The organism is Streptomyces sp. NPDC057616 (assembly GCF_042800575.1).
In the GTDB taxonomy this organism is placed as follows: Bacteria; Actinomycetota; Actinomycetes; order Streptomycetales; family Streptomycetaceae; genus Streptomyces.
Map to the genome: position 1 here is coordinate 54,042 of NZ_JBHVGU010000038.1, position 41,896 is coordinate 95,937.

The window sequence follows — 41,896 nt, forward strand, 5'->3', positions numbered from 1 at the left end:
TTGGGGTGTCTGGGCGCGCTGCGTGCCCGCGGGGGGAGAGGCCTCCCAGAACACCGCTCCCTGTGCGGTGCCGCTCCTCCTCCTCGCCGCGGCGATCGCGCTGGGCGCGGCCTGGCGGCTGCCGAGCCCGGCGGTGCCGACGCTCAACGCCGTGGCGGGCTGGCTGCTGGTGGTCGCCGCGGCGGGCGGTGTGCTGCGGGCGGCGCTGCCCGGGGGATGGACCGTGCCGGGGTACCTGGTCTGCGGTGCCGCCCTGCCGGCGGCGATGCGGACCCGGCTCCCCGAGGTCGTACGGCAGGGTGCCGTACAGGCATCAGGCGCCGTGCAGGCGGCTGCCGTGACGTGTGCGCTGCCGCTCCTCGCGGTGGCGCTGGTGGGTCCGCTGGGCCTGGCCGCCGACCCGTGGTCCGGCGCGCCGTCCGACGCGCGGGCCGCGGTGACCCTCCACACACCGTGGCCGGCGTACCCGTGGCAACTGCTGCTGGGCCCGGTGGCCGTCGCGGCCGTGGCGGTCTTCCTGGTGCGGGACGAGGCCCGGCGGACCTGGGCGCGGAGCGGCGCGACCTGCCTGGTCTGGGCGGCGGTCATGGCGGCGCCGGCCGCCTTCCGGCTCCCCTGCACCGCAGCCCTGTTGCTGCAGGGCGCGGCGACCGTCGCGGCCCTCGCGACGGCGGCCTTCCGCTTCCTGCCCGCGACCACCACCGCGCTCGCCCTCGGCGGCTCGGTCCCGCTCGCGTTCCTCTCCCTGGCCTCCCAGACGGCCACGCTCACCGTACTGTCCGTCCTGACGGCAGCCTGTGCGGCCGCCTCGGTGCGGCCGCACCTGGCGCCCTTCACCGTCCCCGCCTCGCTCGTCCACGGCGCCGCGCTCGCCTGCGCGGCGGGTGCGGCGGCGGGCTGGCAGGTCCAGCACACGGCGCTGCTGATCCTGGCCGTCCCGCTGTGCGCGGCCCTGGCCGCACCGCGTCTGGACGGGCCCCACGCGCGCGTGCCGGCCGAAGTGACCGGCGCCGTCGCGGGGTTGCTCGCCGTCTGCCTCGCGATCACCGACCTGCCGATGCTCGCCCTGGTGCTCGCGCTGTGCGGCGTGATCGCGGCCGGCACGGCGGTGCGGCCCGACCGCCGGTTCGCCGGCTACGTCGCCGCCGTCCTGTTCGTGCTGGCCAGTTGGGTGCGGCTGTTTTCGTGGGAGGTCGGCACGGTCGAGGCGTACACGCTCCCGGTCACCGTCCCGGCGCTGTGCGTCGGCGCCTGGCGCAGGCACCGTGATCCGCAGGTCCCGTCCTGGACCGCCTACGGCCCGGGGCTCGCCGCCACCCTGCTGCCCAGCCTCGTCGCGGCCTGGCACGACCCGCACTGGGCGCGCCCCCTGCTGCTGGGCGCGGCGGCGCTGCTGCTCACCCTGCTCGGCGCCCGGCACCGCCTGCGGGCACCCCTCGTGCTCGGTGGCTCGGTGCTCGTGCTGGACACCCTGCACGAACTCGCCCCGTATCTGGTCCAGATGACCGGCGCACTCCCCCGCTGGGTGCCTCCCGCCCTCGCCGGACTCCTGCTGCTCGCACTCGGCGCGACGTACGAGCAGCGCATCCGGGATGTCCGACGGGTGCGGGAGGTCCTGGGGAGGATGAGCTGACGTCCACTCAAGGGCTATGAGCAGAAAGGGCTCTGAGCAGTAAGGAAGTCAGGGCATCCTGTCGCCCAGCAAAGCCAGGTTCTCGATGGCGGCGAGGCCGTACAGCGCGGTGTCGTTGGACGACACCCATGCGGCCTCGCTGCCCGCGACCAGGGTGAGGGGACCGCTCAGCTTCTCCGTCTTCCAAGGCGAGGACTCCTTGTAGCCGTCGGAGTCGTAGAACTTGGTCCACGCGCGCCGGGCGAGCGTCTCGTCGCCGGTCTTGACGGCGGCGTACGCGTCGAGGCGCGAGTGGCCCTGGAAGAGCAGCAGGGTGCCGAAGCTGGTCCCGTAGCGCGCCGCCTGCTCGGCCTTGGTGGCGTTGAAGTAGCGGCAGTAGTCGAAGTACGCCTCGTCGAAGGCGGGCATGTCGACCAGGTCGATCAGCTCGGCGCACAGCTCGTTGAGGCCGAAGACGGCCGAGAGGTGGGACACGGAGACCACGGGTTTGTCGGCGACGGCGAACCTGCCGGTGTCGAGGTCGTACAGCCCGCTGCCCTGCACGAAGCCGTTGGGCTGCGCGGCGATGCCCTCCATCGTCGACAGCACCCGGGCTCTGGCCTTCTCCCACTTCGGGCCCTTGCGCTCCCACTCGGTCAGCCAGGCCGACACCAGACCGCTCCAGTCGGTGCCGAAGCCGATCGACAGGGCGTGCCGGTCCGGGGTGTAGGGATCGGTGCGCACCTTGCGCAGGGGGTCGAGGACCAGGAACGTCTCGTCCGAGTCGACGTTGGCGTGCATGAGGTCGCCGACCCGTTCGTCCGCGGTGAGGAAGTAGTAGTAGCGCCGGTAGGTCGTGTTGGCGATGCGCTGCTGCTTGGCGCTGTCGGCGAAGTGCTGCACACCGTGCCGGGTGCCCAGGCCCACCCACTTGCCCAGGTGGTAGACGTCGACCTCGCCCGTGTGCCGGGTCAGGGCCTCGGCGAAGCGGAAGATGTCCGCGCGGCCGGAGCGGAGGTAGGCGAACCAGAGCCACAGGTCCGGCGACAGCTCGGAGTTGTCCCAGGCGTAGCCGCCGATGTCGTAACGCCACTGGTGGCGCACGGTGTCGTAGGTGTGCATGAAGTCGCCGTAGTCCCAGAAGCCGTACCAACGGCGTTGCTCCACCTGGTCCTTGTAGTAGGTGAAGAGGAAGTCGAGGTGGTCCTCGATCTTCGCCTTGGCCGCGGTGGACCGGTCGGGCTCCGCGTAGAGCCCGGGGCCGAAGACCTTGGCCCTGATGAGCTGCCGGGGCGGCGCGGCGAGCTGCGGCAGCACCCTCACCGCCTCCACCTGCCGGGCGAGCGTCTCCGGGGCAGGCGTCGACTCGTCGGCCCAGAAGAGGAGTTCGGAAGTGCGGGCGATGCCGTAGGGGCTGCCGAACTCCGGCTCGTAGTCCTCGTAGGTGATCTCGAGGCCTTCGAGCTGCTTCGCGTACGTGTCCTGCCCCATGCCGTCGTGGTAGAAGCGCAGGTCCATGGGCTGGGCCTGCGGCGACCAGAGCCAGAGGGTGACCTCGGCCGCGTCGGTGTGGGCGTCGCGGATGTCGAGCTGGGCCGGGTGCTTCTCCCAGAAGTCCCGCAGTCCGAAGGAGAGTCCGCCGCTCACGCCGCCGACGTAGCCGAAGCCGGAGGCCCGCCCGCCGCCGCCCGCGCCGATCCAGCCGTAGCCCTTCCTGGTGCGCTTGCGCAGGGTGAAGCCGTCGGCGGAGAGCTGGGCGAGGGTGTAGTCGCCCCACTCGGGGATGTACTGCAGCCGGGTCGTCACGCGCTGGTCCCAGGTGGACGGATCGGGCAGCTTCTGCCCCGCGTACTGCGCCGCCTGCACGGCCGCGCCCGGGTCGCGGCGCAGGCCGGTGATGCCCCGTACGGCCTCCCGCAGCAGGCCGGTGCCCTCGCCGCCGATGCGGATGTGCCGGTCGTAGGCGGCGTCCCGCATCGGCACGGTGAAGCGGACGCCGAGGCCGCGGACGAAGTCGCCGCTCGCCTTGCCGGGCTCCTGCGTGCCGTCGTAGGTGATGGTGTGCACCATGCGGAAGGAGTCGGCCCCGGCGTAGAAGTACAGCCGGATCGAGAACGGCAGCCGACTCCGGTCGCCCTTGCGGTGCTTGCCGTCGATGCGGACCACGGCCCGCACCGGTCCGTCCTGCTCGACGGTGACCTCGCCGATCACCCCGTCGAAGCGCTCGGTCCGCACCGTGCCCTGGTCCTCGTCCTCGATCTCGGGCTGGCGGATCAGGACGAGCCGGCCGTTCCTGGCGATCTCGGTCGAGCCGCGGGTGACCGACTTGACGATCGTGGAGCCGTTCCTGGCGATCTTCGCGGTGATGACGCCGGTGGAGACGTCGATGGTGCCGCCGCTCCGGTCGACGGTGACCTTCTGGTCGGGGGCGGCCGCGTCGCCGGCGGCGAGCGTCAGCTTGCCCGAGCCCGAACTCACCGCGTGCGCCGACCACTTGAGGGAGCCGTCGGGCCAGTAGGCGATGGGCCACGACTGCACGGGGACGGCCCTGCCGTCGGCGTCCGTGAGCGCGAACGCCTGGTCGGGCCGGTAGGCGCCCTTGGGCCAGGGCACACCCACCGTCGAACCGGGGGCGGCGCCGAGGCCGCCGTCCTCCAGCCAGTCCAGGGTGACGGGGTCGGCGTCGGCGGCCTCGGCTCGTGGTGCGGCCTGCGCCTCCTTGGCTCCTAGGGCCCAGCCGAACTGCGCGGCGGCTCCGGCGACGGCGGCCGCCTTGAGGAGGGATCTGCGGGGGACGGGAGACATGAGAGTCCAGCCTTTCCTTTCCGTGCGGGAAGCGTGGTTCCTTGCATCTGGTCAGGGTCATGACAGGCAGAGGGGTAGCGCCCAGGGCGCCGACCCGATACGCGGGCACCGTTCGTCAACGGCGCCGGTGGCGCTCCTCCACGGCGACGGCCGCCGCCGCCACGGCCCCCAGGACGGGGACCGCGAGCGGCAGGACGAACCAGGCGGACAGGGCGACCAGCGCCAGCCCGCCGACGATCAGGAAGGACCCGGCCGGATCGAGCACGGTACGGCGGCCTGCGTCGGCGAGCAGCGCCCGCCACCGCTCCCCCGGCGCCCAGACCGCCGCGGCGCGCAGCCCCGCCACGGCGGCCCCGATCAGCGCGAACAGCCCGACGGCCCCGGCGAGCGGCCCACCGGGCAGCCCGGTGCGCACCGCCTGGACGTCAACCCAGACCAGCGCTACGGCGCCCCACCCGGCGAGCCCGACGGCCCACCCGCGCCGCACGGCGGTACGGAAGTCCGCGGTGAACTCCCTCAGGCCACCGCCCTGATGGGCCGTGCGCCGACGCAGATGGCGTGCGCCGGCGGCGAAGGCGGCCGGGTAGGTCACCACACCGCCGGAGGCGACGGCGATCCACACCCCCGTCAGCAGGCACTCGGCGAAGACGCCGAACCGCTCGGCGAGGACGGATTCGCTACGTGCCTTCACACGCGCCCGGGCCACGGTGACCCCCTCAGCCCTTCAGTCCGGAGGTCGCCATGCCGTCGATCAGATAGCGCTGGAAGGCGAGGAAGAACAGCAGGACGGGCAGCAGCGCGACCAGCGACATAGCGATCAGGCCGCCGTAGTTGGACGCGACGCCGTCGGAGTCGCGGAACATCATCATGCCGAGGGACACGGTGTACTTGCCGGGCTCGTTGAGGTAGATCAGCGGGCCCATGAAGTCGTTCCAGGCGTTGATGAAGGTGAAGATGGCGCTGGTGATGAGCGCGGGCCGGCACAGCGGCAGCACGATCGACCAGTAGATCCTCAGGTGCCCGCAGCCGTCGAGGCGCGCGGCCTCGTCCAGTTCCCTGGGCAGGTTGCGCATGAACTGCACCATGAGGAAGACGAAGAACGCCTCGGTGGCCAGGTACTTGCCCAGCAGCAGCGGTACGTAGGTGTTGATCAGCTCCAGCTTCTGGAACATCACGTACTGCGGGATCAGCAGCACGTGGTACGGCAGCAGGAGCGTGCCGATCATCAGCGAGAACAGCAGATTGCGGCCCGTGAAGCGGATCTTGGCGAAGGCGTACGCGGTCAGCGAGCAGGAGACGAGGATGCCGACGACGGCTCCGCCCGCGTAGAGCAGCGAGTTCTGGAAGAAGGTCCAGATCGAGATGTCGGCGATCCCGTCGGCCAGGCCCTTGAAGTTGTCCAGGATCGGATGCGCGGGGAACAGCTGCAGGCTGTTGATGATGTCCTTGCTCGGCTTGAACGACGCGCCGACCACCCACACCACGGGATACAGGACGACCGCGAGGACCAGCAGCGAGCCGAGGTGCCACACCAGCGAGCCGGTCCGCCTGCGGCTCAGGGACAGGGGTTTGGTGGCCGTCGCGCTCATCGGGCGCCCTCCGCGTCGTTCTCGTAGTGCACCCACTTCTTCTGCGACCAGAACAGGACCGCGGTCACCAGGGCCACGGCGACCAGCAGCATCCAGGCCATCGCGGAGGCGAAGCCCATCTGGGCGTTCTTGAAGCCCTGCTGGTAGAGGTAGCAGGTGTAGACGAGCGTGGCGTCGGCCGGACCGCAGTACGTGTTGGAGACGACGTAGGCCGAGCCGAAGATCTGGAACGAGTGGATGGTCTCCAGCAGGACGTTGAAGAACAGCACCGGCGAGATCATCGGCAGCGTGACGCTCCAGAACGTGCGGAACGCCCCGGCGCCGTCCAGCTCGGCGGCCTCGTACAGCTCCTTCGGCACCTGTTTGAGACCCGCGAGGAAGATGACCATGGGCGCGCCGAACTGCCAGACGGTGAGCGCGACCAGGCAGTACAGGATCCAGTCGGGGTTGCCGACCCAGCCGCCGGCATGGACGCCGAAGAGCGACATCGTACGGTCGACGACGGCGTTGTCGGAGAAGAGCGACCGCCAGACGAAGGCGACGGAGACGCTCGCGCCGATCAGCGAGGGGGCGTAGAACGCGGCCCGGTAGAAGGCCTGTCCGCGCCGGCTCTGGGCGAGCAGCAGCGCGACCCCGAGAGCGAGCAGCAACTTCAGCGGGGTGCCGATGACGACGTACTTCGCGGTCACCTCGACCGACTTCTGCCACCGCGGATCGTCGAACATCCGGGTGAAGTTGTCGAGCCCGATCCACTTGGGGCTGTTGAAGAGGTTGTAGTCGGTGAACGCGAACCAGAGCGAGGCGACCATGGGACCCGCGGTCAGCAGCAGGAAGCCCGCGATCCACGGGGACATGAAGAGATAGCCGGCGAGGTTCTCCCGCCGCCCCCGCCGCCGGCCGGCGGCGGGGGCGGGGGAGCCGGCCTTACGGGTGGCGGGCGGTGAGTCCTTGACGAGCGTCATCGTGCTTCCCCATCGGTTCCGTCAGGTCCGGTCAGGCCTCGAAGGCGGCCTGCGACTCGTCGAAGAACTGCTTGACCGCATCGGACGTCTTGACCTTGCCCAGGCCCAGGTCGCCGCCGATGCGCAGGAAGGCGGCCTCGATGGTGTCGGCGCCGGAGGGGTGCGGGGTGATCGTGCCGAGGACGCCCGCCTTCGCGGTGTCGGCCTCGTACCGCGCGATCTCCTTGTTGACCGTGTCGGTCGGCTCGAAGGCGTCGTACTGCTCGGTGGAGGCGAGGATGCCGCGGTCGTAGCCCATGATCTTGCCGACCTCGGGGTCGTGGACCATGAAGTCGATGAACTGGGCGACCTCCTTGGGATGCGAGGTGCGCGCGGAGGCGCTCAGCATCAGGGAGGCCAGGTACTGGCCGGTGTGCTTGCCGTCCATGGTCGGGATGGGCGCGAGGCCGTACTCGCTGTCGCCCTCGGCGGAGTAGCGGACCGTGAAGTTGTCCCAGGTGAATTCCGACGCCCCGTGCCCGGCGGAGAGCGAGGACTTGGGTGTGTCCTGCGCGACGATCTTGGGGTCGGTGACGAGCCCGGCCTTCACGCGGTTGTAGCCGTCCTGCCACCACTCCGTCAGATCGGCCTTGTCGAAACCGAGCCCGTCCTTGGTGTAGAACGCCTTTCCGTTCTGCCGCAGGTACAGGTCGTACAGGTACATGATGCTGAAGTAGCCCGTGTCCCCCGCCACCTTGGTCCTGTCGTGGATGGTCTTGAGGGCCTTGAAGTAGTCGTCCCAGGTCCAGCCGGTCGCCGGCTCGACCCCCGCCTTCCGGTAGAGCTTCTTGTCGATGACCAGCGCCATGGTGTTGGAGCCGACGGGGACGCCGAGCTGCTTGCCGTCGACCTGGCCGACCTTGGTGACACCCGCGCGGAAGTTGTCGAGGCTGAGATTGCCCGCGTCGATCTGCGACCCGAGGTCGAGCAGAACGCTTCTCTTGTCGTACTTCCTAAGGAAAGTGACGGCGTTTTGGAAAACGTCCGGGGGATTTCCGCCCGAGGCCTGCGTCTGGAACTTCTCCCAGAATGACGCGTAGTCCTGGAAGTCCGTCTTCACCTTGATCTTCGGGTACTTCTTCTCGAAGAGCGCGACCGTCCGGTTGATCTTCTTGGCGCGCTCGTCGGCACCCCACCACGAGTAACGGATCGTCACCGTCCCGTCGGCCGACGTGCCGCTGTCGCCCCCACACCCGGTCGTCGCGGCCAGCCCCAGCGTGGCCGCGGAGGCCCCGGCGGCCTTCAGGATCGTGCGCCTGTCGACATTCCTTCTGGTTCCCACTGTCGGGCCCTCCCCGGCATCGTCGCACCTGCATGAATCGTTTCAAGTAAGCGCTTGCTGGCACAAGTTACGGAGGGCCCGGAGGTGCGTCAATGATTCGGACAGGAATTTCTCACGGCCCCCGCCGGCGAGCCGGCGGCACACCGGCGCAAAGGCCCCCCGCACAAGAGGTGTTACCGCAGGTGAGGCTCACGCGGCCGACGGGCCGAACGCCAACTGATGCCCCGTACAAGGAGGTTGTCCGGCCGGAAGCCACCGGGGCCGCCCGGACGGAAAGCCCGGCCCGGAATCCGTGGACAGCGTTCTCCTACGCCGACGGCCCGCCTGCTCTCGCAGACGGGCCGTCGGTCCGGGTGGGCGATACTGGGTTCGAACCAGTGACCTCTTCGGTGTGAACGAAGCGCTCTCCCACTGAGCTAATCGCCCGGGCGCAGGTAGAAGATTACCCCATGTCAGGGGGTGCCTGTGACCGGCGGGAGCCCGCGGCGCACGGCACCGCCCCCGGTCCCGCCGCTCACTGGTTCTCGATGTTCCAGGGCATCGCGAAGCCGAACTTGTAGAGGTAGATGCCGGCGAGGACGCCCACGATCACCAGGCCGATCACCGTGAGCGTGATGTTGCGGCGCCGCACCTTGGGATCGAGGGCGCGCTGGGCCGCCTCGGTCACCTTGCGTTTCGTCCAGCGCAGCACGAGCTGGGCCCAGACGAACTCGGTCGCCCAGATCGCCATGCCGCCGAAGATCACGACCCAGCCGGGTCCGGGCAGCGGCAGCATCACGATGCCGGCGGCCACCACCGCGAGGCCGATCACGAAGACGCCGACCTGCCAGCTCAGATGGAGCGCGCGGCGCCGCTTGATGAACGCGGGCGCCCGGGAGCCGAGCCCCTCGTCGCTCTGCGCGCCCTCGGCCTTCGCGCCGTCGGCGTCCGCCTTGTCCACCCCGCCCGTGTTCGCTTCGTCCACCACGACGACCTCGCCCGGCCCACCTTCGATGCCGTCACTCCCCGTATTCATGCGGCCAAACTTTACCTTACTTTACGCAACGAGAACCAGTCACCGGAATGGCCGTACCGCGCGAACGGACTCTCGGCCGGAAGAGTTACGTAAAGACACGCAAAACACTCAGAGGGGTTTACAACGGCACCGTAGGTGGCATGTCGATTTCGCCGACGTGCGAATCCCCGAGCGCACACTGAGCGAAAGGCCCTGGCGCTTATGAACACCACGGTCAGCTGCGAGCTGCACCTGCGCCTCGTTGTGTCGAGCGAGTCCTCCCTGCCTGTCCCCGCAGGCCTGCGGTACGACACGGCCGACCCCTACGCCGTGCACGCCACCTTCCACACCGGAGCCGAGGAGACCGTCGAGTGGGTGTTCGCCCGCGACCTCCTCGCGGAAGGCCTCCACCGGCCGACGGGCACCGGCGACGTCCGAGTCTGGCCGTCGCGCAGTCACGGTCAGGGCGTCGTGTGCATCGCCCTGAGCTCTCCGGAGGGCGAGGCACTGCTGGAAGCCCCGGCGCGGGCACTGGAGTCCTTCCTGAAGCGAACAGACGCCGCCGTGCCTCCCGGCACGGAACATCGGCACTTCGATCTCGATCAGGAGCTGTCGCACATCCTGGCGGAGAGCTAGGGGCGAGGCACTCGAAGCCGCCCGGCGCCGTCGACTCGGGGTGACGGCTCGGGCCCAGCACAACTGCATACGGTACGCATCAGCGCCGCCACCGCGGATTCCGTCGCGGGGCGGCGCCGGTGTGTGTGGGCCCGGGGCGAGAACCCCGGCGGCACGACCGCCCGCAGCCGGGCGCGGAGCCACTAACATCGGCCAGCATGAGGCGGGCGTCCGCCCCCCAGGCAGGGAGCTGAACGTGCTGATCACCCACGACACGCGGTGCGCGCTGGACACCGTGGTGGATCTGGTGAACACCGCGCCGGAGGACGGCGCGGCACCGGACGCACTGCCGGACGTCGCGGCTCTCGAGGACTTCGTGCGAAACCACGAAATCAGTGACGTCGGAACGCTCTCGGAGTTCGACCTCTCGGCGGTGCGCAAGATCCGCGGACGGTTCGCCGCGGTCTTCGCGGCGCCGGAGGCCCGTACGGCGGCCGGACTGATCAACGAACTCGTCGCCGCCGCGGGCACCACGCCGCGGCTGACGGACCACGACGGCTACGACTGGCACGTGCACTACTTCGCGCCCGGCGCCTCCGTCGCCGATCACCTCGCGGCCGACTGCGGGATGGCGCTGGCCTTCTTCGTCGTGGCCGGCGAGGAGGAGCGGCTGCGCCGGTGCGAGGCCCCCGACTGCCGGCGTGCCTTCGTCGACCTCTCCCGCAACCGCTCGCGGCGCTACTGCGACAGCCGCACCTGCGGAAACCGGCTGCATGTGGCCGCGTACCGGGCGCGGCGCAAGGAGGCTGCGGGCTGACGCCCGGGCCGACAGCCGGACCGTGCCTGCGACGTGGCCCCGGCGGGTGACGCCGGGGACCACGGGTACGGCTCACAGCAACAGCAGGTCGTGCAGCGCAGCCATGAGGAGCAGACACCCGATCACCGCTAGGAAGATCATCAACGGTGGCTGGGAAAGGGCGAAAAGGCATCCGCGCGGCTCATCCTTCGGCGGCGCGGCATCGCTCTGTGTCGTGTCCAGCATCTCGCGGCGATGATGACGCAGAGGACACGCCGCGCGCGATCAACACGCAGGGATTGAACGGCAGTTCTCCGGATTGGTTGAAGTCCGGTACAGGTAGTGACCGCTTCGCTGCGCAGACCTGATCCACTGTGTCGTTTCAGTCGTCATGCGCAGGTCATATGCCGTGTTTCTTCAGGATGGCCTCGATGTCGCTGAAGTCGTCCGCGGCCTGGCCGCGGGGTGCGCTCGCGGGCTTGCCCGCCGCACGGGTGCCGGGGCCGAGGGAGGGCGCCGACGCCGTCGGGGCGACCGCCTCGCGCTGCTGCGCGGCCCTGGCAGCCTCCTTGCGCTCCTTGCGGGTGCCGCCGCGGCGGCGCTCCACCGCGCGCGTGGTGGAGAACAGCAGCCAGGCGACGCCGAGCACGCCGAAGCCGGCCCAGGCCGTCGGGCTGAAGGCGGTGTCCGCCAGCCACTGCACGATGCCGGTCATCACCAGGCCGAGGGGCACCAGCGCGTAGGCGGCGATGCGGGCGGCCGAGAGGAAGCGCTTGCGGTACGCCGAGACGGCCGCGATGCCCAGGCCGGCCGCGGCGACGGCGGAACAGACGGTTTCGGCAATCATCCGGTCCTCCAGGCAGGGCTCGGTCGGGCGGCTCGTCCCTTCCATCCTGCACCGACCCGCCCCCGCGGGGCCATGCTCCGGGCGGACATCAGGGACATCTCCGGGTCGGCTCCTCCGCAGGTGCCGGTCAGGGGCGCACCTCCGGGTGCAGACCGGGGCCGTGGGAGCAGGTGGCGGGGCCGGTCCGATTGGGTCGGCCGGGGGCCGGGCTGGAAGACTGTGGCCATGAGCGACTCCTCCCCCGTGCCGTCCGCCGTGCCCGTGCTCGAGGTCTGGTGCGAACTCCAGTGCCCCGACTGCCGCAGCGCCCTCACGGACCTGCGCGCCCTGCGTGCCCGCTACGGCGACCGGCTGGAGCTGCGGCTGCGGCACTTCCCGCTGGAGAAGCACAAGCACGCCTTCGCCGCCGCGCAGGCCGCCGAAGAGGCCTTCGAGCAGGGCAAGGGCTGGGACTACGTCGAGGCGATGCTGGAGCGGGTCGAGGAACTGGACCGCAAGGGCGAGTCCTTCCTGGTCGCCACGGCCGGTGAACTCGGGCTCGACGCGGACGAGTTCGACACCGCGCTGATCGACGGCCGGCACATCCTGATCGTCGACGCCGACCAGGCCGAGGGCAAGGCGATCGGCGTGACCGGCACGCCGACCTACGTCATCGGGGGCGAGCGCCTGGACGGCAGCAAGAGCCAGGAGGGGCTGCGCGAGCGCGTCGGGGAGATCGCGGACCGGCTGCTCGCCGAGGGCGCATGAGCCCCGGCAGGGGCCCCGCGTCGTGGGTCCCCGCGTCAGAGCAGGTTCTTGTAGAGGACGTGGCGGGTCGTCTCGTAGCCGAGTGACTCGTAGAGCCGCTCGGCCGGGGTGTTGCCGGCGAACACGTTGAGGCCGAGGACGCGCCGGCCCGCGGCGATCGCCTGGGCCTCCGCCAGGAGCATCAGCGAACGGCCGTGGCCGTGGCCGCGATGGGCCGCGTCGGCCTCGACGTCGTAGACGTAGGCCTTGTCGTCGGTCAGGGCCACCCAGAGGGTGCCCACGCGCGTGCCCTCGTGCTCGAGCACGCTGAACAGCATGCCCTCGGTGGTGAGGCCCTGCGGCAGGAGGGTCGCGTGGCCGCGCCGCGACATCTCGTGCGCGACGGCCTCGGGCACGTCCCGCTCGATCCACACGCGCGCGTACGCCTCGGTCTCCTCGGCGATCCACGTCCCGTACTCGGCCTCGGTCATGGGGCGGCCCCGGCTGCCGGACGGCAGGGCGGGCGGGGCGTCGCCGAGCGGCTTCTCCATGCCGCGGTTGCGGTGGACGTACCCGAGAGCGCCGACGAGCCGCAGCGCCGCCTCGGCGTCGGCGGGCACCAGCGCCTCGATCTGCCGGCATCCCCAGCCGCGCGCCACCTCCTCGGCCGCGAGCGCGGCCACCGTGCCCCGGCCCCGGTGGCGGTCCGGCTCCTCGATGCGCAGGTCGAGGATGCGGGCCACGGAGTCGCCGAACTGGGGCAGGGTGGCGAGGCGGACGGTGCCGACGGGGCGGCTGTTCACGCACACCTGGTAGCGGCGTGAACGGGCGCCGTCGGCGGCGCGCTGGAGCGGCTCGGTCGGCCGCAGGGTCGTGGTCATCAGGGGAGTTCTACCCACCGCGCCCGCTCGTGTCAGCCTGTTTTCCCGGCCGCTCACGGATCTTGGTCGTGCCCGGACATCTCGGCGAAGGTCCGCATGGCCTTGGCGGTCACCGGGCCCGGCGCGCCGGGCAGTTCGCGTTCGTCCACGCGGTGCACGGCCTGGATGTCGCGCAGCGAGGAGGTGAGGAAGACCTCGTCGGCGCGCTCCAGGACGTCCAGCGGCAGGTCGGTCTCCTTGGCGCCGGTCCACTCGGCCACCAGTGCGCGCGTGATGCCCGCGAGGCAGCCGGAGGCGACCGGCGGGGTGTGGATCTCACCGTCGAGCACCACGAAGACGTTGGAGCCGGTGCCCTCGCAGAGCTGCCCGACCGTGTTCGCGAACAGGGCCTCGGACGCGCCGTGTTGGTGGGCCCGCGCGAGGGCGACGACGTTCTCGGCGTACGAGGTCGTCTTCAGGCCGGCCAGTGCGCCGCGTTCGTTGCGCGTCCACGGGACCGTGATCACCGCGGTCGAGTCGGGGCGGCGGGTGGCCTCGCCCAGCGCCACGACCAGCGTCGGGCCGTGCTCGCCGCGGTCGGAGCCGAGGGGGCCGTGGCCGCCGGTGTAGGTGATGCGCAGCCGGCCGAAGGCCGTCGGGTTGGCCTCCAGGACGGCCGCGCAGGCCCGCCGGATCTCCTCGTGGTCGGGGTCGGGCAGGCCGAGGCCGCGCGCGGAGCGGGTGAGCCGGTCGAGGTGCCGGGTCAGCGCGAACGGTGTGCCGTCCACCGCCTTCACGGTCTCGAAGATGCCGTCGCCCACGGTGAGCCCGTGGTCGAAGACGGAGACGCGGGCGGTCCCGATGTCCTGCAGCCCGCCGTCGAGCCAGATCTTCACGTCGTGATTCCCTCTCCACTCACCGCATACGTCCCCGACGCTACCGCGAGCAGCCGGGCCGCCTTCAGCTCGGTCTCCCGCCACTCGGCCTCGGGGTCGGAGCCCCAGGTGATGCCGGCCCCGGTGCCGAAGCGCAGCACACCCTGCGCGCGGTCGATCCAGAAGGTACGGATGCCGACGGCCAGCTCGGCGGTTCCCCGGTCGGCGTCGACCCAGCCGATGCCGCCGCAGTACGGGCCGCGCGGCGCGGTCTCCAGGGCGTCGATGATCCGCAGGGCGCTGGACTTGGGGGCGCCGGTGACCGAACCGGGCGGGAAGGCCGCGTCGAGCAGCTCCGGCCAGCCCGCGCCCTCGCCGAGCTCGCCGTGGACGGTGGAGACGAGGTGGACGAGCCCCGGGTGCTTCTCCACGGCGCACAGGTCGGGGACGGTGACGCTGCCGGTCGCGCAGACCCGCCCGATGTCGTTGCGGACCAGATCCACGATCATCACGTTCTCGGCGTAGTCCTTGTCCAGCAGGTCGGCCTCGGTGCGCCCGGTGCCCTTGATCGGCCCGGACTCGACGACGCGGCCCGCGCGCCGCAGGAAGAGCTCGGGCGAGGCCGTGGCTATCTCGACGCCGTGCCCGGGCAGCCGGATCGTTCCTGCGTACGGCGCCGGGTTGCCGCGCGCCAGCACGGCGGTCAGGGCGTCCACGTCGGCGTCGGCCGGCACGGGCGCGGAGAGCACCCGGCAGAGGTTCGCCTGGTAGACCTCGCCGGCCGCGATGTGCTCGCGGATGCGGCGCACGCCGGCCGTGTACGCCGCGCGGTCGAGCGAGGACGTCCAGTCACCGGTGGCCGGTCCCCGCCACCGTCCCGGCACCGGCGCGGGCACCGGCTCCTCCCGGACGTCCCGGAAGCGGGCGCAGGTCAGCGTGCCCTCGAAGTCCGCCACGACGGCCCAGAAGCCGGTGGAGTCGAGGGCGGCGGGATCGCCGGTGACGTCGAGGAGCCCGGTGGCGACGCGGTCGCCGAAGCGGGCGAGAGGGGGCAGGTCGAGCACGCAGACGAGTCTAGGGCGGGTGTCGTGAACGTGACCCGGCCATGACCGTCCGGGGACCCCCGCCACCTCCCTGAGCAGGTGCAGGGCATCACGCTGCGCAAACGCGTTTTTGTACTGGCCCCGGAATCCGCTAGAGTTCACCACGTCGCCGGGACGCGCAAGCGGACCGAAACGACAGGCGGACGTAGCTCAGTTGGTAGAGCGCAACCTTGCCAAGGTTGAGGTCGCGAGTTCGAGCCTCGTCGTCCGCTCGAAGGAATCGAGGGGATCTTCCCGACCCCCGCACTCCTGGTGGAGTGGCCGAGAGGCGAGGCAACGGCCTGCAAAGCCGTCTACACGGGTTCAAATCCCGTCTCCACCTCCAAGGACGATTAGCTCAGCGGGAGAGCGCTTCCCTGACACGGAAGAGGTCACTGGTTCAATCCCAGTATCGTCCACCGGATCTTCGGATCCCCCGCGCGATTAGCTCAGCGGGAGAGCGCTTCCCTGACACGGAAGAGGTCACTGGTTCAATCCCAGTATCGCGCACGCAGCACCCACGACCTGCGGGTCGTGGTCCCGAGGACGATTAGCTCAGCGGGAGAGCGCTTCCCTGACACGGAAGAGGTCACTGGTTCAATCCCAGTATCGTCCACACACCGAAGCCCCCGGCCGTCTCGTACGGCCGGGGGCTTCTTCGTCGTCCGGCGGTCAGCTGGAGAACAGCATGTGGCCGAAGCTCTTGTGACGGTGGTGGCCGCCGTGGTGGCCGCCGTAGTGCCCGCCGCCGTGCTGGGCGCCCCAGGCGGGCGCGTGCGGGGCCGGGTACGCCTGCGGGGCACCCGGGGGCGGCGGCGCGGGCTGGGACCACTGACCCTCCAGGCGGGTCAGCGCCTCCAGCTCGCCGTAGTCCAGGAAGATCCCTCGGCAACCGCTGCACTGCTCGATCTGAACACCGTTGCGGTTGTACGTGTGCATCGGCGCATGGCACTTCGGACACTGCATGGTCGGCTCAACTCCTCGCCGGTCGGTCCTGCTTCGTGTTACGCCAGGACAGACTCTGTCCGGCTGCGGTCGGTTGCACCTTACTTCGCACGAGCCGGACTCAACTCCGGTAGGAGGGAGGCCATTCGGGCACATGCGTCGATCACGGACACTTCGACCTCGTCGAGGGAACGGTCCTCCGTCACCGCCTTGGCGACGGCGCGGGCGGCCGTCTGCACGGTGAGGGCACGGGCCGGGACGTCCAGGGCGGGCCAGGGGTCGCCGTCGGCGGGGACGGCCGGGCCGCCGGCCGCGCGGTAGGCGGCGAGGAAGCGGGCCCATGCCTCGGGCTCGAGGAGGCCGCAGGCGTACCAGGCGGCAGGGCGGGCCAGGTCCCAGGCCGGGACGCCGGTGCCGAGGTCGTCGACGTCGATGAGCAGCCAGGGGCCGTCGGGAGCGGGATGGCGGACGAGCTGGCCGAGGTGGAGGTCGCCGTGGCAGAGGGTGGTGGTGTCCGGCATGGGGGCCTCCCCGCGCGCCCACGCGGGGAGCGTGGACCAGGCGCGCAGGACCGGGGGCGTGCCGGGGTGGTCGGCAGCCGCCGTGCTGAGCCGCTCGATGGCCCGGGCAGCCTTGGCCGGACCCCGCATCGGGGGCAGGGGGACCGGCGCCGGGGTGCGGTGCAGGCGGGCGAGGAGGGTGGCCGCGGGCTCCCAGGGGGCGGCGTCCGGGGCGTCGGGGTCCACAGGGGCGCCGTAGGGCCAGAACGTGACGAGGCGGCCGTGCGGGTCCAGCTCGACGGGGGCCGGGCCGAGCGGGGGCAGGAGGATGCCCGGGAGGCGGGTGGCCGTGGTGAGGCGCGGGACGAGACGGGAGAGGTCCGTGCCGGGGGCGTGGGCCTTGGCGACGGTGTCCGCGTGGCGGACGACGGTGGCGTCCGGGCGGTGGGCGAGGGTGGTCCCCCCGCAGGGGCAGTCGGTGGTGCGCGCGTGTGCTGCGGCCTTGGCTCTGGCGCTGAGGTCCGAGAGCAAGGGGGGTGTGGACACGGGGCTCCCTGGGGGCGGTACGGGGTCTCCCGCGAGGGTACGGCGCGCGGCGCGGTGAGGAAGCGGGGTCCGCGGAGTGGGGCTCCGCACGGAGGGAAAACGGATGCGGACACGGCAATGCCGGCGCAGCTCCCCAGCTGCACCGGCATTTTTGCCGTCCGCCGCACCCCCGTCCCCACGGGGTTTCATGGGTGGATGTCCCCGCCCGGACCGCTCTTCCGGGCCTGGGGTCGCCGCTCAGCGCCCCAGCATCACGCCCACGGACGACGCTTGTGTGGCCACTGTCTCCCAGCCGTCGAAGACGAAGAAGAGCAGGGCCGCCAGGGGGAGGACCATGAGGGTCGCCACCAGCGGGTGGCGGCGGCCCGTGCGACGGCGGAACGCGAAGCGCTCCTCGGTGCGGATCAGCGTCCGCGGTGCCGTGTGGGCCATGGTCCCTCTCCTGACCGATCTCGGTTGTCGTTGGCAGCGGCGGGTGTCTGACCTCGGGGGACGAGTGCTGCACCCGCCGCTTGACCTCAAATCTAGGCGTCCGGGCCTTGCCGCACGTCATGCCCTCGTACCGATTGCCGGGCCTCCCCGAGGATGAGCAATGACCTGCTGTGTACTCCCCTGGGTGGAGACGTGGACCTAGGTCTCAGGGTCTTCCCGGAGGGGGCGCCCGGTGTGCCCCGCCTTTTCCGAGCTGTCCTCCCTGGGGATGGGCTGCTCGACCAGGGCGAGGACCCGGTTCGCCATGAACCGGGCCGTACGGACGACGGAGCCACTGCGGGTGACTTCGCTCACTTCCACGACGCCCCGGCGCACCGCCGTCTCCACCCTGCGGCCCGCTCTGCTCGCCACCACCTCGTACGTGCGGGTCGTGTCCCCCGCGTCCACCACTATCTCCACGCGATCACCCTTCACGGGTTCAATCCCCCTTCGTCGGTGGGTGGTTGGGATCATGACAGGGGCAAAGTCCCCCAGTTCAGGCGCTCCCTGACCACCCTTCAATTTTCGCACCCGGCACTGACAATCCGCCGGGCCGAGAGGGCGCGGCCTCTGCGCGCGGGCGGCCGTGGAAACGTAAGCTGTGCCACGTCACACGGACCGGGCAGCGGGGATGAACATGGCGATGATGCGCCTGAGGCGCGAGGACCCGCGCGTCGTCGGCTCGTTCAGGCTTCACAGGCGGCTCGGCGCGGGCGGGATGGGCGTCGTCTACCTGGGCTCCGACAAGAAGGGGCAGCGTGTCGCACTGAAGGTCATCCGGCCGGATCTGGCGGAGGACCAGGAGTTTCGGTCGCGGTTCGCACGTGAGGTCTCGGCGGCCCGGCGGATCAGGGGTGGATGCACGGCGCGGCTCGTCGCCGCCGACCTGGAGGCGGACCGGCCGTGGTTCGCCACGCAGTACGTGCCCGGGCCCTCGCTGCACGACAAGGTGGCCGACGGGGGGCCGCTCGGCGCGGCCGACGTCGCGGCCGTGGGCGCCGCCCTGTCCGAGGGGCTCGTCGCCGTGCACGAGGCGGGGGTCGTGCACCGGGATCTGAAGCCGTCCAACATCCTGCTGTCCCCGAAGGGGCCGCGGATCATCGACTTCGGCATCGCCTGGGCCACCGGGGCCTCCACGCTCACGCACGTCGGCACGGCCGTCGGCTCGCCGGGCTTCCTCGCGCCGGAGCAGGTGCGCGGGGCCGCCGTCACGCCCGCCACGGACGTCTTCTCGCTCGGTGCGACGCTGGCGTACGCCGCCATGGCCGACTCGCCCTTCGGGCACGGCAGTTCCGAGGTGATGCTGTACCGCGTCGTCCACGAGGAGGCGCAGCTGCACGGCGTGCCGGACGCGCTGGCCCCGCTGCTGCGCGCCTGTCTCGCCAAGGACCCCGAGGAGCGGCCCAGCACGCTCCAGCTGTCGCTGCGGCTCAAGGAGATCGCCGCCCGCGAGACGCAGGGGCCGGCCGACCCGCGTCCGCCCGCGCCGCGCGCCGGTGAGGCGGACCGGCCCACGGGACGGCTCGCCGACACCTACCCGGAGCCGCAGCGCGAGCACCGCCGCCCGCAGGGCACGCAGGGCGGTCCGCCGTCCCGGGGCACGTCGACCGGTTCGCGCGGGCCCTCGCCCGCGCGGGGCGGGGCCGCTCCCTCCCGCGGCGGCGCTCCGCGCGGCGGCCCGGCGTCCCAGCGCTCGGGCTCCCGGCCCACGCCCTCCTCGCGGAACCCGAACCGGCCGGCGACCGGCAGCCGGCCCGCGCCGCGCAGCGGTACCGGCCGGCCGGGGCCCAGGACCACGGGGACGGGGCGGCGTCCCGCCAATCCGCGGCTGCTGCGGCAGCGGCTCTTCGTGTTCGTCGTCGTGACGCTGCTCGTGGCGCTGGCCATCGCCGCGGCCCAGGGCTGCCAGGGGCCGTCGCGGGGACTCGGCGGTGACCGCGGGGTCGTACGGGAGCAGCACCATCAGCAGCGTGTGGAGCCGGGAGCCCTGGCGGAGTAGCCGGACGGCGCCTTACGGCGTCACAGGCTCGGCAGGATCCGTTCGAAGAACTCCCGATCGCCCTCGAAGACCGGGTCCAGGGCCAGGAACTCCTCCGGCGTGACCCAGCGGGCCTCGGCCACCTCGACGGGGTCGGGCACCACCTCGCCACGGTCCGCGTCCGCCGTCCACCAGTGGAGGCGGAAGAGGCCGTCGTCGGTCTCCGACTCCCAGACCTTGGCGCCCGCGCAGACGGTGAGGCCCACCTCCTCGAAGACCTCGCGCACCACGGCCTCTTCCTGGGTCTCCCCCGGTTCGACCTTGCCGCTGAGGGGCTGCCAGTAACCGGGGCGCAAGACGCTCGGACCACGCCGGATCGCCAGCACCCGGCCGGCCCGGCGCAGTACCGCGACGATCGCCTCGCGCTGCTCCACCCGGGCCGCTACAGCGCCTCGGGGCGGCCGGTGGCCACCGCGTAGAAGGCCACGGCGGCGGCCGCGCCCACGTTCAGGGAGTCCACGCCGTGGGACATCGGGATGCGGACCCACTCGTCGGCGGCGACCAGGGCCTGGGTGGACAGTCCGTCGCCCTCCGCGCCCAGCATCAGCGCGACCCGGTCCATCTTGTGCGGGGCGGCCTCGTCGAGCGACTTCGCCTTCTCGTCCGGGGTGAGCGCGAGGAGGGAGAAGCCCGCCTCGCGGACCGACTCCAGGCTTCTGGGCCAGGAGTCGAGACGGGCGTACGGCACGGAGAAGACGGCGCCCATCGAGACCTTGACGCTGCGGCGGTAGAGCGGGTCGGCGCAGTCCGGGGAGAGAAGGACCGCGTCCATGCCGAGGGCGGCGGCGGAGCGGAAGATCGCGCCGATGTTGGTGTGGTCGTTGACCGACTCCATGACCACGACCCGGCGGGTCGTCTGCAGGAGTTCGGCCGCCGTCGGCAGCGGCTTGCGCTGCATGGAGGCGAGCGCGCCGCGGTGCACGTGGTAGCCGGTGACCTGCTCGGCGAGCTCCGGGCTGACCGCGTACACCGGGGCCGGGAGCTCGTCGATGACGTCGCGCATGACGTCGACCCACTTCGCGGACAGCAGCATCGAGCGCATCTCGTACCCGGCGCCCTTGGCGCGGCGGATGACCTTCTCGCCCTCCGCGATGAACAGGCCCTCGGCGGGTTCGCGCTTGCGGCGCAACTCGACGTCGGTCAGGCCCGTGTAGTCACGCAGGCGCGGGTCGTCGGGATCCTCGACGGTGATGAGATCGGCCACAGGGTGATACTGCCTTGTCCTGGGTGTGGTGCCAACGGCTGGAACCGGGTTGGGTTACCCGGGGTTACTCGACGGGGCGCGGGCCCACGCCGACGACCTCGCCGATGACGATGACCGACGGGGCCTTCACCTCGTGGGTGCGCACCGCCTCGGCGATCGTGGCGAGCGTCGCGTCGACCCGGCGCTGGCCGGCCGTCGTGCCCTCCTGGACCGCGGCGACCGGGGTGTCCGGGGACTTGCCGTGCGCGACGAGGGTCTCGGCGACCTTCCCGATCGTGCCGACGCCCATGAGGATGACGAGGGTGCCGGTCAGCTTGGCGAGCGACGGCCAGTCGACCAGGGAGCGCTCGTCGTCGGGGGCGATGTGCCCGCTGACCACCGTGAACTCGTGCGCCACGCCCCGGTGGGTGACCGGGATGCCGGCCGCGCCCGGCACCGAGATGGAGCTGGAGATGCCCGGCACGACGGTGCAGGGGATGCCGGCCTCGGCGAGCGCCTGGACCTCCTCCATCCCGCGGCCGTAGACGAAGGGGTCGCCGCCCTTCAGCCGGACCACCGACTTCCCCTGCTTGGCGTGCTCGATCAGGGCGTTGTTGATGGCCTCCTGGGCCATGAAGCGGCCGTAGGGCAGCTTCGCCGCGTCGATGACCTCGACGCTCGCGGGCAGTTCGGCCAGCAGGTCGCGGGGGCCCAGGTGGTCGGTGATGACCACGTCGGCCTCGGCGAGCAGCCGGCGGCCGCGGACCGTGATCAGGTCCGGGTCGCCGGGGCCGCCGCCGACGAGGGCGACGCCCGGGGTGCGGGTGCGGTGGTGCGGGGCGACCAGGCTGCCGTCGCGCAGGCCCTCGACGACCGCGTCGCGGATGGCGGCGGTGTGGCGGGGGTCGCGGCCTCGGGCGCGGCTGGTGAGGACGGCGATCGTCACGCCCTCGCTGGTGCCGGTGGCCGGGGTCCAGGCGGTGGCCGCGTCGGCGTCGTCGGAGCGCACGCACCAGACGCGGTGGCGCTCGGCCTCCGCGGAGGCGGCGGTGTTGGCCTCGTGGTCGCTGGTGGCGATCAGGGCGTACCAGGCGTCCGCCAGGTCGCCGTCGGCGTACGGGCGCCGCAGCCAGGTGAACTCGCCGGCGTCCGCCATCGCCTCGACCGACGGGGTGGCCTCGGGAGAGACGAGGAGGACGTCCGCGCCCGCCGCGATCAGGGCCGGGAGCCGGCGCTGGGCGACCTGGCCGCCGCCGAGGACGACCACTTTGCGGCCGGTCAGGCGGAGGCCTACGGGATAGGCGGGGTGTTCGGCCATGAGGTGCGGCTCCTCGTCCTGGCTGTGCGATGGGCGCTACGGCGCTGGAGCAGCCCTGACGTGCGGATTTTAGAGGTGGGTTCAGCGTACGGCCGGGGCGGGGTGCACGCAGGGGTGCGTTTCCCGCCCCGGTCCGGGACTACTTCTCGGTGACGCCCGCCGAGTCGAACGTCGCCACCTCGTGCATGGCCCGTGCCGTGCTCTGCACCAGCGGCAGGGCGAGGAGCGCGCCCGTGCCCTCGCCGAGGCGGAGGTCGAGGTCGACCAGCGGGCGCAGGCCCAGCTTGTTCAGCGCCGCCACATGGCCGGGCTCTGCGCTGCGGTGGCCGGCGATGCAGGCCGCCAGGACCTCGGGGGCGATCGCGCGGGCCACCAGCGCGGCGGCGCCGGCGCTGACGCCGTCCAGGATCACCGGCGTGCGCAGGGAGGCGCCGCCGAGGAGCAGGCCGACCATCGCGGCGTGCTCGAAGCCACCGATAGCGGCCAGCACGCCGATGGGGTCGGCCGGGTCCGGCTGGTGGACCTCGATGGCGCGGCGCACGACCTCGGTCTTGCGGGCCAGCGTCTCGTCGTTGATGCCGGTGCCGCGGCCGGTCACCTCGGCCGGGTCGGTGTCCGTGAACACCGAGATCAGCGCGGCGGACGCGGTGGTGTTGGCGATGCCCATCTCGCCCGTCAGCAGCGCCTTGTTGCCGGCCGCCACCAGGTCGCGGGCCGTCTCGATGCCGACCTCGATGGCCTGCTTGGCCTCCTCGCGGGTCATCGCGGGACCGGTGGTCATGTCGGAGGTGCCCGCGCGGACCTTGCGGGGCAGCAGGCCGGGGGTGGCCGGGAGGTCGGTGGCGACGCCGACGTCCACGACGCAGACCTCGGCGCCCACCTGACCGGCGAACGCGTTGCAGACCGCGCCGCCGCCGAGGAAGTTGGCGACCATCTGGGCCGTCACCTCCTGCGGCCAGGGGGTGACGCCCTGGGCGTGCACGCCGTGGTCGCCGGCGAAGATCGCGACGGCCGCGGGCTCCGGGATCGGCGGCGGGCACTGCCGCGAGAGCCCGGACAGCTGCGCGGAGATGATCTCCAGCATGCCGAGCGCGCCGGCCGGCTTGGTCATGCGCTTCTGCCGCTCCCAGGCCTCGCCGAGCGCCTTGGCGTCCAGCGGGCGGATCTGGGCGACGGTCTCGGCGAGCAGGTCGTGCGGCTCCTCGCCGGGCAGAGCGCGGCGGCCGTACGTCTCCTCGTGGACCACCCACGACAGCGGGCGGCGCTTGGACCAGCCGGCCTGCATCAGCTCGGGCTCGTCAGGGAACTCGTCGACGTATCCCACGCACAGGTAGGCGATGACCTCGAGGTGCTCGGGCAGGCCGAGGGAGCGGACCATCTCCCGCTCGTCGAAGAAGCTGACCCAGCCGACGCCCAGGCCCTCGGCGCGGGCGGCGAGCCAGAGGTTCTCGACGGCGAGCGCGGCGGAGTAGGGCGCCATCTGCGGCTGGGTGTGCCGGCCGAGGGTGTGGCGGCCGCCGCGCGTCGGGTCGGCGGTGACGACGATGTTCACCGGGGTGTCGAGGATGGCCTCGATCTTCAGTTCCTTGAACTGCTTCGCGCGGCCCTTGGGCAGGGACTTGGCGTACGCGTCGCGCTGGCGCATGGCCAGTTCGTGCATGCTGCGCCGGGTGTCGGCGGAGCGGATGACGACGAAGTCCCAGGGCTGGGAGTGGCCGACGGACGGGGCGGTGTGCGCGGCCTCCAGGACGCGCAGCAGCACCTCGTGCGGGATCGGGTCGCTGCGGAAGCCGTTGCGGATGTCGCGGCGCTCGCGCATGACCTTCAGCACGGCCTCGCGCTCGGCGTCGTCGTAGGCGGGCGCGGCCGGGCCGGTGGACTGCGGTTCCTCTGCCACGGCGGCCGTGCCCTCCTCCTCCTGGTCTGCGGCCCTGGTGTCCAGGTCCTCGGCGTTCTGTACGAGTCCGGAGTCGGCCTCGCGCGGAGCCGGGACCACGGCGACCGGCTCCGGCGCCTGCCCGTCCTCCACGGGAAGGATCAGGGCGTGCGGCGGGGTCGGGGCGAGGTGCGGGGTGGTCGGCACGGTGCCGTCGACCGGCACGAACTGTCCGGTGGGCTCGGCCACGACCGGCGGCTGGAGGGTGTCCGGACCGGCGGCGGCGTCGGTCTGCGCGGCCGGAGCCTCCGCCGGTGCATCGGCCTCGGCCTCGGCGAGGCGCGGCTGCTCCGCCGGGACGCCGGCGTCGGCCGGGGCGGTCGCCTCCGGGGCCGGTTGCGCGGGGAGCGCGGCGAGGGCCTGGTCCAGCGCGTTCAAGGGCGGTGTACCGGCGGTCGACGGCGCGTCCGCTTCCGGCACGGACGGGACCTGGTCCTCAAGCGCGGGACCGGGCGCGGCAGTTGCGTCCACGGCCGGGGCGGCGGGCTGGTCGGCGGGGAGGTTCGCGGAGGGGGCCATGGAGAGGTCCGTGGACGGGTCCGCGAGCGGGGCGGGCGCGGCCTGCGCGACCTGTTCGGTCTCCGCGGGCGGTACGGGCTCGGCGAGCGCGGGCGGGGCTGTGTCGAGAGGGGCGCCCTCTGCGGCGTGACCGGCGTCGGGGACCGGACCGGCGTCGACGGCCTGACCGGCGGCGGGGGCCACCGTCTCGGGGGCCTGCGCGGCCTCGGGCGCGAGGGTGTGCGGCAGAGGTGTGGCCTCCGGCGCGACGGCGTGCGGGAGTTGGGCGGGCTCGGGCGTGAGCGTCCCGGGCAGCTGCTCGTTCTCCGGCAGCCCGGGCTGCGCGAACCGCGCGCCTTCGGGCGCCACCGCGACCGGGGCGGCCGCGTCCGGCTCGGCGACCGGAGCACCGGCCTCGGCGAGGGGCGCGACACCCTCGGCGTACGCCGCCTCAGGGGCCGGGACGGCCTCGGGCACCGGGACCGTTCCGTGAGCGGGGGTGGCGTCCTGCAGAGCTGCGCCGTCATGGGCCGCCACGCCCTCGGGAGCGGGTCCGGCCTCCGGGGCGGGTACAGGGGCGAGACCCTGGTCCGCGCCGTCGGCTCCGTCCGCCTGCGCCACGGACGCGCCCTGGGCGGCGGGTTCGCTCCCGGGCATCTGTGCCTCGGGCGCGGGCGGCTGCCCGCCGTCCGCCGGGAATCCGACGAACTCACCGGAAGAACCGTGCGCGTTCTCCGCGGGGATCATTCCTGGAGCCGCATGACCGTTCTCGGCGGGCAGGCCACCGGCGACGACGCCACCGTCCACCGGCAGTCCACCCGCGGCCACGAGTCCGCCGTCCACGGGAAGCCCGCCCGCGGCCGCGAGCCCACCGTCCATCGGCACGTCGCCCGCGGGGAGCCCGCCGACCTGCCCGGCCTGACCAGCCTGACCGACCTGCTGTCCGGCTTCCGCGGCGGACACGCCCACCGGGATCTGCCCGGACTCCGGGGTGTACGCCGCCGCGACGGCGTGGGCCGCCTCCGGGCCGTGGGCCACGCCCGCTGCGGGGGTCGCCTGCGGCTCGGGCACGCCCGCGTGGCCGGGTACCGCCTGCGCGCCGTGGGCGAGTTCGGGCTCCGGGGTCTGCGCCGCCGGAACAACCGTTTCGGCAGCCGGTGCCTGCGCGCTCACCGGTACCTGCACCGCGGCCTGGGCCGGGGCGCCCCAGGGCGCTCCGCCCTGCGGTGCCGTCTCGCGCAGCTGGGGTGCCTCGAAGTACTCGGGACCGGTCGTCGGCGGGCCGGACGGGCGCACGGGCGCGCCCGCGGGACCGCGGTCGGCGAGCGAGCGGACCGGGCTGGCCGACGCGTCGGGGATCGGCGGGCCGAGGTGCAGCGGGCGGCGCGCCGTCGGCGGCGCCGGGTTGGGCAGGCGGACGCCGTTCAGGTCCACCGAGCCGCTGTCGCGGCCGCCGGCCTCGTGGGCGCCGGGCTCGTGCACGGTCTCCACGACCGGCTCCGGGGCGGGCGGGGCGACCTCGTTGCCCCACGGGCTCTGCGCGCCCGGCAGCAGCAGAAGGTCGTCGTCCTCCGCGGTCGTCTCGGAGAGGTAGGTGTACGCGCCGTGCGGGGGGACGCCCGGCTGCTCCACCGTGCCTGCGCTCTCCGGCAGTCCTTCGCCCGGGACCTGGCCGGTGTCGGTCATGCGTACCCCTCGCCCATCGGTTAGTGCTTGTCGGTCCAGCTCTTCGGGAACGGCGCACCGACCGCCCCCGCAGTGAAGAACGAGCGTCCGTGCCCAGCGGCACGAACGACCCGCCCGGAAAAGGCGACAAAGCCATTCAGTGGCATTGTCCCGGTCGTTCCGCCGTCACGACAGCTTGATCCGTGACGGTCCGCTGTGGACTGCGCCACGTTGCGCGTCCTCCGGTTCTGCCGTACCACACCCGCCCCAAAAGGGGCGCGTTTTCCGGACATTGGCGAACGAAAAGCGGGCCACCCGGTGCGGTGCAACGGTCGGCCAGCCTACCGCGAGCGATACGACTACAGGATCACCGGTAGGGCGGAAAACAGGATCACTGGGACGGCGCCCGGGTTCACGTTGTGCGCTCCGGTAGCACCCCGCCGAGCAGGAACGCCACGCTCCGCTCCTTCTCCGTCCAGGCGCGGGTGTCGAGTTCGACGGACTGCAGCAGCGCGCACTCGACCTCGTAGCCGTGCTCCGTCAGGTCCCGGCCGATCAGTTCGGCCTCGTCGCGGGTCGCGGCGTGCGTGACGATGCGCTGCGGACGGCGGTCGGCGACGGCGGAGACCACGGCCGCTCCCCCACCGCCGACGCGGACCACGTCGGGCTCGGGGAGGTTCTCCAGGACGTGCGGGGCCTCGCCCTGGACGACCTGGAGCTGGACCCCGAACGTGCGGGCGTTGGACTCGGTGCGCTCGCAGGCTCGCGGGTCGCTGTCGACGGCGATGACGCCGGCGCCCGCCCGTGCGGCCTCCGTGGCGAAGGCGCCGCTGCCGCAGCCGATGTCCCACAGGAGGTCGCCCACGCGCGGGCCGAGCCGGGCGAGTTGGGCCGCGCGCAGCGGCTCCAGCTCGCCTTCGCCCATGAGACCGCCGTAGGACTCGGCGGACAGGGTCCAGCCGCGCGGTCCGGCGCTCGGGTCGCGGCCGGCGATCCAGTCGGGGCCGTCCGCGACGGGGGCCGTGCCGCCGACCACGATGACGACGTTCGGGTCGCGCCAGGTGTGGTCGGCGGCCTTGTCGGAGGTGACGACGGTGACCTGTTCGCGTTCGGTGCCGAGTTCCTCGCAGATGACGAAGGTGCGGTGGACGCCCTCCATGAGCAGGCCGAGTTCGGCGGGTCCGGCACCGGGTGAGGTGAGGACGGCGACCTTGGTGTGGGCGCGGCACACATTCACCGCGCGTCGCAGGGTGCGGCGATGTGCGACCACCACCAGGGCGTCGTCCCAGGGCATCCCGGCTCGCGCGAACGCCGCGGCCACGGAGGAGACGGCGGGGACCACTTCGACCTCGAGGCCGAACTCGGGTGCACGCAGCGTCCGCACGACACCGAAGAACGCGGGGTCGCCGTCGGCCAGCACCACCGCGGTGCCGCGGTGCCCGGTGATCCGGCGGGCGGCGAGGGCGACGCTGCCGAGGCGGATGCGCTCGGCGTTCGCCGGCACCTCGGGAAGCGCCAGGTGATGGGCGGCGCCGGCCACGAGTGTGGCGGCGCCCAGAGCCGAGCGGGCGGCGGCGGTCAGCGGCGAGCCGTCCCAGCCGATCACGGTGACGCGGTCGGCCATCGTCGTCAGTCTCCAGGGGGTCTGCGCAGGTCGTCGGAGGCGGCCCGGGCGGGCTTGGTGAGGGTACCTGGTGAAGCCGGCGGGGACGTCCGGCGGTGTACCCGTCCGCTCCTGATCGGTCTTCGTTCAGTTCCAGTCGGGGAAGGTCGTGAAACCCCCGGGGTCGGCGAGTTGCTCGCCGGCGCCGTCGAGATCCTCGGGCAGCAGACTCCAGACGATGTAGTCGGTGCGTACGTCGCTCCAGGTGCCGTCGTCGGCGCGGACGTGCGCTATGCAGGCGCCCCGCAGGACGCCCTCGCTGATGCAGCCGATCTTCTGCGCGACCTGCTGGGAGGCGGTGTTGTCGGCCGCCGTGCGCAGTTCGATGCGCTCGAACTTCTGGTCGCCGAGCAGCCATTGGGCGGTGGCGAGCGCCGCCTCCGAGGCGTAGCCCTCGCCGCGCGCCCAGGGTGCCACGATGTACGACATCTCGGTGGACCGGACATGCCAGTCGGTCTTGGCGAGCTGGACGACGCCGACCAGGCGCTGGGTGAGGAACTCGGCGACCGCGAAGTCGAGTCCGCGGCCGGCGACGCGCTCCGCGGGCGCGTGGTCGAGGATCCAGGTGCGGGCCCGGTCCTCGGTGTAGGGCTGGGGGACGTCCGTCCAGGCGCCGACCTGCTCGTCGTTCATCATCTCGGCCAGTGCGGGCACGTCGTCCTCGTCGAGGGGCCGCAGCACCAACCGCTCCGTGCTGATGGAGATGTTGGGGAAGGTGCTAGTCATGCGCCGCTCCGTAACCTTCGGAAAACCTTCAGGGCCTGCTGAACTGCCCAGCATGCAGCATGAAACCACTGAACCGCACGACGGGGTCCACTCGCGGTGAGCGAGTAAACCCCGTGCGTGGTGATACGCCTCAGAAGGACGGGATGACCGAACCCTGGTACTTGTCCTCGATGAACTTCTTGACCTCGGGCGAGGTGAGGAGCTTGGCGAGCTTCTTCACCCGCGGGTCCTTCTCGTTGCCCTTCTTCACCGCGAGGAAGTTGCCGTAGGGGCTGTTCTTCGCGGACTCCAGGACGAGGGCGTCCTTGGCGGGCTTGATCCCGGCGGAGATGGCGTAGTTGCCGTTGACGACCGCGGCGTCCACGTCGTCCAGGGAGCGCGCGGTCTGGGCCGCCTCGACCTCCTTGAACTTGAGGTTCCTGGGGTTCTTGGCGATGTCCTGCGGGGTCGCCTCGGTGCCCGCGCCGGCCTTGAGTGTGATGAGGCCGTTCGCGGCGAGCAGCTTCAGGGCGCGCGCCTCGTTGACCGCGTCGTTCGGGACCGCGACCGTCGCACCGCTCTTCAGCTCGTCGGCCTTCTTGACCTTGTGGGAGTAGAGGCCGAGCGGCTCCAGGTGGACCGTGACGACGGGCACGATGTGGGTGCCGCGCTTCTTGTTGAAGTCGTCGAGGTACGGCTGGTTCTGGAAGTAGTTGGCGTCCACCGAGCCGTCCTCGGTCGCGGTGTTCGGGACGATGTAGTCCTGGAACTCCTTGACCTCCAGGTCGAGACCCGCCTTCTTCGCCAGGTTCTTCTTGACGAAGTTCAGGATCTCGGCGTGCGGGGTGGGGCTCGCGGCGACGACCAGCGGGCCGCTGTAGTCGGCGGAGCTCGCGGTGGATTCGGAGCCGGAGCCGCAGGCGGTGAGCCCGAAGGTGAGGGCTCCGGCGGCGAGGACGGCGGTGGTGAGCTTTGCGGTGTTACGCACGAAAAGTGCCTTTCCTTAAGGATGGAGCGGCCCCGCGGTGGGTGGTGCGGGGAGTCTGTGAAGGGGTTACGCGGCCTTGCCGACGCCGGCTGCCGCGGGCTCCTTGGGCTTGAGCAGGCGGAGCCTGGGCGCCACGCCGGAGTGCCCGCCGCGCCGGTGCAGCGAGCGCGCCGCGAAGTCGCCGGCGAACTGGATGAGCGAGATGACGACGGCGAGGATCGCCACGGTGATCCACATCAGCTCGGTCTCGAAGCGCTGGTAGCCGTAGCGGATGGCGATGTCGCCGAGTCCGCCGGCGCCGACCGTGCCGGCCATCGCGGAGTAGCCGATGAGGGCCACGATCGTCGTCGTGGTGCTGGCGATCAGCGAGGGCAGGGCCTCGGGCACCAGGACCTTGCGCACGATCGTCCAGGTGTTGCCGCCCATCGACTGCACGGCCTCGACCAGCCCGCCGTCCACTTCGCGGACAGCCGTCTCGACCAGGCGCGCGAAGAAGGGGATCGCGCCGATGGCGAGCGGCACGATGGCGGCCTCGCGGCCGATGGTCGTCCCGGTGATCGAGCGCGTGAAGCCCATGAGCGCGACCATGAGGATGATGAACGGCATCGAGCGGGCGATGTTCACGACCTGCCCGATGACCTTGTTGGCGAGGACGTTCTGCAGCATCCCGCCGCGGTCCGTGAGGACGAGCAGGATGCCGAGCGGGAGCCCGCCGACGACGGCGATCAGCGTGGACCAGCCGACCATGTAGAGGGTGTCCCAACACGCCTGGGACAGCAGCGGCTGCATCTCCGACCAACTCACTTGGCGCCCTCCTTCACCAGCAGGGGCTGCTCGTCCGAAGCGCCCACGACATCGATCTGCAGCCCCTGCTCGCGCAGGAAGCCGATCGGCACGACGTTGTCCTCGTAGCGGCCGGGCAGTTCGATGCGCATCCGGCCGACCTGGAGTCCGCCGACGGTGTCGATGGCGGCGCCGAGGATCGATATGTCGATGTTGTAGGTGCGCGAGAGCTGCGAGATGACGGGCTGGGTCGCGGCCTCGCCCTGGAAGGTGACGTCGACGACCGTGCGGTCCGCCCCGGTGGCCTCGCCGCCGACCGGGAAGAGCGCACCGGCCAGTTCGGAGCCGGGGGTGGCGAGCAGTTCGCTCACGGTGCCGGACTCGACGATGCGGCCGTTCTCCATCAGCGCCGCCGAGTCGCAGATCGACTTCACGACGTCCATCTCGTGCGTGATGAGCAGGACGGTCAGGCCCAGCTGCCGGTTCAGGTCGCGCAGCAGCTGGAGGATCGAGCGGGTGGTCTCCGGGTCGAGGGCGCTGGTGGCCTCGTCGGAGAGCAGCACCTTGGGGTCGCCGGCCAGCGCGCGGGCTATGCCGACGCGCTGCTTCTGGCCGCCGGAGAGCTGGGCGGGGTAGGCCTTCGCCTGGTCGGCGAGGCCGACGAGGTCCAGCAGCTCCAGCGCCTTGCGCGAGCGCTCCCGGCCGGAGGTGCCGAGGATCTCCAGCGGCAGCTCGACGTTGTCCTGGACCGTGCGCGAGGCCAGCAGGTTGAAGTGCTGGAAGACCATGCCGATACGGCTGCGCGCCCGGCGCAGCTCCCGGCCGGCGCGGGGCCCGCGCCCCGCGAGGGCGGTGAGGTCCTGCCCGGCGACGGTCACCGTGCCGGCGGTGGGCCGCTCCAGCAGGTTGACGCAGCGGATGAGCGAGGACTTGCCGGCGCCGGACTGGCCGATGACGCCGTACACCTCCCCTTCGCGGACGTGCAGATCGACGCCGTCGAGGGCGGTGACCTCACGGCCGCGCGAGCGGTAGACCTTGGTCAGGCCCGATGTGGTGATCACTGGGGTTTCCGTCACTGTCGAGTACGCGGGCGTGGGTGTGCCCGGGTACGGAGAGAGGATGTGCGCGGGGCATCTGGATCGCGTACGGCACACGGCCTACGGACATGCCACGGCGGCTCGCTTCGGGGCGCGAGGCTCGGGGGGTTGGTGCAGGGGCCCTCTAGAAGGCGCACATTCGACACATACAACGAGCACCGGGCGTCATGGTCGCCTCGGTCGCAAGCGTGCGGCAGCTCGTCGTGGTCATGCGATCAGTAAACCAGACCTACGGTCCTTACCGGCCGCCGCCGTCCGCATCGTGGACAGCGGCGGACACCCGTCAGCGGCGGACGGAGATCTCCACTCCCCCGTCGGTGACCAGCGCGGACAGGGCCGAGAGGTCGTCGACCACCAGGTCGGCGTCCAGTTCGTGGGCCTGGTGCGTTGTGGCCAAGGCCACGGTGGTCATGCCGGCGGCGCGGCCGGCCGTGAGACCCGCCGGCGCGTCCTCGAAGACGACGCAGCGGGCCGGGTCGACGCCGAGGGCGCGGGCGGCGAGGAGGTAGGGCTCGGGGTCGGGCTTGCCGCGGGTGATGTCGTCGGCGGCGACCAGCATCTTGGGCAGGATGCCGACGGCGGCGAGCCGGGCCTCGGCCAGGCGCCGGGTGGCGGAGGTGACGACGGCCCAGCGGTCGGCGGGCAGCGCGTCCAGGAGGGCCCGGGTGCCGGGCAGCAGGTGGACGCCGTCGTTCGGCACGTCCTCCACCTCCAGCTGCTCGACGCGCGCGACGGCCTCGGGCACCACGTGGGCGGGCAGCAGGTCGGCGGCTATCTCCACGGCGGGCCGTCCGTGCAGCTCGACGCGGGCGAACTCATCGGCGGTGATGCCGTACTCCTCGGCCCAGCGGGTCCAGCAGCGGTGGACGGAGTCGAGGGAGGAGACGAGGGTGCCGTCGTTGTCGAACAGGAGGGCTTGTGCGTGGATCTTCATGCTCCCGACCCTACGGTGCAGGGCGGGGGCGACGGCATCGGGCCATTTACGCCGTAATAAAGTCACGGCATGTTTGATGTCCTGACGCTGGTGACCGGCGTCGCCGCGCTGCTGCTCGCCGTCTGGTGCGGCTGGGCCGCCTACCGCGACCAGCCGACCAAGGACTGGCACTTCATCGGCATGGCCGTGGTGTCGGTGCTGGCCCTCGTGCAGCTGGTGATCGGGATCGTCCGGCTGGCGCGGGGCGAGAAGCCGGATCAGGGCACGACGATCTTCGTGGCGTATCTGCTGGGCGCCTTCGCGTGCGTGCCGGCCGCGGGGTTCATGTCGCTGGCGGAGCGCACCCGTTGGGGCTCCGTGACGGTCGCCGCGGGCGGTGTGGTGCTCGCCGTGCTCGAGGTGCGGCTCTATGACATCTGGGGAGGCTGAGGTGGCCGTGACCGAGGAGAAGCAGAAGCCGGCGAGGACCCGTCTGATCAGCGGGCCGGGCATGCTGCTGGTCTGGTTCTACGGCGTGATGGTCGTCGGGGCCGTGTCGCGCTCCGTCTACCAGATCGCGACGGACTTCGACCGGGCGCCGCTCGCCTACTCGCTGTCCGCGGTGGCCGGCGTCGTCTACGGCTTCATCACGTACACCCTGGTGCGCGGCGGCGAGACGGCCCGCAAGGCGGCACAGGTGTGCTGCGCCGCCGAGCTCGCGGGCGTGCTGATCGTCGGGACCTGGACGCTGGTCGAACCGTCGGCCTTCCCGGACGCGACGGTCTGGTCCGACTACGGCATGGGGTACGTCTTCATCCCCGTCCTGCTGCCGCTGTCGGCCCTGTACTGGCTGCGCCGGTCGCGCCGGCCGGTCACGCCGTAGCCGCGTACGTCCCCGCCGTCTTCTCCAGGACGATCATGGGCACGCCGTCGTTGCCCTGCGACGTGCCCACCGCCTCGTAGCCCACCTTGCGGTACAGACGCAGGTTGCCCTCGCTGCGGTGGCCGGTGTGCAGGCGGAAGAGCTTCGCGCCGCGCTCCTCCGCGAGCGCCGACTCGGCCGCGCGCAGCAGCCGCGCGCCGATGCCGTGGCCCTGCAGGCGGGGGTGGACGCAGAGCTTGCCGATGGAGGCGGAGCCGTCCTCGGTGACCCGGCCGCGCACCGAGCCGACGACCTCCTCGCCGAGCCGGGCGACGTAGACGCAGTCCGCGACCACCTCCTGGCGGAGCGAGTCGAGGCTCTGCACGAGCGGGTCGATGCGGTAGTTGCCGTACAGCGCCGCCTCGCTCTGGAAGCACAGGTACTGGAGCTTGAAGATCTGCTCCGCATCCTGCTCGGTCGCCACCGAGATGGTCACGCTCATGCCCATGTGCGCACGCCTCCCGCTCACCTGATCGCCGGTCGTAAACACTCCTATCCCCACGGTTCGTGCGCCGCAACCTCCGGTGTGAGCAAACGACGGAGACAACCCAGGCATCTGGAACGTTCCGGGCCGAGACTTCCCTGTGAGATACCCAACTCCCCCGCGATTTCCCGGTATGTCAGGTCCTTCGGGGACAGCAGCGCCTCCAGCAGCCTCGGGCAGCGGCCGGGCAGCCGGCGGACCGCGGCGCGCAGGGCGCGCCGGCGGGCGGCCGCGAGGGCCAGGTGCTCGGGTTCGCGGTCGGGGTCGTCGACCGGCTCGCCGGCGTACGGCCGCTCGAAGTGGGTCGTACGGCGGCTGCGGCGGGCCTCGGAGCGGACGGCGCTGCGCAGCCAGCCGTGCGGGTCGCGCGGCGGGCCGTCGGCCTCGAGGTGCTCCAGGAGGCGGAGCCAGACCGCCTGTTCCAGGTCGCCCGGCTCGGCTCCGGAGGCGTGCGCCTCCGCGGAGGCCTCGGCGGTGAGCAGCGGGCGCAGGGTGGTGACGAGGTCGTGCGTCATGTGCGACACGACGCGGCCGCCCGGGCGGCGGGTTGCCCGGGCGGACGGCGAATCACCCCAACCGGGGTTCCCGGCTCAGCCGTTGACGAAGTCCTCGCGGGCCAGCACGCCGGTGTCCGCGTTGTCGGTGAAGACGCCGTCGATGCCGGTCGCGAAGTACGTCCTGAAGGCGCCGAAGGCGTCGCCGTACCCGTCGGGGTCGCTGCCCTTGCGGAACTCCGCGGGCAGGAACGGGTTCTCGTTGCGCATCGTGTACGGGTGCAGGATCAGCCCGACCTTGTGCGCGTCCGCGACGAGCGTGGTGCGCCTGCCGAGGCTGCCGTCGGCGTTCTTCGTGATGACGAGGTCGAGGGTGGGGCCGATGCCCTGCGCGTAACCCGCGATCTCCCGCAGGCCCTTGGGGGTGATCAGGTCCGCGACGGTGCGCGGGTCGCCCGTCTCGACGAAGTCCCAGGGCCGGCTGTCCGCGGCGGACAGCAGGACGACGAGCGGGTTGTCCACGAGCGTGTTCAGCCGCTGGATGCTGGTCGGCTCGAAGGACTGCAGGACGACCGGCGAGTTCCGGCGGTCCTTGCCGTGCTTGCGCAGCAGCTTGGCGACCCGCTCCTCCAGGCCCAGGCCCAGCTTGCGGAAGTAGGTGGGGTGCTTGGTCTCCGGATAGATGAAGACCTGCTTGCCGCGCTTGCGGGTCTGCTCGTCCTGCCACCTGAGGACTTCCTCGAAGGTGGGGATCTCCCAGCGGCCGTTGTAGAGCGTGTTGTGCGGGCGGTTGGCCGGAATGCGCTCGATCGCGCGCAGCGTCTTCAGCTCGGCCAGCGTGAAGTCCTCGGTGAACCAGCCGGTGGTGGCGACACCGTCCAGCACCTTGGTCGTCTTGCGGCCGGCGAACTCGGGGTGGTCGGCGACGTTCGTGGTGCCGCCGATCTCCGGCTCGTGCCGGCAGACCAGATGACCGTCCCTGGTGGGGCACAGGTCGCCGGCCTCGACGATGTCCGCGCCGAGGTCGAGGGCGAGTTCGTAGGACCCGAAGGTGTGCTCCGGGCGATAGCCGCTGGCTCCGCGGTGACCGATGATCGTCGGCCTGGGCAGGCTGTTCAGCCCGCCGCCGGACCGGCCGGCGTCGGCCGCTCTCGCCGTACCGGACAGGCCGAGTACGGCTCCGCCCGCGCCCAGTACCGCCGCGCCGAGGAGCGCACGCCGCCCGGTGCCACCCGTCTGCTCGTCCTGCGATCCCATGAACGCCTCCCCTGATTCGTCGGTTGTGCCGATGCGCGCCGATCGTAGGGGCGTGGACATGACGCGAGGGAGACCATGGCCGGAACACGCGGGTGACCCGAGATGTCGCACGAGAACCAGGGGAACGTGCCTGACCTGGGCGTATGCGATCTCCGTCACATCATGTCGGGCCCGTTACCGGCAGGCACCGGGAGATCACCCCAGGTAAACGCGCATCAACAGTACGTAAGACCTGGGTGAACCCGATGTGCAAGAGACCGGGGACCGCGAGTATCGTCCTCACCTGCACAGACTCATATCGAATCCCTTGACACCGGAGGGCCTGTTGTCCCGCTTCGCGCTCATCAAGGCAGTGCTCGGACCGATCATGCGCCTGATGTTCCGCCCACAGGTGGAGGGCGCCGAGCACATTCCGGGTGACGGTCCGGTCATCCTGGCCGGCAACCACGTGACGTTCATCGACTCGATGATCCTGCCCCTGGTCTGCGACCGTCAGGTCTTCTTCATCGGCAAGGACGAGTACGTCACCGGCGAGGGCCTCAAGGGCCGCCTGATGGCGTGGTTCTTCACCGGCGTCGGCATGATCCCGGTCGACCGCGACGGCGGCAAGGGCGGCGTGGCCGCGCTCATGACCGGACGCCGCGTGCTGGACGAGGGCAAGGTCTTCGGCATCTACCCCGAGGGCACGCGGTCGCCCGACGGGCGGCTGTACCGGGGGCGCACCGGTATCGCGCGGCTGACGCTGATGACCGGTGCGCCGGTGGTGCCGTTCGCCATGATCGGCACGGATCGGATCCAGCCGGGTGGTGCGGGGCTGCCCCGGCCGGCGAAGGTGACGGTTCGTTTCGGCGAGGCCATGGAGTTCTCCCGGTACGAGGGCATGGACCGGGATCGCTACGTCCTGCGGGCCGTGACCGACTCCGTGATGGCTGAGGTCATGCAGTTGTCCGGGCAGGAGTACGTGGACATGTACGCGACCAAGGCGAAGGCCGCTTAGCAGTCCGCTGCCGGGTGGGGCTCCGCCCCCTGAAGGCGCTGCCCGCGGAGCAGGTACCAGGCCGCCGCTGCCGTCGCCAGCAGGACCGCTGCGCCCACCCCCGACGCCATGCCCAGGCCGTCGACGAAGGCCGCGCGGGCCGACGTCAGCATCGCCTGGCCGGTGCCGGCGGGCATCCCGGCCGCCGCCTCCACCGCGCCGCCCAGTGACTCGTGGGCTCCCGCCGGGGTGCCCGCCGGTGCCGTGAATCCGCGGTAGACGCCGGTGACGATCGTGCCGAGGAGCGCGATGCCGAGGGCGGCGCCGAGTTCGTACGCCGTCTCCGACACCGCCGAGGCGGCGCCCGCCTGCTCCTTCGGTACGGAGGAGAGGATGACGTCGGCCGTCACCGTGAAGGAGAAGCCGGCGCCCACTCCCACGACCAGCAGGGCCGCGCCGAGCAGCGGGTAGCCCGTCGACTCGTCGATCAGCGTCAGGGCGGCCAGGGCCAGGCCCACCGCCGCCAGTCCGCCCGAGACCACCGCTCGGACCGAGAAGCGGCGCGCGGCACGCCCCGCGACCAGGCCCGCCGCCACCGCGCCGACGGCCGCGGGCAGTTCGGCCAGACCCGCCTCGAACGGGCGCCTGCCCTGGACGAGTTGCAGGTACTGGGAGAGGAAGAACACCAGGCCAGACAGGCCGAGGATGGTCAACAGGTCGGCCAGGACGGCCCCGCTGAAGCCGCGGTTGCGGAACAGCCGCATGTCCAGCAGCGGTGCGCGGAGCGTCAGCTGGCGGCGGACGAACCAGTACAGGGCCGCTCCGCCGAGCACGCCCGTGCCCAGCGCGTCCCACGAGAAGCCGTGCGTCGCGGCCTCCTTGACCGCGTAGACGACCGCGATCATGCCGACCAGCGACAGCACGACGCTGATCAGGTCCCACGGGCCTGGGTTCGGGTTCTTCGACTCCGGCAGCAGCCGGATGCCGACCAGGACCAGGACCGCCATCACCGGCAGGTTGATCAGGAAGACCGAGCCCCACCAGAAGTGCTCCAGCAGGAAGCCGCCGACGATCGGGCCGACGGCCGTGCCCGCGGAGGCCGTCGCGCCCCAGACGCCGACCGCGAGGCTGCGCTCGCGCGGGTCGTGGAAGAGGTTGCGGATCAGGGCGAGGGTGGCGGGCATGAGGGTCGCGCCCGCGACTCCGAGCAGGGCGCGGGCCAGGATCATCGACTCCGGCGTCGACGCATAGGCGTTGAGGACCGATATCGCGCCGAACGCGGTGGCACCGCCGAGCAGGATCCGCTTGCGGCCGATGCGGTCGCCGAGGCTGCCCATGGTGACGAGCAGTCCGGCGATGACGAACGAGTAGACGTCGCCGATCCACAGGAGCTGGGTGCCGGAGGGCCTCAGGTCCTCGCTGATGTAGGGGGTCGCGAGACCGAGGACGGTCGCGTCGACGGCCACCAGCAGCACGGCGAGCACGAGGACGGACAGCGCGAGCCAGCGGCCCGGGCGCTTCACCGCCTCGGTCGTGGTCGCCCGCTGCAGGGTGCTGCTCATGATTCCTCTCTCTGTGCCGTGTGCTGTCGCAGTGCGCCGCCGAGCAGCAGCTCGACGATCATGTGGGTGAAGTCCTTGGGGGCCACGCGGCCCTCCGCCACCGCCCAGGCGCCGGAACCCAGCAGGCCGTACAGCGCCTCGGTGAGCCAGACCGGGCTGAGGTCGATACGGAACTCGCCGGCCGCCTGGCCGCGCCGGAACAGGTCCGCGATGCGGTCGTCGATGCGCGTCCAGCCCGCGTTCTGCTCCTCGCCCTCGAACAGCTGGTTCTCGGTGTAGAGGAAGGCGAGCAGCGCGGCGGAGGGCTCGACCTCCTGGACCAGGCGCCGCACGGCGTCGGCCGCCGGGCCCTCGTCCGGACGGGCCGCGTCCAGCGCCGCCTCGCACTCCGCGATGCCGAGCGACTCCAGCGCCCGTACGAGCGCGTCACGGCCGGCGAACTGACGGTGCAGGGTGGCACGGCTGATCCCCGCGGCCTTGGCGACCTCGTCCATCGTCGCGGTGGACTTGCGGGTCAGCAGGGCTGCGGCGGTGCGGAGTACGTGGTCACGGTCGACGGCCATGAGACAACCATAGCCCAGATGAGACACTGATGTCTCATCACGGGCACTCGTGTCTCACGGATGAGTAGGTTGTGCCGTTTTTGTACCTAGGCAGACTGGCGCGGTCAGTTCCAGGGGAGACCGGCGCGCTTCTCCCAGTACACCTGCGGCTCCTCCACCAGCGCGGCGAGGGCGGCCAGCTGGTCCTCGTCCAGGTCCACGACCGCGGCGTGCAGGTTGGAGGAGAGCTGGTTGACCGTGGCCGCACCGGACAGGACGACACCGGCCCACGGCCGGCGCAGGATCAGGGCGAGGGCCACGGCGTCACAGCCGAGGGACGTCTGCGCGGCGACGGCCTTCAGGGCGTCGGGCGCGTGGGCGTCCGCGAGACGGCCGTTGGCCATGCCCTCCTTGACGATCACCGTGAGCCCGGCGTCGTGCGCCTCGGCCAGGGCGGGCCCGGCCGAGGTCTCCAGGACGTTGTACGTCGACTGGACGGTACGGAAGAGGGGCTCGCCGTCGACCGTCACGGCGAGGGCCGCGCGGATGGCGTCCGCCTGGGCCGGGCCGCTGGTGGAGAAGCCGACCGTGGTGCCCTGGGCCGCGGCCTCGGCGAGCCTGGCGTGCAGTTCCTTGTCCGTGAGGGCCGGGCTGTCCGGGGTCACCGAGTGGATCTGGTAGAGGTCCAGCCGGTCGCCGAGCAGTTCGGCCGTCTCGGCGCGCTGGCGCTCGTACGTCCGCAGGGTGTGGTCCTTGACCTCGTGCCGCTCGGCGTCCGTGGTCCAGTCCGCGGTGTAGGTGTAGCCCCACTTGCTGCCGACGACGATGTCGTCGAAGCTCGGCCGGGCGTTGAGCCAGTCGGCGAGGAACTCCTCCGAGCGGCCGTAGGAGCGGGCCACGTCGAAGTAGCGGACGCCCTGGACGTAGGCGGCGTCGAGGAGTTCGTGGGTGCGGGCGCGCAGCGCCTCGACGCTGCGGTCCTCTCCGAGGTCTTCGGTGCGGCCCAGGTTGATGTAACCGGGGCGGCCGATCGCGGCGAGGCCGAGGCCGATGTGGCAGGTGGGGGTGGTCGCTGTGGCCAGTCGGGCGAAGGGCATCGCGGGCTCCGTGGGGTCGGGTCCGGTACGGCTTGCGACCAACGTACCCGCGATGACCTTCGACAACGGGGCGCGCGCCGAACAGCTCGGGCGCCCCCCCGTGACGACCGTGCGGCTCAGGCCTTCTTGGCCGTCGCCCAGGCGTGCTGCGCCGCCACGTCCGTCTTCACCTCTGCCAGTTGGACCGCCACCGCGCTCGGCGCCGTGCCGCCCCGGCCGTTGCGGGAGGCCAGCGCGCCCGGGACGTTGAGGACCGACCGCACCTCGGGGGTCAGATGGGCGGAGATCTTGGCGAACTGGTCGTCCGTCAGGTCGGCCAGCTCCTTGTCCTCGGCCTCGGCGGCCTTGACGCACTCGCCCGCGACCTCGTGGGCGACACGGAAGGGCACGCCCTGCTTGACCAGCCACTCGGCGATGTCGGTGGCGAGGGAGAAGCCGGCCGGGGCCAGTTCCTCCATGCGCTCGCGGTGCACGGTGAGCGTCGCCATCATGCCGGTGAAGGCCGGGAGCAGCACCTCCAGCTGGTCGATGGAGTCGAAGACCGGCTCCTTGTCCTCCTGGAGGTCGCGGTTGTACGCGAGCGGGAGGGCCTTGAGGGTGGCCATCAGGCCGGTCAGGTTGCCGATGAGGCGGCCCGACTTGCCCCGCGCCAGCTCGGCGATGTCCGGGTTCTTCTTCTGCGGCATGATCGACGAGCCCGTGGAGAAGGCGTCGTGCAGCGTCACGAAGGAGAACTCCTTCGTGTTCCAGATGATGACCTCCTCGGCGATCCGGGAGAGGTTCACGCCGATCATCGCGGTGACGAAGGCGAACTCTGCGGCGAAGTCGCGGGAGGCCGTGCCGTCGATGGAGTTCGGGGAGCTGCCGTGCTCGAAGCCGAGGTCCTTGGCGACCGCCTCCGGGTCCAGGCCGAGCGAGGAGCCCGCGAGCGCGCCGGAGCCGTACGGCGACACGGCGGTGCGCTCGTCCCACTGACGCAGCCGCTCGGCGTCCCGGGACAGGGACTGCACGTGCGCGAGGACGTGGTGGGCGAAGAGCACCGGCTGGGCGTGCTGGAGGTGTGTGCGGCCGGGCATCGCCACGTCCGGGTGGGCCTCGGCGAGGCCGATCAGCGCGTCCTGGAGCTCGGCGATCAGGCCGCCGATGGTGCGGGCGTGATCCCGCAGATACATCCGGAAGAGGGTCGCCACCTGGTCGTTCCTGGACCGGCCCGCCCGCAGCTTGCCGCCGAGCTCGGCGCCGAGGCGCTCCAGCAGGCCCCGCTCCAGGGCGGTGTGCACGTCCTCGTCGGCGATGGTGCCCACGAAGGAGCCGTCGGCGACGTCGGCCTCGAGCTGGTCGAGGCCGGCGATCATGCGCTGGAGCTCGTCCTCGGTGAGCAGGCCCGCCTTGTGCAGCACGCGCGCGTGGGCCCGGGAGCCGGCGATGTCGTAGGGCGCGAGCCGCCAGTCGAAGTGGACGGACGCGGACAGCTTCGCCAGGGCCTCGGCGGGACCGTCGGCGAAACGGCCGCCCCAGAGCCGAACGTCACCGCTGTTGCTGCTCACTTGCGTTGCTCCTAGGGAGGTCGGTCCGGTCACGGACCGGGATGTCAGGCGCGAGCCTCGGGCCACGTCACGTCATACCGCATTCGTTGACATGCATGAGTATGCAGACCTCTGCATGATTCGTCAATTCGGGGGCCTGCGGCGGTCGACGCGGGGGCGCTTGAACGCGAGCAACCGCTTTCTCGTACCTCACGCAGAACGCAGGCGCCGCGTTTGTACGCACCGGCCACAGCAGTGACACCCCCGTCACTCCAGACCCCGAGTGAGGCTCCGCATGTCCAGGGCACTTCCGAAGTACAAGAAGCGTCGCGTGGCGGTCATCGGCGGCGCCGCCGCGGTGGCGCTGTCCGGCGCGGTGATCGCCGGCACCGCCCTCGCCGGTACGCCGTCCAAGGGCGACGGGAACGGCGCCCGGACCCTGGCCGCGTCCCCCGGCACGATCACGTGCCCGGACGTCGCCTCGCAGCTCCCCGCGATCCCCGCCTCCGCGCAGGCCGAGGTCGACCGCAACCTCGCCCTGCTCACCACCCAGATCGACGAGGCCGACAAGCGCCTCGCCGCCACCCTCGGCCAAGGCGGACCCGACTTCGTCCAGAACGCCATCCTCGGCCCCCTCGCCGACAAGCGGAAGTCCACCGTCGACCGCATCGCCATCGCCATCGGCCGCACCGCCGACAAGCCC

41 protein-coding genes and 6 tRNA genes are annotated in these 41,896 nt (G+C 71.9%); 14 read left to right on the forward strand and 33 right to left on the reverse strand.

Annotated elements, in window-relative coordinates:
* A partial coding sequence (locus tag ACFU97_RS36260; RefSeq protein WP_384265013.1) for an SCO7613 C-terminal domain-containing membrane protein occupies nucleotides 1-1,633 on the forward strand: 1,633 nt, incomplete at its 5' end.
* A 48-nt stretch (nucleotides 1,634-1,681) separates the two neighbouring features.
* Here ACFU97_RS36260 and ACFU97_RS36265 read toward each other — a convergent pair.
* The 7 genes from ACFU97_RS36265 to ACFU97_RS36295 all read right to left on the reverse strand — a co-directional run bounded on the left by ACFU97_RS36265 (nucleotide 1,682) and on the right by ACFU97_RS36295 (nucleotide 9,304).
* The gene (locus ACFU97_RS36265) at nucleotides 1,682-4,417 is read right to left on the reverse strand and encodes a Tat pathway signal sequence domain protein (protein WP_384265014.1); all 2,736 of its coding nucleotides are present in this window, start codon (nucleotides 4,415-4,417) and stop codon (nucleotides 1,682-1,684) included.
* Nucleotides 4,418-4,532: 115 nt separating this feature from the next.
* On the reverse strand, nucleotides 4,533-5,123 hold the full coding sequence (locus ACFU97_RS36270) for a hypothetical protein (protein ID WP_384265016.1): 591 nt from the start codon (nucleotides 5,121-5,123) through the stop codon (nucleotides 4,533-4,535).
* A 10-nt stretch (nucleotides 5,124-5,133) separates the two neighbouring features.
* Nucleotides 5,134-6,006: a carbohydrate ABC transporter permease gene (locus tag ACFU97_RS36275; RefSeq protein WP_384265017.1), complete on the reverse strand. Its 873-nt coding sequence runs from the start codon at nucleotides 6,004-6,006 to the stop codon at nucleotides 5,134-5,136.
* On the reverse strand, nucleotides 6,003-6,968 hold the full coding sequence (locus tag ACFU97_RS36280) for a carbohydrate ABC transporter permease (protein WP_384265018.1): 966 nt from the start codon (nucleotides 6,966-6,968) through the stop codon (nucleotides 6,003-6,005). The genes ACFU97_RS36275 and ACFU97_RS36280 overlap by 4 nt, the downstream gene beginning before the upstream one ends.
* A 31-nt stretch (nucleotides 6,969-6,999) precedes the next feature.
* Nucleotides 7,000-8,289: an ABC transporter substrate-binding protein gene (locus ACFU97_RS36285; protein WP_384265020.1), complete on the reverse strand. Its 1,290-nt coding sequence runs from the start codon at nucleotides 8,287-8,289 to the stop codon at nucleotides 7,000-7,002.
* A gap of 354 nt (nucleotides 8,290-8,643) precedes the next feature.
* A tRNA-Val gene (locus ACFU97_RS36290) sits at nucleotides 8,644-8,715 on the reverse strand.
* Between the two features lie 88 nt (nucleotides 8,716-8,803).
* Nucleotides 8,804-9,304 carry a TIGR02611 family protein gene (locus tag ACFU97_RS36295; RefSeq protein WP_384265022.1) on the reverse strand — a complete coding sequence of 167 codons (501 nt, stop codon included), beginning with the start codon at nucleotides 9,302-9,304 and terminating at the stop codon, nucleotides 8,804-8,806.
* Nucleotides 9,305-9,505: 201 nt separating this feature from the next.
* Here ACFU97_RS36295 and ACFU97_RS36300 point away from each other — a divergent pair, with 201 nt between their 5' ends.
* The gene (locus ACFU97_RS36300) at nucleotides 9,506-9,919 is read left to right on the forward strand and encodes an SsgA family sporulation/cell division regulator (RefSeq protein ID WP_004002642.1); all 414 of its coding nucleotides are present in this window, start codon (nucleotides 9,506-9,508) and stop codon (nucleotides 9,917-9,919) included.
* Between the two features lie 235 nt (nucleotides 9,920-10,154).
* A complete protein-coding gene (locus ACFU97_RS36305) occupies nucleotides 10,155-10,715 on the forward strand; it encodes a CGNR zinc finger domain-containing protein (protein ID WP_384265023.1) in 561 nt (186 codons plus the stop codon).
* 72 nt (nucleotides 10,716-10,787) lie between these two features.
* On the opposite strand, the gene ACFU97_RS36310 is transcribed toward ACFU97_RS36305, so the two are convergent.
* Nucleotides 10,788-10,940, reverse strand: coding sequence for a hypothetical protein (locus ACFU97_RS36310; protein WP_164932292.1), 153 nt, complete (start codon nucleotides 10,938-10,940; stop codon nucleotides 10,788-10,790).
* A gap of 154 nt (nucleotides 10,941-11,094) precedes the next feature.
* Nucleotides 11,095-11,541 carry a hypothetical protein gene (locus tag ACFU97_RS36315; protein ID WP_384265024.1) on the reverse strand — a complete coding sequence of 149 codons (447 nt, stop codon included), beginning with the start codon at nucleotides 11,539-11,541 and terminating at the stop codon, nucleotides 11,095-11,097.
* A 225-nt stretch (nucleotides 11,542-11,766) separates the two neighbouring features.
* Between ACFU97_RS36315 and ACFU97_RS36320 the strand changes: the two genes are divergently transcribed.
* Nucleotides 11,767-12,288, forward strand: a complete 522-nt coding sequence (locus ACFU97_RS36320) for a DsbA family protein (protein ID WP_384265026.1) — start codon at nucleotides 11,767-11,769, stop codon at nucleotides 12,286-12,288.
* A gap of 35 nt (nucleotides 12,289-12,323) precedes the next feature.
* Here the strand turns inward: ACFU97_RS36320 and ACFU97_RS36325 are convergent, their stop codons facing one another.
* From ACFU97_RS36325 to ACFU97_RS36335, 3 genes are read right to left on the reverse strand one after another with little or no spacing between them, the layout of a single operon-like run.
* Nucleotides 12,324-13,148 carry a GNAT family N-acetyltransferase gene (locus ACFU97_RS36325; protein WP_384265027.1) on the reverse strand — a complete coding sequence of 275 codons (825 nt, stop codon included), beginning with the start codon at nucleotides 13,146-13,148 and terminating at the stop codon, nucleotides 12,324-12,326.
* A 53-nt stretch (nucleotides 13,149-13,201) separates the two neighbouring features.
* Complete coding sequence (locus ACFU97_RS36330) at nucleotides 13,202-14,023, reverse strand: aminotransferase class IV (RefSeq protein ID WP_384265029.1); 822 nt, start codon at nucleotides 14,021-14,023, stop codon at nucleotides 13,202-13,204.
* Nucleotides 14,020-15,066: a chorismate-binding protein gene (locus ACFU97_RS36335; protein ID WP_384265030.1), complete on the reverse strand. Its 1,047-nt coding sequence runs from the start codon at nucleotides 15,064-15,066 to the stop codon at nucleotides 14,020-14,022. The genes ACFU97_RS36330 and ACFU97_RS36335 overlap by 4 nt, the downstream gene beginning before the upstream one ends.
* Nucleotides 15,067-15,244: 178 nt before the next feature.
* Between ACFU97_RS36335 and ACFU97_RS36340 the strand changes: the two genes are divergently transcribed.
* The 5 genes from ACFU97_RS36340 to ACFU97_RS36360 all read left to right on the forward strand — a co-directional run bounded on the left by ACFU97_RS36340 (nucleotide 15,245) and on the right by ACFU97_RS36360 (nucleotide 15,700).
* Nucleotides 15,245-15,317 (forward strand) — tRNA-Gly (locus ACFU97_RS36340).
* 39 nt (nucleotides 15,318-15,356) lie between these two features.
* Nucleotides 15,357-15,430 (forward strand) — tRNA-Cys (locus tag ACFU97_RS36345).
* A 1-nt stretch (nucleotide 15,431) separates the two neighbouring features.
* A tRNA-Val gene (locus ACFU97_RS36350) sits at nucleotides 15,432-15,503 on the forward strand.
* Nucleotides 15,504-15,522: 19 nt separating this feature from the next.
* A tRNA-Val gene (locus tag ACFU97_RS36355) sits at nucleotides 15,523-15,594 on the forward strand.
* 34 nt (nucleotides 15,595-15,628) lie between these two features.
* A tRNA-Val gene (locus ACFU97_RS36360) sits at nucleotides 15,629-15,700 on the forward strand.
* A gap of 56 nt (nucleotides 15,701-15,756) precedes the next feature.
* Here the strand turns inward: ACFU97_RS36360 and ACFU97_RS36365 are convergent.
* The 4 genes from ACFU97_RS36365 to ACFU97_RS36380 form a co-directional block, all read right to left on the reverse strand.
* The gene (locus ACFU97_RS36365; protein WP_384265031.1) at nucleotides 15,757-16,050 is read right to left on the reverse strand and encodes a zf-TFIIB domain-containing protein; all 294 of its coding nucleotides are present in this window, start codon (nucleotides 16,048-16,050) and stop codon (nucleotides 15,757-15,759) included.
* An 80-nt stretch (nucleotides 16,051-16,130) separates the two neighbouring features.
* On the reverse strand, nucleotides 16,131-17,075 hold the full coding sequence (locus ACFU97_RS36370; protein ID WP_384265033.1) for a phosphotransferase family protein: 945 nt from the start codon (nucleotides 17,073-17,075) through the stop codon (nucleotides 16,131-16,133).
* A 237-nt stretch (nucleotides 17,076-17,312) separates the two neighbouring features.
* Nucleotides 17,313-17,507, reverse strand: a complete 195-nt coding sequence (locus tag ACFU97_RS36375; protein ID WP_384265034.1) for a hypothetical protein — start codon at nucleotides 17,505-17,507, stop codon at nucleotides 17,313-17,315.
* Between the two features lie 198 nt (nucleotides 17,508-17,705).
* Entirely contained in the window at nucleotides 17,706-17,981 is a 276-nt protein-coding gene (locus ACFU97_RS36380) for a hypothetical protein (protein ID WP_123963928.1), read from the reverse strand.
* 196 nt (nucleotides 17,982-18,177) lie between these two features.
* Here ACFU97_RS36380 and ACFU97_RS36385 point away from each other — a divergent pair, with 196 nt between their 5' ends.
* A complete protein-coding gene (locus ACFU97_RS36385) occupies nucleotides 18,178-19,545 on the forward strand; it encodes a protein kinase (RefSeq protein ID WP_384265067.1) in 1,368 nt (455 codons plus the stop codon).
* A 20-nt stretch (nucleotides 19,546-19,565) separates the two neighbouring features.
* On the opposite strand, the gene ACFU97_RS36390 is transcribed toward ACFU97_RS36385, so the two are convergent.
* From ACFU97_RS36390 to ACFU97_RS36435, 10 genes are all read right to left on the reverse strand, one after another.
* A complete protein-coding gene (locus ACFU97_RS36390) occupies nucleotides 19,566-19,958 on the reverse strand; it encodes an NUDIX domain-containing protein (RefSeq protein ID WP_384265036.1) in 393 nt (130 codons plus the stop codon).
* Nucleotides 19,959-19,966: 8 nt separating this feature from the next.
* Entirely contained in the window at nucleotides 19,967-20,788 is an 822-nt protein-coding gene (locus ACFU97_RS36395; protein WP_384265037.1) for a TrmH family RNA methyltransferase, read from the reverse strand.
* Nucleotides 20,789-20,852: 64 nt separating this feature from the next.
* Nucleotides 20,853-22,085, reverse strand: a complete 1,233-nt coding sequence (gene cobA, locus ACFU97_RS36400) for a uroporphyrinogen-III C-methyltransferase (RefSeq protein WP_384265038.1) — start codon at nucleotides 22,083-22,085, stop codon at nucleotides 20,853-20,855.
* A gap of 139 nt (nucleotides 22,086-22,224) precedes the next feature.
* Nucleotides 22,225-26,205, reverse strand: a complete 3,981-nt coding sequence (gene cobT, locus ACFU97_RS36405; protein ID WP_384265040.1) for a nicotinate-nucleotide--dimethylbenzimidazole phosphoribosyltransferase — start codon at nucleotides 26,203-26,205, stop codon at nucleotides 22,225-22,227.
* Nucleotides 26,206-26,596: 391 nt separating this feature from the next.
* Complete coding sequence (cbiE, locus tag ACFU97_RS36410) at nucleotides 26,597-27,808, reverse strand: precorrin-6y C5,15-methyltransferase (decarboxylating) subunit CbiE (protein ID WP_384265041.1); 1,212 nt, start codon at nucleotides 27,806-27,808, stop codon at nucleotides 26,597-26,599.
* Between the two features lie 126 nt (nucleotides 27,809-27,934).
* Nucleotides 27,935-28,573 carry a GNAT family N-acetyltransferase gene (locus ACFU97_RS36415; protein ID WP_384265042.1) on the reverse strand — a complete coding sequence of 213 codons (639 nt, stop codon included), beginning with the start codon at nucleotides 28,571-28,573 and terminating at the stop codon, nucleotides 27,935-27,937.
* A 130-nt stretch (nucleotides 28,574-28,703) separates the two neighbouring features.
* Nucleotides 28,704-29,540 (reverse strand): MetQ/NlpA family ABC transporter substrate-binding protein, encoded by an 837-nt coding sequence (locus ACFU97_RS36420; protein WP_384265043.1) that lies wholly within the window; start codon nucleotides 29,538-29,540, stop codon nucleotides 28,704-28,706.
* Nucleotides 29,541-29,606: 66 nt separating this feature from the next.
* Nucleotides 29,607-30,344, reverse strand: a complete 738-nt coding sequence (locus tag ACFU97_RS36425) for a methionine ABC transporter permease (protein WP_384265044.1) — start codon at nucleotides 30,342-30,344, stop codon at nucleotides 29,607-29,609.
* Nucleotides 30,341-31,384: a methionine ABC transporter ATP-binding protein gene (locus tag ACFU97_RS36430; RefSeq protein ID WP_384265045.1), complete on the reverse strand. Its 1,044-nt coding sequence runs from the start codon at nucleotides 31,382-31,384 to the stop codon at nucleotides 30,341-30,343. The genes ACFU97_RS36425 and ACFU97_RS36430 overlap by 4 nt, the downstream gene beginning before the upstream one ends.
* Before the next feature lie 319 nt (nucleotides 31,385-31,703).
* The gene (locus ACFU97_RS36435) at nucleotides 31,704-32,354 is read right to left on the reverse strand and encodes an HAD family hydrolase (RefSeq protein ID WP_384265047.1); all 651 of its coding nucleotides are present in this window, start codon (nucleotides 32,352-32,354) and stop codon (nucleotides 31,704-31,706) included.
* Between the two features lie 69 nt (nucleotides 32,355-32,423).
* Here ACFU97_RS36435 and ACFU97_RS36440 point away from each other — a divergent pair, with 69 nt between their 5' ends.
* Both ACFU97_RS36440 and ACFU97_RS36445 read left to right on the forward strand, forming a co-directional pair.
* The gene (locus ACFU97_RS36440) at nucleotides 32,424-32,783 is read left to right on the forward strand and encodes a hypothetical protein (RefSeq protein WP_384265048.1); all 360 of its coding nucleotides are present in this window, start codon (nucleotides 32,424-32,426) and stop codon (nucleotides 32,781-32,783) included.
* Complete coding sequence (locus tag ACFU97_RS36445; RefSeq protein WP_384265049.1) at nucleotides 32,764-33,216, forward strand: hypothetical protein; 453 nt, start codon at nucleotides 32,764-32,766, stop codon at nucleotides 33,214-33,216. Before ACFU97_RS36440 ends, ACFU97_RS36445 begins: the two co-directional genes overlap by 20 nt.
* On the opposite strand, the gene ACFU97_RS36450 is transcribed toward ACFU97_RS36445, so the two are convergent.
* The 3 genes from ACFU97_RS36450 to ACFU97_RS36460 form a co-directional block, all read right to left on the reverse strand.
* Nucleotides 33,206-33,703 carry a GNAT family N-acetyltransferase gene (locus ACFU97_RS36450; RefSeq protein ID WP_384265050.1) on the reverse strand — a complete coding sequence of 166 codons (498 nt, stop codon included), beginning with the start codon at nucleotides 33,701-33,703 and terminating at the stop codon, nucleotides 33,206-33,208. The genes ACFU97_RS36445 and ACFU97_RS36450 overlap by 11 nt on opposite strands.
* A 44-nt stretch (nucleotides 33,704-33,747) precedes the next feature.
* Entirely contained in the window at nucleotides 33,748-34,254 is a 507-nt protein-coding gene (locus ACFU97_RS36455) for an RNA polymerase sigma factor (RefSeq protein WP_384265052.1), read from the reverse strand.
* A 75-nt stretch (nucleotides 34,255-34,329) separates the two neighbouring features.
* Nucleotides 34,330-35,490, reverse strand: coding sequence for a glycerophosphodiester phosphodiesterase (locus ACFU97_RS36460; protein WP_384265054.1), 1,161 nt, complete (start codon nucleotides 35,488-35,490; stop codon nucleotides 34,330-34,332).
* 325 nt (nucleotides 35,491-35,815) lie between these two features.
* Between ACFU97_RS36460 and ACFU97_RS36465 the strand changes: the two genes are divergently transcribed.
* A complete protein-coding gene (locus ACFU97_RS36465) occupies nucleotides 35,816-36,487 on the forward strand; it encodes a lysophospholipid acyltransferase family protein (RefSeq protein WP_384265055.1) in 672 nt (223 codons plus the stop codon).
* Here the strand turns inward: ACFU97_RS36465 and ACFU97_RS36470 are convergent.
* From ACFU97_RS36470 to argH, 4 genes are all read right to left on the reverse strand, one after another.
* The gene (locus ACFU97_RS36470; protein ID WP_384265056.1) at nucleotides 36,484-38,028 is read right to left on the reverse strand and encodes an MFS transporter; all 1,545 of its coding nucleotides are present in this window, start codon (nucleotides 38,026-38,028) and stop codon (nucleotides 36,484-36,486) included. The genes ACFU97_RS36465 and ACFU97_RS36470 overlap by 4 nt on opposite strands.
* The gene (locus ACFU97_RS36475) at nucleotides 38,025-38,591 is read right to left on the reverse strand and encodes a TetR/AcrR family transcriptional regulator (protein WP_384265057.1); all 567 of its coding nucleotides are present in this window, start codon (nucleotides 38,589-38,591) and stop codon (nucleotides 38,025-38,027) included. Before ACFU97_RS36475 ends, ACFU97_RS36470 begins: the two co-directional genes overlap by 4 nt.
* Before the next feature lie 104 nt (nucleotides 38,592-38,695).
* Nucleotides 38,696-39,667 (reverse strand): aldo/keto reductase, encoded by a 972-nt coding sequence (locus tag ACFU97_RS36480; RefSeq protein ID WP_384265058.1) that lies wholly within the window; start codon nucleotides 39,665-39,667, stop codon nucleotides 38,696-38,698.
* A 116-nt stretch (nucleotides 39,668-39,783) separates the two neighbouring features.
* Entirely contained in the window at nucleotides 39,784-41,214 is a 1,431-nt protein-coding gene (argH, locus tag ACFU97_RS36485) for an argininosuccinate lyase (protein ID WP_384265059.1), read from the reverse strand.
* Nucleotides 41,215-41,488: 274 nt separating this feature from the next.
* Between argH and ACFU97_RS36490 the strand changes: the two genes are divergently transcribed.
* On the forward strand, nucleotides 41,489-41,896 hold a 408-nt coding region (locus tag ACFU97_RS36490), incomplete at its 3' end, for a hypothetical protein (RefSeq protein WP_384265061.1).

Bases quoted from the DNA above. Each gene is read 5' to 3' on its own strand.
- ACFU97_RS36265 (WP_384265014.1), bottom strand. From the start codon at position 4,417: ATGTCTCCCGTCCCCCGCAGATCCCTCCTCAAGGCGGCCGCCGTCGCC.
- ACFU97_RS36275 (WP_384265017.1), bottom strand. From the start codon at position 6,006: ATGAGCGCGACGGCCACCAAACCCCTGTCCCTGAGCCGCAGGCGGACC.
- ACFU97_RS36280 (WP_384265018.1), bottom strand. From the start codon at position 6,968: ATGACGCTCGTCAAGGACTCACCGCCCGCCACCCGTAAGGCCGGCTCC.
- ACFU97_RS36295 (WP_384265022.1), bottom strand. From the start codon at position 9,304: ATGAATACGGGGAGTGACGGCATCGAAGGTGGGCCGGGCGAGGTCGTC.
- ACFU97_RS36300 (WP_004002642.1), top strand. From the start codon at position 9,506: ATGAACACCACGGTCAGCTGCGAGCTGCACCTGCGCCTCGTTGTGTCG.
- ACFU97_RS36310 (WP_164932292.1), bottom strand. From the start codon at position 10,940: ATGCTGGACACGACACAGAGCGATGCCGCGCCGCCGAAGGATGAGCCG.
- ACFU97_RS36315 (WP_384265024.1), bottom strand. From the start codon at position 11,541: ATGATTGCCGAAACCGTCTGTTCCGCCGTCGCCGCGGCCGGCCTGGGC.
- ACFU97_RS36320 (WP_384265026.1), top strand. From the start codon at position 11,767: ATGAGCGACTCCTCCCCCGTGCCGTCCGCCGTGCCCGTGCTCGAGGTC.
- ACFU97_RS36325 (WP_384265027.1), bottom strand. From the start codon at position 13,148: ATGACCACGACCCTGCGGCCGACCGAGCCGCTCCAGCGCGCCGCCGAC.
- ACFU97_RS36365 (WP_384265031.1), bottom strand. From the start codon at position 16,050: ATGCAGTGTCCGAAGTGCCATGCGCCGATGCACACGTACAACCGCAAC.
- ACFU97_RS36375 (WP_384265034.1), bottom strand. From the start codon at position 17,507: ATGGCCCACACGGCACCGCGGACGCTGATCCGCACCGAGGAGCGCTTC.
- ACFU97_RS36385 (WP_384265067.1), top strand. From the start codon at position 18,178: ATGAACATGGCGATGATGCGCCTGAGGCGCGAGGACCCGCGCGTCGTC.
- cobA (WP_384265038.1), bottom strand. From the start codon at position 22,085: ATGGCCGAACACCCCGCCTATCCCGTAGGCCTCCGCCTGACCGGCCGC.
- cobT (WP_384265040.1), bottom strand. From the start codon at position 26,205: ATGACCGACACCGGCCAGGTCCCGGGCGAAGGACTGCCGGAGAGCGCA.
- cbiE (WP_384265041.1), bottom strand. From the start codon at position 27,808: ATGGCCGACCGCGTCACCGTGATCGGCTGGGACGGCTCGCCGCTGACC.
- ACFU97_RS36415 (WP_384265042.1), bottom strand. From the start codon at position 28,573: ATGACTAGCACCTTCCCCAACATCTCCATCAGCACGGAGCGGTTGGTG.
- ACFU97_RS36435 (WP_384265047.1), bottom strand. From the start codon at position 32,354: ATGAAGATCCACGCACAAGCCCTCCTGTTCGACAACGACGGCACCCTC.
- ACFU97_RS36440 (WP_384265048.1), top strand. From the start codon at position 32,424: ATGTTTGATGTCCTGACGCTGGTGACCGGCGTCGCCGCGCTGCTGCTC.
- ACFU97_RS36445 (WP_384265049.1), top strand. From the start codon at position 32,764: ATGACATCTGGGGAGGCTGAGGTGGCCGTGACCGAGGAGAAGCAGAAG.
- ACFU97_RS36450 (WP_384265050.1), bottom strand. From the start codon at position 33,703: ATGGGCATGAGCGTGACCATCTCGGTGGCGACCGAGCAGGATGCGGAG.
- ACFU97_RS36455 (WP_384265052.1), bottom strand. From the start codon at position 34,254: ATGACGCACGACCTCGTCACCACCCTGCGCCCGCTGCTCACCGCCGAG.
- ACFU97_RS36460 (WP_384265054.1), bottom strand. From the start codon at position 35,490: ATGGGATCGCAGGACGAGCAGACGGGTGGCACCGGGCGGCGTGCGCTC.
- ACFU97_RS36470 (WP_384265056.1), bottom strand. From the start codon at position 38,028: ATGAGCAGCACCCTGCAGCGGGCGACCACGACCGAGGCGGTGAAGCGC.
- ACFU97_RS36475 (WP_384265057.1), bottom strand. From the start codon at position 38,591: ATGGCCGTCGACCGTGACCACGTACTCCGCACCGCCGCAGCCCTGCTG.
- ACFU97_RS36480 (WP_384265058.1), bottom strand. From the start codon at position 39,667: ATGCCCTTCGCCCGACTGGCCACAGCGACCACCCCCACCTGCCACATC.